Here is a 57,671-nt window from a genome sequence, read left to right on the forward strand (position 1 = left end):
TTTCGGCTCTATCAGCTGCGCCGGTGCCTTTTCCGGCACAAGGTAGAATGTTTTATATCCAAAGGAAGGAATACCTTCTGCGAAAAATGAAAGCTTAACCCGCTTGGCAAAAAACGGCTGGCGGAATTTATCATCTGGTAAGTCATAGCCAAATTCGATGACAGGTTCGTCTAGCTGGTAGTCGATGGTCATGCCTTGATCATCGATCAGCTTGTAACTTGGTGTTTCTTTATCCTTTAAGTAGCCTGGTATTTTTTCAAAATGCATTTGTGAAAAATACACTTTATCAAGGTCGACTACTTCGGTAATGACGTCATTCTTCTCCCATCCTGTTGTATTGATCACAACGAGCGGAATGCCGCCTTCCGGTGTTTGCGATGTATCAATTTTTTCAGCAAGCTCTAAGGCCTTTTCCTTAACAAATACTTCTCCCATTTGCGCTACCGTTTCAAATCGGGTAACCATTTCACGATGGACTTCATCGACACTGCAGCCGCAAATGCTGTCATGCGGATGATTCTTCATCAACGACTTCCACATAAAGCGGATATATTCGCGCGGGTAAGTACCTCCTGCTAATAAGTCCATGGCCGCCAGTGGTTCGGCGGTTTTTTCCAGCAGGGTTTGACAGAGGTTGTTCCATTGCTTCAAGTAAATCCGGCTTGATGCCGTGTTCACAAGCGTAGACCAGCCATCTGTCCGCTGATTGCGCAATTCGCCATCAATTACCTGCAATTTCTCAGGCAGTGAGCTCTTTAATGCCTCTGTATATTCGTCAAAGCTTGAATGCTTGAATGTATAATCCGGATAAAGCTTTGTGGCAGTTTCAATTGCCTCTGGAATCGTTTTTTGCAGCGGCTGGTGGTCACAGCCATTCATAAACAATAATTGATTGGTCGATGCATATTTCTCGGCATCTTGAAGCTTTTTGTCCCAGAATGCCCTTGCTTCTTCCTCATTTGCAGGGATCTCATTTCCGTTTGAATACCAGTTGGCAAAAAGAATCCCTAAGACGCTGGAGCCGTCGGGCGATTGCCAAACCATCTCGGAATACGGTGATTCAAAGTTTGGTGTGTCCGACACCGTGTTATTAAAGCCGGTGGGTTTAACACCGCGTCCGAAGGCAGCTGTATCAATGCCAGCTTGTTTTAAAATTTGCGGCGCCTGGCCGTAAATGCCGAACGTATCAGGGAAATAGCCGATTTTTGCAGCATGGCCATAAGCCTTTGTATCATTCAAGCCGATCTGCAGGTTCCGGATATTCGCTTCAGAGCTTGTTAGAAAAGCATCCTGGAGCACATACCAAGGACCAATATAGAGCTTTTTCTCTTCAATTAATTGTTTTACGACTTCACGATTTTCCGGATGAACAGCGAAATAATCCTCTAACAGCACGGTTTGCCCATCAAGGTGAAAGGATTTGAAGTTGTTCCCTTCCTTCTTGAATTGGTCAATCAGATTATTCATGAGTTTGATAAAGTAATAGCGATGTTTCTCAAAAGGTAAATACCATTCTCTATCCCAGTGAGAATGCGAGATAATATGGGCTGTCTTCTTCATAAGACTTCCCCTCCTTCAATGATGTATATAACAATGCGAAAACGCTGTCATTTTCAAATACATTTAATTTCCTCATTACTTACAATAAAAAAACCTGCCCAAACTCGCAATAGAATGGCGGCAAGTCATAAAGTTATTACAGTGGATATAAAATTAGTCCATAGATTTTTGTTGGGACGGGGGGACAGGTCCCCCGTCCCAATGCAAAAAGGGACAAGGAGCCTGTCCCCTTGTCCCTATTCTTTCTTCAATTGCTGGATTCGCTCTATGGCCTGAATTAGGCGGTCATAGTTTGTGACTTGTTTTCTTAGTGTTGGATGAAGCTTGTTGTAGGCTACTTTGCAGTCGTTGACGGTGTGTTTATCCGCAAGCGTCAAATCGTTAACATCTGGTAGATTATTGATTTGATGTATGACTTCTGTTACCTTTTCGTTTAGATATGCCACGCTAAACTTTAAGCTTTCCCGTTCATCTTCACTTTGGATAGTATAATAGATTCTTCCAGCTTCAGTGCCGAAGTCCAGCTGATCAAATGTGACTGTTCCGTCTTTTTCTGCCGTCTTCTCTACCAGAGCATCCTTTGCATCCAGAGAGTTGTATAATCGGACTGTTTGTCCCTTTTTTACTCTTTCAATTGTAACCTGATCCTGAGCCCCAGCATTATTTTCTGCTGTGACAAAATGCATCATAATATTTTCCGTTCTCGGTAAAGCAGCATTTTCGAACATCTGCCATTCATAGATACGAATAGCTCCCCAAGGGGAAGTACCACTATTATAAATCTGCAATTTAAATTCCCTTGCTGTAACAGGCTGGTCTAAGATGACATCGGTCACAGCCTTCGTGTTATCTTTAATCCGTTTAGCGCTGACCCATTCGCCGTTTTCATTTTTATAAAGCAGTTCAAAATCCACTGCGTTCATGTTGCTAGCTTCACCGCCAAATTCGGCATGTTCTACGCGCCAGCGGCGGATTGTTTTCGACTCGCCAATATCAATGGTCATATAACCGCTTTTCGCATTGGTTGCACACCATTTGCTATTGCCGATTGCTGTACCGTCCAGCGCTTTTGAGGCAGGTTCGGCAGCATTTTCAGCAGAGACAGAAGTTACTTTTGCATTAAGTGCCACATTAGGTGATGTTGGATTGTTCTCAATCTCTGTTGCATCCGTTCCCATTCCCCAGTCAAAAGTAATTTCGGCCGCTTCCCCACGTACGTAATCCTGATTTACAGGGACCACTTTCAGTGAAGTAATATTATCAGCCGATGCATTTTTCATGGTTCTCGTTATATTTGGCGTGTAGAAATAGTCATTCGGTGTCACTCCTAAAAGTGTTTTCACCCCATCAGCATTCTCTTGGTAAACCTCATAATAGAGAACATTTTTCTCAGCTTTCCAGCTTAAACGAGCTTCGGCTTCAAATGCCGTCTTCGTTATCTTCTCCAAAACCTTCACATCGGCAGGCTTCGTTAATACCGCTGCATTGGCATCATAGACGGATAGCTGGCCTAAATGAAGAGAATAGTTGTCCATTTTTTCCGCATTGCTGACTTTGAGGCTTAATGCATAGGCTGTTTTTCCAGCGTCCTTGCCAAGGTCAACAACCGCTGTCTGCCAGCCGTCGCCTGATTTTGGCAGGGAATAATATTTCATTTTATCCTGGGCATAATCTTCACTGTATGCCACACCAAGCGACACATCCGCACCGGTTGGATTTTGATAAACGACCCGGACTTTTGTTGAATCGGTCACAGGCAGTTTTGTGCTGTAAAGCATCGTATCATTGACAGAACCAGCATCAAGTGAGCCGCTGAATTTTAATGAGTTACCGCCGTTATAGGCGTTATCAAAATCATAGGATACTTGGATCCGGCTTCCTTCATGGCGGGTCCACCAGCGCCAAGTCGGCATGATATCTTGAATAGAGCGGTTATTCCACTCAAGTTCACTGGCAATTTTTCCATTTACAAAATACTGTTTTCCATGGCCGCTGTTAAAATTGGTGGTAAATGGCATTTCCTCAATGACAGATGAATCGGTCACAAAGCGGGCCATACCTTTCCAATTGGCGGAATCATCAGCAAGGGTTGGATCCCCCTGCGGCCCTGTCCATAACGTTTTCTCTTTTTCATGGAAGTCAGCAGGATCTTTCGCTAATCCCATGGTCGAGTTTGGCGTATAAAGCGCAATGGAAACCTTTGGCTGCTTGTTCTCATCCAGCAGGGCATCCGTATTAATTTTCGTATTATAGGAATTCTGCTGCAGTTCAAACCCTGCATAAGCGTCAAATGGGCTGCGGTCATGCCCCTTCATGGTTTCGACCGTCGTGTTAATTTTTGCCGTCGACCAGTTATAGTTTAAAAAGAACTCATCAACTGCGTATACTCCATCTTTCGCTGGTTTTACATACATGTCATTCTTGCTGTTGATGGAATCCTGATAGTTGATTGCACCATTATTGTCTTGCGCATCATACCAGCTAACATTTAATTTGGAATTGCGCTTAATATAGCGCATCATTTCATTCATGCGTTCGGCCGTTTCCTTGCTGACACCATAGGTTTCCTGATTAAAGAAATAACCGTCAAAACCATAATATTCCGCGACTTCAATCATCTTGTCAGCTACCGGAAAACTTCCATCGGCCTCCTGCTTGGTAAACTTCTCGATTTCGGCCACTCCATCAGCGGATCGGCCCCATGGGAATCCAAGTGTGGCATAGACAGGCACGCCATTGCGGTGAGCGGCATCCACGATATCCGGAGTCGGGATCGCAAAAATTCCTTCATTCGTTCCTGCCCAATAAATATAGGAATCTAACAATTGCCAGTTATCGAATGCATATACATTGAATTCATTACTTCCGACTGAGCTTGCCTCATCGTGGTTCCAAGTGGTAATTCCTGCATTAGTAATCCCTGCCTTAGGATTCGCCAGCGGATTCACCTGGGTTCCTTTAAAACGGTCTTTGTTTAGCGGGACGCTGGCACGGTTTAACTCTGCGTCCGGATCATTCTCGGGTGACCATTTCAGCAATGTATCCACTCTAAAAGCCGGAGCCAGCGGTTTTAGACTTAGGTGATCGGCATAATTCTCATTGACGACATCTGTTCCGTCCCCATTTACCTCGGCGTTTACTCCAGGGACCCCCATTGAACTTAGCAGCATAAAAGCAGCAGATGCAGATAACATACGACCGTAAAACTTATTTCGTCTTCTCCTCATAGTGTCCTCCCTATTCAAAATTTCACCCCCAAAATTGGAAGCCTTTTCAATTATTATAAAATTCTTACCCCTTACAAAATAGTGAACTATTAATAGGTTTACTGTTTAAATTAAAGAAGGGACAGGGGGACAGGCCCCTTGTCCCTAAAATCCATAAACCTCAAATTCATAGATTCTTGCGGCCTGATCCCCGCCTTGGGTCGGTTTATCGGTCCATAATCGTACATATCGTGCATTTGTTAAAGATATGCTGTGTTCGGAAACAGCCGCTGTATTGTCCGTTACCTTCACAGCTTCTGTCCAATTTTCACCATCCGTGCTTACTTCAATTCTAAATGCCTGGGTGTTAAAGGCTCCCGGCTCCCCGCCGGCTTGTGCATGGTGAATAACGAATTTTGAAATGGCATATTGATCGCCAAGATCGACCTGTAACCAATGAGGGGCGTCTCCTAATGCGCACCATTTACTGTTAACCTTCCCGTCAAAAGCGTATTTTGCCGCTTCAGCCGGAGCACACTGTCCGCTTGCGATGGCGGTTTTATTCAAAGCCACATTTTTAATATCTTTAGCAGCTTCGGAAATAGTAATCATGGCCTCCTTTGTGAGGACGCTATCACCCTCGCTGTTTTTCGCGATCAAGGTGACAGGATAGACACCTTCTTTTTCATACGTAACAACTGGATTATTCTCATTGCTGACAGACGGTGTTCCCCCTTCAAAATGCCACTCCACTTCTTCCGTTACCTCTGAAGAGGCATTCAAAAATTGAATTTTCTCCCCTGGTGCCGCTACCGTTTTATCTGCGCGGAAATCCGCTTCAGGCTTTGGATATGCCGGCCATTCGAACGTAACAGCTTCAGATTCGCTTCGTTTGAACTCTTTGTTCACCGCCACAATTTCTAAAGTAGTGCTGTTTTCTTTCCCGTCACGTTTCAGATTGGATAGGTAATATACATGATTCGGCGTAGCGCCAACAAACTCTTTTTCATTGTTTGGCAGCTTTCGGTAAATTTCATAGTGACTTACATCAGAATCAGACGGCTGCCAAGCAAGCGCTACATCCGCATAGATACCTTTGTTAAAATCAATGCCGCTTACCTTCCCGTGTTTTGGAGAGTCGATAGGAGTGTGCTTCTCTTGTTTGTTATAAACCTTGATTTCTCCAATATTCGCTGTAAAATCGTCCACCTTCTTGTCACTTTCAACTAACAGCGAGATGGCTGCGATCTTTTTACCACTATATTTTTTCAATTTAAACGAATCGGTCATCCATTGCTGATGACTTTGCTTTTTCACATTGAAAAAGACAAATTGGTTCGGATTGTCAGTGAAGCTTACTCCGAGTTTCATATTCGGCATCTTCAGATCTGTTTTATATGTCAGTGCAATTTCTGTATCCTTCTGAATTGGCAGATTGGTTTTATACAGCTTAAGATGTGTTGGGTTGTCCGGATCAATGGCACCCGAAAGCTTCAATGAACTTCCGCCGTAATAAGCGGTTTCCCAATCAAAATCAACATTGACACCTTGTCCGCCCTCTTTTAGCCAGCGCCAGGTTGGCAGAATATCTTGCAGACTGCGGTTATTCCATGACTTTTCACTAACTTGGTGCCCATCGACAGTGAAGAACTTACCGCTGCCTGTATTAAAATGAGTGACAAAAGGCAGTTCCTCAATGGCCGTTTTGGCAGTAAAATAGTGTGCCATTCCTTTCCATGCACCATTTTCCTTGGTAGCGGCAGGGTTCCCGGTCTTGCCAACCCAAAATTCATTTTCCTTTTGATAAAACTGTTCCATGGTTTCAGCCGTTTTAAAGGCCCAGTCCGGACGATAAATTCCTAAAGAGGTTAAAGGGGCTTTACCTTCAGGGAAAATCCCTTGCCAAGGAACTGATGTGCCGGTACCTCTTGCTTCTACATCAATGCCGGTAAACAAATCGTACGGACTTCTGCCAAGTTCCTGAGCTTTGTTGGAGGAGGAATGCTGATCGCGCCACCAAAAGTTTAAGAACATGCTGTCAGAAACACGGGTTTTACCGTCTTGCAAAAAGCTGCTGTTTTTATCCGTCAAAGCATTCTGCCAATTGATACGCCCATCATTTGTCATCGAATCGTACCACATGATGTGCATATCCTTTTGTTTATGTTTTTGAAGATATACTAGGAAATCTTGCATTTTTTTAGCTGTGTTGGCGTTTCCGCCTTCGGTTTCCTGGTTAATAAACCAGCCGTCAAACCCGTAATAGCTAGCTACTTCAAGCAGCTTGTCCGCTGCAGGGAACGAGCCATCCTCCCGCTGAGTCAGCATTTGGTTTACCCATTCTGCCTTTCCCCCATAAACAGTCGGAGGGAAGAAAACATTTCCTAAAATCGGAACACCATTTTTATGGGCAGCGTCAATTACATCTGCACTTGGCGGAACGATGATTCCTTCACCGGCAGAACCTGCCCAATACACCATGAGGTCAACATATTGCCAATAACTAAATGTGTTGGCATAGAAATCCTTCCCGCCTTGAGAAGGTACGCCGCTTGTATTCGGGTTGAGTGCGGACAAAGCCACTAACTTTGCTTCTGACTGAGCATTGTCATTTACCTTGTATAACACTTCCCGTTTGGCTAATGGAATTTGACTGCGGTTAAACACAGCGTCCGGGTCCTTCTCTGGCGTCCAGTTCAGTAGCTGCTCCGGATACCAATAAGATGATTCTGGCTGTTTAGCAAAACTTACATTTGGCCATAACAGAATGAAACACATACCGAAAAAGGCCGCCATCCACAAATGGCTCTTTTTCAAAGAAATCATATACCAACTCTCCCTTTTTCTGGGACGGAGGGACAGGTCCCTTGTCCCATTTTTTATATATTGAAGCTCTTAAAGCTTGCTTCCATCTACCCTGGGCCTTCCCAATCAAGCGAGGGAAAGCGCTGTCAAAAAATTCATTATGTGTGTAAGGACAGTCTGCCAATCTTTTCTTTTACCATATTCGCAGGCCATTTCCTTCGTCAATAAGTTATAAATATGTAATTAAGTTTTTTAACTATTTCTAAAATTAATTCATAAAATTTCGCAATAAAATATAATAGTCTCTTGCAAGGAATGTTTTTTTCATGAAGAAAAGTGGAACAAATTTCGACTAATTTCCCCGGCAATTTTTTCAAACGAACGTTTGTTTAGAACCGATAATCTCCCTCGCTGGTAAAGGGTTTCGTGCAAGAATCACCAAAGAAATATGTCAGTTAAACGAACGTTTATTTGAATTTGAAGCAAACCTGTTGGAATCAGGATTCATTCTCAAAAAACGGCATAAAACATGTCGAATCAGCAGAGCAGCTACAAGCGACAAAAATAAACCGAGTGAGCAGGCGCTATGACAATGTGCTGTCAACAGCCCTACTCCCTCGGCTATTTGTGAAGCTAATTCACTTTAGAAGAGGCCCATTTCCGTCCTCCTGTAATAAAACGCCGCAGCCCTGTTTTCACATAAGTTTAGAGAATGCTAGTTTGTTTTGTCTGGAGAGATAACCAGAACGACGCCGTTTTCGATTTGAATCGTGGTGCCGATCGTGGTATTGTCTCGCAGCCAGTCATTCGCGTGGATGCTTAGGACATAGCCGTTTGTCGGGATGGCAGAATTATTCCCGCCTCTTTTTACGACCTTGCCATCCTCTACCGTAATTTCATATCCCCAAGGGTTCGTTCTGGTGGTTGCTCCATAGGCTGGCGTATATTGAATCAATTGACCGGCTCCACGAGATTTATTTACCCCGTCTAACATGCGGTAATCGACCACTTCAAGATCCCGCCACATGCTATTGATTAAGAACGGCTTAATCACCTCTTTGCCAATTTCCTGCGGCAGCTGATACGCCTGCATCATTAAGGTTTTTAAGCGATCCTTATAGGCATTAGCCTCATCGGACTGGCCGTTTTTGTCTGCCATCAAGTAGTCAACAGCAGCCTCTCCAGCTTCACCATAGACGCTAAGGTTCTGCAGGTAAGGGTCAATAGCCGTTAAAAATGCTTTATCCGTAATGTCTTTGCGAATTGATTTAGGAATTTGCTGCAGCTCTTTAAATTCAGTGATTAACTGCTCTGCTTCTTGGCTGCCGCTCCCGCTATCATACGCTTTCCAGAATTGATCAATGACAGGCTGAAGCGTAAGTTCTAATGGCGGCACCACTAAAGCACTTTTCACTAAGAATGGTTTGATGACCCCCTGCCCCACCTTTTGCGGAATCTGTTCAGATTGATTAAACAAGGTAATCAGCTGTTCCCGATATGCCGCAGCCTGGTCGGTTTGGCCTTTTTTCTGTGCCATGACATATTGAACGGCCGTTTCCCCGGCCTTTCCATAGAGGCTTAACTTTTCTACATAAGGCTCTATCTCCTGAAGAAACTTTTTGTTGTCCATTTCCTGCTGAAGTTTTGCTGGAGCCTGTTGGAACTTTTTAAATTCTGCGATTAACTGGTCTGCTGCTTGATCGGCATCACCTGTGACATATGCCTTCCAGAACGCATCGATCAATGGTGTTAAAGTAAGCGATTCTGTCGTATTAATGGGTGAAGAATACATATTCTCGGCAACGGTTTTCAGCGTTTCTGCCGCTTCTCCACCAAAGGATTGGATACTGCGTTTCCACGAGTCAACCGGGTCATAGGCCGCCGGGTTCCATGTATAATCAGCAATCGTGTACAAAGGTATTTTAGAAGCTTCGGCTTCATTCATAGGGTTTGCCGTTAACCCAACTACCCCATGCTTGGCTAAATCCGCATCACGTCCCACAATCGGACCGAGGAACAAGCTATTCCGGTCATAGTCGTTTACCGGGTAATTGTCCCATAATAACATATCGGTTTTAAATACTTCGTGTACCTCATCCGCTTCCTCTGCCGTGACCTGTTCTGACACAACCTTTTGACCTGTCCACATCACAACCGTGTCCTTGTCGAGTAATTTAGCCAACCTGTCCCGGTAAGGGGTTGGCCCATTTCCGGTATAATCTGTTGGAACGGTGATTAATCTCTCTGCGCCTTCATGAGTTCGAATAAATTCCTTCGTAAAACGATTCAACAAATAAGCGTGAGCGGCACCTGCCGGATTCGGATCATTGCCAAATTGATCTTTATCTTGCTGGCACTTTAAGTTCATATCAATATCATCTAGAAAAATCGCATAGGAACGCACACCTAAGTCCCACACCGCTTCCATCTTCTTTTTCAGCAAGGCGAAATCTTGATCCCCGGAATAGCAGATGGATTGACCAGGTGAAAGCGAGAAGGTGAATTTCACATGATTTTCGTGTGCCTTATCAATGAGCTCCTTGATCCGCGCCAGCTCCTCCTTAGGGTATGGTTCGCGCCAATTTTCGCGGTGATAAGGGTCGTCCTTCGGTGCATAAATGTACGTATTCAGTTTATTCTCACCGTAGAATTCCAGCTGCTTTAGCCGATCTTCATGGGTCCAAGGCGGGCCATAAAATCCCTCAATGGAACCGCGGATGGCCATCTCAGGCCAGTCACGGATTTCAACTTGTGGGAACCAATCCCTGCCTTGTTGTTCTTGGATCAATTGAGTAAACGTCTTTGCTGCATAATAGGTCCCAGTCTGATCTTTTCCGGCCAGGACAATTTGGTTTTTTCCCTTGCTGCTGGAGGCGAGGACATAGCCTTCCTTTTTCAATGCTTCCGGGCCTTTTACTCCCATTTGATCTAAAACAGCAGCTGAATCCTTGTTTTCCGAAGGACCGCCGATCCAGATGGTAACAGGGGTTGTCACCTTCTCCCCAGCGTCGATGTGGACGATCTGTTTTACATCGGCAGCTTCCAATGCCTCCACCACTTCGTTGACAGCTTGTTTATCCGTTTTCTTGTCTACTACAATTCCGACATTGGGTGTCAACGGAAACCCTTTATCCGATAGTTTTAACTCCTGCGGGATTGGATTTAAGGCAAGGTTTCCGCCGCTTGCTGCCGCCGCTGATGCCTGCCCGCTTCCATCCGGAAACGCGGACAGCGTACACAGTCCGAACGTCACACAGGCCGCTAACACCTGTTTTCCATGTTTAAAAAAATCCATTTCGTTTATCCTCCTCAAATAGCTTCCAGCAAGGACGGTTCCGAAAAACCGTCCCCCTCGTTGCCTTATCCTAGTTTTGTGATTCAAAGACGCTGAATTCATACAGTGAGTAGCCCCAGTCGCTTGCTCGTTTGATGCCCTGCATCTTCACGTAGCGGGCTTCGACGGCAGGGAACTGAATTTCATCGGTTCCTCCGTTGCTGTTTAGCTCTGTATATACATCTGTCCACTGATTGCCGTCCTTTGACACTTGAATTTTATATTGCTTTCCATAGGCTGCTTCCCAGTACAATTTTACTTTATCAATGGAGTACACTTTCCCGAGATCGACGCTGATCCATTGATTATCACTGTACAAAGAGGCCCATCTAGTATTGTTGTTTCCGTCTACCGCCAAGTCCGGCGTCAGCCAGCTGACTTCACTTGAAGAAGCGGCAGCGGTTTTGCCCTCCGCTAGATTTTTCCCGTTAAGCGCCCGCTCGAGGAAGGTCGGCACCACGCCTATACTCAGCTTCTGCGGGATTTTATCCAGCGCTGTCAGCGATTGCTTGAGCTCCAATCGCTGGGCAGCCGCTTCAGCTGTATCTCCGTTCTGTTGAGCCAGCACCATGTGAACGGCCGCCTCACCTGCTTGTCCATAAAGCTCCAGCTTGTTAAGATATCCGTCGACCTCCTTTAAGAAGTTCGGATTAGCGACCTTCTCTCGCAGCTGCTTAGGGGCCTGCTTCATCCTGGCGAATTCCTGTAACAAGGCTTCGCCTGCTGCAGTAACAGCCTGAGAGTCCTTTGCTTCCGCAGCCGTCCAAAATTGCTCAATTAACGGCTTGACTCTTTCTGAAACCGGCTCCCGGTTGTTATTGAGACTCGTAGCATACGACGCTTCAACAAAGAGATTTAAAGGTTCATAGGCTGCTCCGGCAAATTCCTTCAGACTCCGCTTAAGCGAATCAGCCGGGTCATAAGCTTCCGGGTTCCACATATAATCAGCAACGGTAAACAACGGAATTTTGGAAGCCTCTGCCTCATTCATTGGATTAGCCGTTAAGCCAATTACACCGTGTTCAGGCGTTAAATCCGAATCCCGGCCGGTCAGCGGCGCCAGGAACAAGCGATTGCGATCAAAGTCATTCACCGGGTAGTTATCCCAAATCAGCAAATCGTGTTTAAAAATTCCATGAATTTTATCCGCATCCTGTGATGTAATCGTTGGCGCCACGACACCAATTCCCGTCCATTGAACGATAATGTCTGACTGAACAAGCTCCGCAAAGCGCTTCCGGTAAGGTGTGGTTCCCGCCTGATAATAGTCTGTCGGCACCGTGATTAAGCGCTCTGCACCACTGTGTTTTTTAATAAATTCTTCGTTAAATCGATTTAATAGGTACGCCTGTGCCGCTGCCGGCGGATTCGGATCTCCGCCAAACATCGCCCTGTCTTCTGGGGAATGGAGACTCGGATCAATATCATCAAGGTATAAGGCAAACGATCTGACACCGATATCCCACATCGCCTGTGCCTTATCGATCAATGCCTTTAGGTCTGACTCACTGGAATAGGTGATCGTATTGCCTGGCGATATAGCAAAGGTAAAGGTGACATGGTTTTCTTTTGCTGTCTTGACAAGTTGTGCAAGCTCCGCTATCTTACCCACGGGATACGGCTCTTTCCATTTCTCCCGGTGGTAAGGGTCATCCTTCGGAGCATAAATATAGCTGTTCATCTTATGCTTACCGTAAAATGCTAACTGACGTAAACGATCCTCATGTGACCACGGCGCACCATAGAAGCCTTCAATCGATCCCCTGATTGGCATCGTCGGCCAGTCCTTAATTTCCACCTCAGGAATCCAATCCGTTCCTTTCCGTTCCACCATGATTTGTTCAAAGGTTTGCGTCCCGTAATATGTCCCCGTCTCATCGTGACCGGAAATCACAATATGTTTCTTATTGTTGGTGCCGTGCTTGGAGGCGACAATATACCCCTCCTTTTTTGTCATTTCCAAATCCTGAAGACCTGTGTACTGCTGAATGATTTTCATCTCGTCTGGGTCGGAGAATTCTCCCAGCCAAATGATGACAGGTGCCTGGAGCATAGGGTTCTTGATATTGCTCTCAACAACCGTGGTCACACCAGCCTCCTTTAAGGCTTGCTTCAATTCAGCAACCGCCGCAGGGTCGGTCCCTGTTTCCGTCACCAAGCCTACTTTGGGATTCAGTGGAAAGCCTTTGTCTGTTTTTTCTAACGATTTCGGGATCGGGGATACCGTTATTTCGTAGGTTTCACTCGCCTTTGCCTTCCCTATTTTTGGAATATCCAGTGGAGCTAATAACCCTGATACCAAACATGCTGAAACAACGGCCTTAATCGCTTTTCTTTTTACCACCTTTTCCACCTCTCTTCTATCATTTTGAACTCTAAGGGGCGAATCTCAGTTTCCAAGATGTTCCGGTCTTTACGGTTTTAGCAGGATACTAGAAACCGCTTCCAAGGTTCGACAAAAAAAAGGCAGGGCAACACCAAGCAAGAAGGAAATCCTCCTTACAAAGCGCCGCCCTGCCTGATCGAGTCAGTAACATGCGAAATAGATATTCACCCTATACTGCGTATTATAGACAATAGGGTAATAGGTTCATAGGGGACCAAACTACCATTTTTCGAAAAACCACAATAGTGCAAAAATAACAACTTTTGACTTTTTTGATAGCGGAGACAGGGTTAAAAGTCTTAATTTTCATAATTGATTGACCACTATATCCGCCTATGATATCGTAAACATAATTTCATATGTGTCACATGTTACTAATGCGATTAGGCATGGTGGTAGATTGAGAGGATTACTGTCCTTTTGTCACCCCATGCCTTTTTTCGTTTTCAGCTAAAGAATTTCCCCATGATAGTATGTGACCAGGTATGATCATAGGCCACATTCGTTGGGCCACCAAACAGAGTGGCAGAAAGTCCCCCGTTGATTGGTATTTCATCTTATTTGAGGAGGTGTGAAAGCGCTGTTAAAATTTTGTGACCAATTGAAACTCATCTAAAAATGGAAGAATAGGAGTGTTAACAATGTGGAAAAAAATAGCCTGCTCATTTTTGTACCTAGGAATGAGCGCAAGCCTGGCGGTTGGAAGTCAATCTGAGGTTTATGCAGAATCAGTTCAATCTCACGTAAATGAAATAAGCGGCAGGCTCGTTCCAATGCCTCAGAAAGTAGAGGTTAAAAGCGGGTCCTTGCAAATTAGCAGTACTGTTAATATTTTAGGAGAAGATGTCGCTGATCAAGAGGCATTCACGGTTTTAACAGAATTTTTACAAGCAAATAATATCAAAATCAATGAAGACTTTGATAGCAAGTCAACTACGATTGCTTTAGGTGAAGAAGCGGATCTCGACCCAGAGCTAACGAAATTGGAAAATCAGCTAGGGCTGCCGAATGGTACAGACTTAAAAGCTGAGGGTTATACATTGGCTGTGAACGCTGAAGAAACGGACACGAGTAAAGGCGGTACCATCTTTGTCAAAGGAAAGGACGGGGACGGCACCTTTTACGGGGTAAAAACCTTGATACAGCTTGCTGAGAAAGTGGATGACACCCTTGAAGTAAGAAACGTAATGATAACAGATGAACCTTCAATGAGTGTCAGAGGAATTGTTGAGGGGTTTTATGGGCAGCCATGGAGCCACCAAGACCGCCTGGACCAAATAAAGTTCTATGGAGATTATAAACTAAATACTTACATTTATGCCCCTAAAGACGATCCGTATCATCGTGAAAAATGGCGTATTCCTTATCCGGAAAGTGAGATGAAACGGATGGAGGAATTAATTACCGCTGCAAAGAAGAACAAAGTTGACTTTGTCTTCGCGCTTTCTCCAGGTATTGATATTCGCTTTGATGGTCAAAGCGGTGAAGATGATTTTAAAGCCCTGTTGGCGAAAAGTGAATCGCTACATGACATGGGGGTGCGAAGCTTTGCGATTTTATTTGATGATATTGGCAATAAACAAGGGGATAAACAAGCAAATCTATTAAATCGTTTTAACAAAGAATTTATTAAAACAAAGAAAGATGTAAAGCCTCTTATCACTGTTCCAACAGAGTATGATACCCATGCTATGGGTGATATCGGTGATTTAAGCGCTTATACGAAAGCGTTCTCAGGGGCACTGGATAAAGATGTTAAAGTCATGTGGACAGGTCAGGCTGTTGTGTCTGAAGCACTTCCTTTAGAAAATGTTGAATTTATGCGCGAAGTATATGGGGATCGAATTGGGGTTTGGTGGAATTATCCCGTTTCCGATTATTTAAGATCCAAGCTCGCCCTTGGTCCTATTGTGAATATCGATACCAGCCTTGAAGGAAAGCTGGATTTCTTTACCATGAACCCAATGGAACATGCGAACCTTTCGAAAATCAGCTTGGCTACAGGAGCCGATTATTCTTGGAATACACCAAATTATGACGCGAATCGGTCATGGAATTCTGCCATCGAACTCCTATTTCATGATCTTGCCCCTGAGATGAAAACGTTCGCTAATCATTCATCCCGGATGACGGGTTCTTGGAGTATTGGGCGCGGCGATGCCGAAAACATCCGAAAGACAATGGATGAATTTTGGTTAAAGCTTTCCAAAAGACAAGATACAACACAAGAAGTCAATCTCTTAACGAAAGAGTTTGCGGATATGGTCCAGGCGGCAGACAAGTTGAAGGAACAATTGCCGCAGGAGATCTTAAGTGAAGCTTTAGGAAGTTTAAACAAACTTAAACTATTGGGGGAAAACGACCAATTAGCTTTGGATATGGCTCTCGCGAAAAGAGACAAAGAGACTGATAAATACAATGAATTAAAGAATAAGATTGAAGCCAGCTTATCATCACTTAATCGAGGAAATAGAGTCTCTGAAGAAACGGCCCTTGCGTTTATTCTAGAGGCCCTTGAATATGACCCATTACCGGTTGCTTCGTTTAAAGTTTCTAAAACGTTCGCTGCACCAGGAGAAGAAATAAAGTTTCAAAATACGAGTTCCATGACGACCGAAGAAATAGAATGGACGTTTGAAGGAGCGAAGGTCGAGAAAAGCACAGAACAGAACCCAACTGTCATTTATGAACATGAGGGACTTTATACCGTTAAACTTGTGGGCAAAAACCCTCTTGGGCAAGATGAAGTGCTGAAAGAAGATCTTATAACGGTTTCCAATCTTGCCAAAAATATGACAACCAATCTCGCGCTTGGGAAAGCCGCAACGGCTTCTAGTTCCTGTGCTCCATCAGAACGGCCTCAATATGCTGTTGATGGGAAATTGAATACAAAATGGTGTGGGAATGGTCCTGGGACCCACCAATTAACAGTTGATTTAGGCGGAGTGAATTTAGTCACGGAGATTGGGATGAAACATGCAGAAGAAGGCGGCGAGCCATCAGGCAGCAATACGTCCGCTTACCGCGTGCTAATCAGTGATGATGGTGTGAATTTTAAAGAGTTAGTTAAAGTTACTGGCAATAAAAGCGGGATTACCAAAGACCGAGTCCCTGCAACAAAAGGCCGTTATGTTCGCCTGATGGTGGACAAACCAACTCAAGGTGACGATCGGGCCGCACGAATTTATGAATTTGAAGTAATGGGACTTGAGGGGGATGTTGCCTTACCACCGAAATATGAAAAGCCAAAGGTAGATAAATCAGCATTAGAAAAGACAGCAGCAGAAGCAAATGAAAAGGCAGCGTCGGACTATACGGCTAGAAGCTGGGCGTCATTTGTTCAAGCTCTAGAAAAAGCAAAGGAAGTTCTAGCCAATGAGCTAGCGACCCAAGACCAAGTAAATGCAGCAAGTGAAGACCTAACAAATGCGATGGCAGCCCTTGTCCTAAAAGAAACATTTATTGAAACAGAGATCAACAGTTTAGATGAGGAAATCAAAACAGCTTATGAGCAAGGCAAGATTACAAACCACGGATTATTGAACAGTTTGCTTGCCAAAGCGAATCAAATCCAGAAGCATCAAGCCGACAGACAGAAAGCAGCCGATGGATTACAGGCTCTTGGAAGCCAAGTTAAGGGCCAATCCGGTAAAAAGATCTCCCAAGAATACGCGCAAGAGCTTTTAAGAAAGATTGAAGAATTAACGAATGAAATAGCGTCCCTGGAGTAGGTGCAGGGGCAGGCGGGGACGGAGGGACAGGTCCCTTGTCCCAGCCATTTAATCCAATCCTGAAAAAGGGACAAGGAGCCTGTCCCCTTGTCCCTTTTATTCATGCGAAACAATAAACTCCGCTTTCCCTTCCAATGTAAATTGGCGAATGCCATGCGGCAGGATAAAATGGGTCCCCTTCTCTACATTGAAGGATTTTCCATCGATGGTAAGAGCAGCCTGACCATCTACAACACTCACTTGTAAAAAGTCCTGATCCATTTCACAGTCAGCCTGGCCATCCAATTGCCAGTGATAAACAGTAAAATACTGCTCCTTCACCAATTTCTTTTCGACTAAACCACCATTAACCTTTTCAGTCTGCTCAACTTCGGCATCCTGATGCGGAACAGTTGTCACTTGCTTTGATCGTTCAAGATGCAATTCGCGTTTATTGCCGGCTGCATCTGTCCGGTCATAGTCATAGACACGGTAAGTAATATCAGAGCTTTGCTGCGTTTCGAGAATCACGATGCCTTTTCCAATGGCATGAATCGTACCGCTTGGAACGTAGACAAAATCTCCCGCCTTTACCTTCACACGTCTTAGAAGCTTGTCCCATTCTCCTTGGTCAATCATCTGATCCAATTCTTCTTTTGTCTTGGCATAATGGCCTAACACAAGCTCTGCCCCTTCTTCAGCGCTTAATACGTACCAGCATTCGGTTTTTCCATAAGGGACGCCTTCCACTTCACGGGCAAATTGATCATTTGGGTGAACCTGAACGGATAAATCGTCAGCTGCATCCAAGATTTTAATAAGTAATGGATACTCTCCCTGATCACCTGAGGCTTTATTAAACAGTTCCTTATGTTCATTCCAGGCATCGGCTAATGTTTTTCCAGCAAGCGGACCATTGGTGATGACGCTTGGACCATGCGGGTGCGCAGAAATCACCCATGCTTCGCCAGTCTTATCATTCGGAATCTCATAATTGAACTCTTGTTTTAGCTTTTGCCCGCCCCAAATCCTCTCTTGAAAAACAGGCTGCAAAAAAATCGGCTCATGATTATACATAGTTTACCTCCAGTTGAGAAAGCAAAGGGACGGTTCTTCAGACTCCTAACAGCAGAAGGAAGCAAGAGAACCGTCCCTTGCTTCGCAGTTTTTATTAAACGCTATCTAATAGTTTATATGCTTCTTCTTTAGATGTCACCTGTGGACACGGGGACAGGTCCCTTGTCCCAGTAAAAAAGGGACAAGGAGCCTGTCCCTCTGTCCCCTTAATGAATTCGGTCAATAACACTCTTTGATATTCCTGTTATTCTTGATAATTGTCTTATCGTTACTCCGTTTAGCCCTTTTAATTGCAGTATAAGTTGATTTCTTTGTTCTTTTTCCATTTGCTGCAGGGCACTGGTATTTGGAAATCCTAGTTTTTCTAAGTGACTTATAACTTCACTATCCGACATTTTTATTTTTTCCACATTATCCAAACAGTGGTCATCATTTGACTTTTGCATAAATTCGCTAAATAGTTGGATGGCTTTACCTCTATCGGGGGAAAACAAATTGAGGGCAAAATCGATATCTACTAAATCAGATTGATGGATATATTCATGAATACTTGTCCATTTACATTCAAAAACATTATCCGCCAAGCCTGCCTTTACGGGGTTCTGGTGTATATACCGAAGAACTGTTAAAAAGTAGCGCACTGTCTCAACACTTTCACTTTTATACCGGTCCTGGAATAAATGTCCACAACGGTCATATTTGGCATTGTACCAAAATACATAGCTTGCGCTTACCCTTTGAATAGCTCTAGAAACTGGCTCCTCCGTTTCTTTCACCAATAAATGAACGTGATTATCCATTAAACAATAACTAAAAATCTTAATTTTACTTATGTCCTTAAATCTCTTAATCGTTTCTAGCAGTCTAAACTTATCTACATCATCCTCGAAAATCACCTGCCGATTAATTCCTCGCAACATAATATGATAGATTCCATTACAGCTTTTCCTCCTCGGCCTTCGCGGCATATGAACTCACCTCATCTGTGGGGGACAGAGGGACAGGTCCCCCGTCCCACATGCCAATCCCTATCATCATAGCTATCTAAATTAGACGAAGTGGTCCAATTTCCTTGTGACAACTTTGAGAACAATTCCGGGGGAAGGGACTACGGCGGGACAAGGAGCCTGTCCCTTTGTCCCCCCGTCCCCGCCTCACCCCTTCACCGATCCGGCGAGCAGTCCTTTGACGAAGTATTTCCCCAAGAAGATGTAGACGAGTAGTGTTGGGAGGGCGGCGAGGAGGGCGCCGGCCATTTGGACGTTCCATTGGACGATTTGGCTTCCTGATAGGTTTTGCAGGGCCACCATGATGGGCTGCTGGTCAGAGGTTGTGATGGTCACAGCGAATAAGAATTCGTTCCAGATGTTTGTAAATTGCCAAATGGCGACTACCACAAATCCCGTAATCGATAACGGAAGCATGATATGCTGGAAAATGCGCAAAAAACCCGCTCCATCGATTTTAGCCGATTCAATCATTTCATCCGGGATCCCAGCATAAAAATTGCGAAACATCAGGGTTGTAATTGGCAGACCATAGACCACATGAATAAAGATTAAGCCCGGAATGGTATTGTACAGCTGAACCTCACGCAAAAACTGAATCATTGGAATTAAAATACTTTGATAGGGAATAAACATTCCAAATAGGATTAACGTAAATAACGTATTAGACCCTTTAAATTTCCACTTCGATAACACATAGCCATTCATCGCCCCAAAAAAAGCAGATAAAAGCGTCGCAGGCACGACTAGGTAAATCGAATTTAAGAAGTTCGGGGCTAATTTTTCAAAAGATGTGGCATAGCTGCTAAAGTCAAGCTGTGTCGGCAGCTTCCACATCTCGCTAAGTGTCACCTGATCGAGTGGTTTTAAGCTTGTGACCACCATAACGTAAATCGGCATTAAGTAAAACAAACTTAGCGCAATTAACAAAAGGTATAAAATCGGCACGGTTACTCTTCTGGCCGTCATCAGGATTCACCCCTTCGACTTGAAATGAGATAAGGAACAATAAAGACGGCCACCGAGAGCAGCATGATGATGGCAATCGCGGCACCACTTGCGTAATAATTGCCCCGGAATGTGGTTTCAAACATGTAAACACCTGGGACATCCGTCACAAAGTTGGCACCCGGTCCAGACATGGCATAAATTAAATCAAAGATTTTAAGCGAAATGTGCGCCATGATAATCACGACACTGACCGTAATCGGCTGTAATAATGGCAGAATAATTTTTCGATAGATTTGAAATTCAGTAGCTCCGTCCATTCGGGCCGCTTCACGAACCTCATCGGGAATCCCCCGGAGCCCCGCTAAATACATGGCAACGGAAAACCCCGTCATCTGCCAAACCGCCGCAATGACGACGGCAATAATCGCAGCGGGAACCCCAAATTCAATATGCCCCCATTTAAATCCAGCAAGTATATTCGTATCGGTATACCACTTGGATTCAAGGCCCATTTTTTGCAAAAATAAGTTAACGCCTGTGGATGGGTTTAACAGCCATTGCCACACCACCCCTGTGACGACGAAGGATAAGGCCATTGGAAAAAAGAAAATATTACGGAATACAGACTCGCCGCGCAGTTTTTGATCGAGCAAGACCGCGAGTAACTGGCCGATAATGATGACAAAGCCAATAAAAAGAATCGTAAAGACAACCGTATTTCGCAAATCGGATTGGAAACGAAAATCATTGAATAGATAGATATAGTTTTTCAGGCCTGCGAATGAAAGGTCTGGGACAAGGCTGTTCCAATTGCTAAGTGATACATATCCCGTCCAAGCAATAAATCCATATACAAAAATGGCAATTAGAATAACGGATGGGAGTAAAAAACCAATCGCAAGCAGATGGTCTTTTGTCAATTTTCTCTTTCTTTTTACCGGCAGGATTACTTCCGACTGCGTTTGGTGCACAGTTTCCACCATATGCCCCCCTTTAGGAAAAAAAGAGGAAGAGAGTCACTCCATCCTCTTTTTCACTATTTTATTTTAATTCGGCTGATGCTTGTTTTAATGAGCCAATAAATTGATCAACATCTTTTTGTGTAACAAAAATGTTAATCGCCTGGTTGACCTTTGTGACAAATCCTTCTGGTGCCGCCGAACCATGCGCTAAGCTTGGTGCGAGTTTGGCTGTTTTGAAATCTTCGATGGTGTCTTTTCCATATTGATCATATATTGATGGGTCGGCATCTACCCGGGCTGGAATCGATCCTTTCAATGGATTAAATACATCCTGACCTTCAACTGAACCAAGTAATCCTAGGAATTTTTTCACATCATCAGGATTTTTAACACCCTTTGGCAAGCCAAATGTATCCGTAATAATCATGAAATAACCATCTGTTCCAGGTGTTGTAATATAGCCAAAATCTTCATTTACTTTTAATTTCAAATCATTGACGAAATAGCCTTTTGCCCAGTCACCCATCACGTTCATGGCAGCCTCGCCATTTGACACTAACTGAGAAGCATCCTGCCAATTCCGGGAACTGTGGTCTTCATTAATATAGCCCAGCATTTTCTTGAAAATTTCCGCAGATTCTTTCACCTTGGCATCGTCAAATGCAAGCTCACCAGTCCAAAGCTTGCCGTAATCATCAGGTCCTAATACGCCAAGAAGAATATCTTCAAAAAGCATGGTCGCTGTCCATGGCTCTTTATCTCCTAAGGCAAGCGGAGTAACACCTTTCGATTTAAGCTGATCAGCCACTTTGAAAAATTCATCGAAGGTTGCAGGCGGTTCTACACCATTGTCTGTAAAGACCTTTTTGTTGTACCAAAGAACATTGCCACGGTGGATATCAACCGGTACAGAATAAATCTTTCCGTCTTTGCTCACCATATCGATTAATTCTTTTGGAAATTTATCATTCCAGCCTTGCTCATCGTATAAATCATTTAACGGTTCCATTTTTCCAGCAGCTACCCAGCCATCATTAAGCTCGGCTCCTCCATGAACCTGGAAGGTTGCGGGCGGATCATTACCCTGCATTCTGCTCGCTAGAACAGCCTTTGCATTCGTACCAGCTCCACCTGCAACAGCTGCATTTTCAATCGGAATATCTGGATACTTTTCTTGAAATAAAGCAATTAAAGCTTTTAATCCATCCTCTTCCCCAGCGCCAGTCCACCAGCTAAAAATGTCTAACTTGGTTTTTTCATTACCTTTTTTACTGTCACCGGAGCTTGATTTTGAATTACATGCCGCCATTGAGAACACGAGTATGAATAACAAGCCAATAATGGAAAGCTTTTTCTTCATCCAAATTTCTCCCCCTTTGTAATCGTTATCATAATAAATGTAACACTTATCATGATGAGCCGGCGGGAGAATCATCTTCACTATTTTGCAAATATTAGGACATTTTTAAGGCATCGCCCTTTTTCGATATTCACTTGGAGATAATCCGGCTTGCTTCTTAAACACTCTGCTAAAATAATTCGGGTCCTTGTATCCGACCAGATAGCAAATTTCCTTTAGGCTTTTTTTAGGGTTGAGAAGGGCTCTTTTCGCATGGTCAATCCGAACCTCCGTTAAGTAATCGATAAAACTGATTCCAAGCCGTTCTTTAAATATTTTGCTAAAATAGTATGGACTCAGCTCACTATATTCAGCCACTTCTTCCAGTGTCAACACATCCTGGTAATGAGCGTCAATATATTCCTTTGCTTTTACCAGCACACCTTTGGAATGGCTGTTCCGCCATGAATGAACAAATTGAACAAGCCTCGTAAGCTGAAGTTTCGCTTCCTGCCATAAGGCTTCATTCGTCTGACAGTCATGAAAGGTGCCTTTCCGTTGATAATCGATTCCAAGTTCCTTGAGCATGTGAGCGGCAAGAATAAACATCTCCTCCGCCCTTTTGACATTATCCTCAAGCTCCCTCTGATTGTTTACAAATTGCGGAAAATAATATAAGGCTTGTGTAAGATCACCTTGGCGAATACTTTCCATCAGTTGTTTTTCAATCTGAGAGGTTTCTGCCTCCAATGGCGGATTCGCTTGTTTTGGCGCAAACCCATATTGTTGTTTTTTATTGGCCAAGAGGGCGTGGACTGCAATAGCCGCCTCATGAAATGACTTGGAAAGGTCCTGGACGGATGGATAGGAATGACCAATTCCAGCATATAGAGTGGCTTTTTTCACATGATGTTGAAAGACATGAACGATGGTTCGAATGTGCAGCTGCATCCTATCTTTTTCCATCGTCTCTTTTGTAAAAAAAAGCACAGGGACCTGTCCGTTTTCCATGTTACCAACAATCACTTCGCGGTTTGCCTTTTCTTTTACCACCATTTTTAAAGTAGAATAACAGCTGTCTATCACATTCTCTGGGGCATGAAAATGAAAGATCACTGCATAGCCAGCATGGACATGAAACCCAAGCAGTTCACTCCAATCCTCAAATTGAATATTCTGGATTTGATCATATAATAAAGAAGCCACCCATTTGGTCTGCGCCAATGTCAGCGCTTTGTCAAATTGCTGCTTCAATTTCACGATTTCTTGATTTGAACTTTTTTCGGCCATTATTTCCGCACGGACCCTTTCGATCGCTGCAATCAGATCCTGTTTCGAGCTTGGCTTTAAGAGATATTCTTTTACACCTTGACGCATGACTTCTTTTGCGTATTCAAACGTATCATAAGCAGAAATCATGATGAAACGGATGTTGGGATCTATGCTTCTAATTTGTTTCACCGCTTCTACTCCGTCAATTCCCGGCATTTTAATATCCATTAATATGAGATCCGGCTTTGTTTCCTCGGCCACTTCAATGGCAATGCGCCCATTCGCAGCCTCCCCTACGATCGAGATTTGCTCCAGATGATCCTGGATGATTTTTTGCAATGCTTTTCGCTCGAGCATTTCGTCGTCAACAATCACTATTTTTAACAAGTTACATCCTCCTCTATCGGCAGTTTCAGGCGAAAAGTGGTTCCTTCGCCCAATTTTGAATGGATATCGACCACATCCTGTTTACGATAAAAAAGCTGCAGCCGTCGAATGACGTTTTTTACCCCAATCCCGGTGGAATGTCCTTTGGCATTTGCTTGGAAGCTGCCTTCCTCTTCCAACCCTTGAGTAAAGGCAAGCAATCTTTCTTTCGTTACCTCCTCCATTCCCATCCCATTGTCAATGACTTCCACGATGACGCAATTTTCTTCGCGGTAGACAAGTAAGGAAAGCTCAGCACCTGCTTCATACTCCTCAATTCCATGAACAAAAGCATTTTCCACAATCGGCTGCAAGGTTAACGAGGGAATGGGGATCGATAAACACGACTCGTCAATCCGGGTGGTAAAGTGGATCCGGTCAGAAAAGCGCGTTTGCTGAATGAAAAAATATTCCTTGACTACTTTCACCTCGTCCCTTAACGTGGAGGACTTGTTTAAATCGCCTAAATTATAGCGGAGCAGGGTGGAGATTGATTCAATCAGTCTTGATGTTTGATGGGCATCCTCTAAAAAGGCCATTTTGGAAACAATATTAAGCGTATTAAAGAGAAAGTGCGGGTTAATCTGACTTTGGAGGCTCTTCAACTCCATTTCTTTTAACAGCTGATCTAGCTCTGATTGCTCTTTTATTTCATCTACTAAGCTCCGGATATTTTCTCGCATCTGATTGAACGTTTTTGTCAGCAGTCCCAGTTCGTCATTTGTCGTAAGCTTGACTTGCTCGCCGGCAAAATTCCCACTGGCAATCTCTCTTGCCGCAAGGGATAATCTCGTAATCGGCTTGGTAATGCCTCCCGATAACAAGACAGCAAGCAAAACACTTAATAGAATCGTGGTACAAAATAAACTAAGCCCCATGAGTTTAAAGTAATGATTTTGACTGCTCATCCGCTTATAAAAATCTTGGTAGGAAGTGAGCTCATTGTTTAAGATGGATAGGGTAGATTCCTGGATAAATTGCGATATTTTCGTTGCTTCATTCAAATGGGCTGAGTACAGATTGATCTGCTCCTTTTGAAATTGGTCGACCGTTAAAACTGATTCCTCTAGGAAGCTATCAATCATTTTGTCATAGTTGAGGATCATAGGATTGGTCGTGCCATCCATTAATTCAGGTTGAATTCGCTTTTGCTGCCGAAGCAATATTTTTTTCTCAAGCTCATATTCGATCAAATAGTGCGGGTCTTTGTCATTGATGTAGGCATTTAATTTTCCCATGACACGATTGGTTTGTTTGGAAATATCATTTAATAACAGAAACTTCTCGAAACTCTTATCATATTCCGAAACGATTTTTTCGCTGCCTTTGTAAAGAAAGAAGGTAAAGGCGATGAGAAGAATGACAAAAATAGAAAAGTAGAGTAATAATTTCGTGCGTATTCGAAAAAACATTATCGTCTCACCTCATAATTGCGCTCTGGTACCAAGGGTAAATCCTTTCGATAAACGACTTTTGTTTCGGTATAGATGGAGTTGGCTATACGTTTTCCCTCTAGATGGGCAATCATCATTTTGATTGCCTGATAGCCCATTTCATATGGCTCCTGAACAACCGTCGCCTCGATTACCCCCTCTTTTAAATAGGCAATCGTTTCAGGAAGGACGTCAAAGCTAATGATATACGTACTGTTTTCACGATGAAATTGCTGAATGACCTTTGCAATCCCGATTCCATCCAGGGCACTTGTTCCAAAAAAGGCATTCACCTCCGGATGTTCCTTTAAAATCGTATATGTTTTCTCAGCTGCTTGTACTCTCGAAATATTCGATTCTTCTATCGCTATGACCTTGATTCCTTTGTAGTTTTTCACTGCGTCTTTGAACCCTTGGACGCGCAGTTGTTGATGACTTGCTTCAAATCTGCCAGTAATGATTGCCACATTCGCCTTTCCTTTCAGATCCTTTGCCAAGGCAAGCCCAGCAATAAAGCCAGAGTAATAATTATTGGTGCCAATATAGGCAATCCGATTACTTTTCGGTGCATCAGTATCGATGGTGATCACGGGAATCCCTTGTAAGTCAATTTTATTAATGAGCGGGGTAAATTGCTTTTCATTTAATGCTTGTGTCAACAACCCATCGACCCTTGAGGCAGCAGACCTTTCTATCGTTTTGATCTGCTCTTTAAGGTCTGCTTGTGCTGGTCCCACATATTCGAGAAGAACATGATGTTCCTTTGCTGCATCCTTCGCTCCCTTTTCCACCAAACGCCAGTAGTCATTATCGAGTTCCTCAGGTACGAGCACAAAATGATAGTCGTATTTTTTAGGAGGAATCGGCTTTGACTGCGCCTCAATAGATAACACTTTAAAGGTGAAGTAGATAGATAGGGTAACGCTTACACTTAACAGAAGAATACAGCTGCCATACAAGAACCTCTTCATCCTTTAGACACCTCCTTGATTGGGACAGGGGGACAGGTCCTCTGTCCCTGGAATTTGAACGGGGACACGGAGCCTGTCCCTGTGTCCCGCCTGTGTCCCGTTTTTTCTTATTTTATTACTTAATGGTATTTTTTTCACTAGCACTTTCCAATTTCATCAATACTTTCCACTCATTCTTAAATGAAGAAAAAGAGCTAAGCGTGATGCTTAGCCCTTGTCATTTCACGTGGGGGGGACAGGGAGCCTGTCCCCCTGTCCCTTATTTATAATGAATACTATAGATCTTCACTTTCTTGCCGTCCTCGGATTTGGCGATGACTTTTGCTGTGGATGGGGAGGTTACAGCTGGTACGATTGTTATACTCGTTTGATCCTTCGACTTTACATTGATTTTCGGCAGCACCTTTGCATCGCCTGCATCAATGGTGACTTCATAGTGATCGCCTTTTTGTTCGAAGTCATTAAGAACTGACTTCCCTCCGACCTTAATGTCCGTCACCTCTGGTTCGCTGCCTGCCTTTGGCCATTTTGAAAATACTTTGATCTCGGTGATAGCTAAGCTTTTGCCGGCTTGTGCCGTCATTTTCACTCGAATCGCAGATGTTTTCACCCGATCAAAGCTATAAACATTCGCCTTACCTAATGCCGGAGAGGCTGGATCACTTTTCAGGCTGGTGACTTCCTTCCAGCTATCACCGGATTTATACTCGATTTGGAAACGCTCAGGATACGAGGTTCCATGATCCGCGAACCAGTGGATCTCCATGCTATCGACATCATATTCCATTGGCTCATAGTCTCCAAAAGTAATAGAAACCCAGTCCTCTGTACGCGGTACCGGCTGCCAGTTCGTCCAGCGATTGTGCGGATTAGCCTCGTACGAGATCACGTCATCATTAATCGCCTCGATTCGATCGTTGGATCCTGGGCCATTGTTGGTAAAGGAAGCTTCAGCCTTCGGGTATTCATAGCCATTTTTAGCCCGGCTGATATTCTGCTCGCCGCCGACTTCATCGGTTACTCTAATAGTGGCTGTTGCTTTCAGCTTCACTCCATTTACCGTACCTTTGACCGTAAATTCACCGACATTCTCGAGTTCCTCCTGCGGGATTTCCTCCCACTTAACCGCTCTTTGTTCTTCTGCTCCGTCACTATAATAGACTGTAACCTTGCCAGGCAGCTCAGGCATTTGCTTTAACAGCACAGCCATTCTAATATCCTCAACAGCAACGGCACCTTTTACAATCACCTTTGCTTGGGCTTTTATGTCTGTCCCTGCCACCGTGCCTGAAACGGTAAATTCGCCTAGCTGCTGGTACTTAGACGGATTGATTCGTTCCCACTTTACCTTAACCTCCCGCGGGATTCCCCGGTTATAATGGGCCACAACCGTATCCGGAAGCTCCGGAGCTTCTCCTTTTTTAACAACAACCGTGACAGGCTCTAAGCTCTCAATGTATTTCGGAGCAGGGTTTTTCGCGATCGTAAACGTAACTGCTGGTGTTGTGACACTCACACCCTTATACGTCACCGTCGCTTTCACCTCAACCTTTCCTGCTTCCAGCGCATACAGCTTATTGCCTTCGATTTTCACAATCTGCTGGTCAAATTCATATGTCGGCTGGCTGTCGGTCACATCGATCTTTTCCTTGCTTTCAAAAAGACCGATTACCTTCAGGTCAATGACATCGTCCTCTATGAGATTCGTCTTGTCCACAGTTAGCTCTGCGGAGACGAGCTTTGGCTCCTCTGTAGATACTCGAATACTGTACTCAGAAGTTATCTTCCCATCCTCTGAGGTCACAAATAGTTTAACGGTTCCTGGATACGAGAATGCCGGTAAAATCGTGACAGTTGCATTGTCGGCAGCAGCTGCTTCAATTTTAGGAAGCTCGCTTCCATATGGCAGTACTAGTTCGTAATTCTTTTTAGCTGGGTCAAATCCTTCTAACGCTTTCCCATTAACAGTAATATTTTCGAGTTTCGCTGATGCACCCATCGCAATCTGATCGGCGTAAACCTCCGCTTCTGTTAAAGCAAGGAATTTCCCTTTCACAGATGGGGTCAGATGGAATTTCATCTTATCCGTCTCCACTGCATCAAACCTAAGTTTATTTTTCTCTACCACATATGGCGATGGCTGTGTTAGATTCTCGACATCCTTCCACGCCGTTCCATCCCAATATTGGACCGCTGCCTTTTCCGGAACCACCGTGCCGCTGTCGGTAAAAACAAATAAATCTAAGTTATCGATCACATGCTTCTTGCCAAAATCAACCGTAATCGAGTCACCAGCATCACGCGGCGCTCTTGTCCAGTTCGTCCAGCGGTTGACCGGGTTATTATTATAGCTCTTGATTCCATCGTTTAAATGCTGCAGATTGTCATCTGGATTGGTAAAAGTAGCTTCGAGCTTTGGATAAGCTGAACCCTGCTCCTGCAGCATAATATTCACCGATTTTACTTCATTTGTCACCCTGACATAGGCTTTGGCCTTGAGGTCTGTTCCCTCGACGCTGCCCTCGACGACAATCTGCCCCTCTTTTGCAAGCTTGTCTGAAGCAATCTCATCCCACGTAACAGCTGCTGCCTTGGTCGTTTCATCACTGTAAAGAAGTGTGGCTTTTTCAGGCAGAACCGGCTGTACGCCAACCTTTGTGGCTGTTGAATAAGGCTTGACTGCGACAATTCCTTTGACAATGACAAACGCCTTTGCCTTAAGCGAGGTTCCCTCGACACTGCCTTCCACTGTAAATTCACCAACAGTGCTGTATTGCTTTGGATCCACCGCATCCCAAGTCACTTTTTTCACAGCAGCACTCTCGTCGCTGTAATACACCTTGATTTCTGAAGGAAGCTTTGGTGCTTCATTGACATCAACAGTAAGACGAACATCATCCATCCCGGCTGCGGTCTTTTGATCATGATCCGCTGGCGTAACCGTAAATACGCTCGTGGAATCACTTGAAAGTCCTGCTACTGACGCATGGACCGTCATTTTTCCAGAAAGCTTGCTTGATTGAACAATCGCCAATGCTTTCCCGCTGAAAGCCTTGCGCTTGTTGTCCTTGTATCGCTCTACACTGGACGCGTTTCCGTTATCTACTCCGGCCAATTCCCCTTGGCCAGTTACATTAAATTTAATCAGATGATCGGCATTCGGAACAACGATCCCTTTACTATCGACAATTTCTGCTGTAATAAACGATAAATCAGTACCGTCCGCCTTGACCACCTTACGATCAGCCATTAATCTGACAGCAGCTGGCTCACCGGCAGTCACTACCTGATCGCGGGCGATCACTTTGCCGTTTTCATCCTTGGCGACGGCTTCTAACTTGCCCGGTTTAAATGGGACGGCCCACTCCAGATAGGTTTTTCCATCCTTTGTTTCCTTGTATGATGCTCCCCAGGAGGTTTGTTTGTTTTCATAGCCCTTCTCCCCTAACGATTCACCATTTAGGAAAAGTTCAACCTTACTTGCATTCGTATAAGCTAAGACGCGGACCTTTTCCCCTTCCTTCCAGTTCCAGTGCGGCAACAGGTGGACCATAGGTTCCTTTTTCCATTGGCTTTGGTAATAGTAGAAAATATCCTTTGGAAAACCAGCCGTATCAACAGCACCAAAATAGGAGCTTTTTGCCGGATAGGAGTTGTAATATGGCGTTGGCTCGCCAATATAATCAAAGCCGGTCCAAATAAATTGCCCTGCAATATGCTTCAGGTCGCGGTCATATTTCCATGCGTCTTCTGCTGTTCGTCCCCAGCCGACATAGTCATTGTCATAAGAGGATTGCTGTAAATCCGGATACTTGGTGCTTTGGTTATTCTGGTACGGGTGCGTGTAAACACCTCGCGAACGGGTTGCCGAGGACGTTTCTGATCCGTACAGCTTCCAGTTCGGATTCTGCTTGTGGTAGCCGTCATAGTTGTTCTCGCTGTAGTTCAGTCCGACCACATCGACAATATCAAAAATTTCCTTGATGTAGCGGTTGATCGGGGTAACATTCACCTTATCCCCCCGGGTTTTATCCTCACCAATCGTTGTCGGCCTTGTGGTGTCAATTTCCTTTACCCAACGCACTAAATTTCGTGCTGTTTCCACCCCGGTGGCATTGGTCGTATCATAAATTTCATTACCGATCGACCACATGATAATGGCTGGTTCGTTTTTGCCCCGGTCGACCATTTCCTTAATGTCGTGCTCCGCCCATGAATTGAAGAAGCGGCCATAGTCATAGGTTTTCTTTGACTGGGCCCAGCTGTCAAAGGCCTCTTCAACAATGAATAGCCCCAATTTATTGGCTGCCTCCAGCAGTTCAGGTGAGGCCGGGTTGTGGGTAACCCTGATAGCATTGACCCCCATATCCTTCATAATCTGCATTTGTCTTTCCACACCGCGTGCATTCGTTGCCGCCCCAAGCGCCCCTAAATCATGGTGCATCGAAACGCCATGCAGCTTCATATACTCTCCATTTAAGGAGAAGCCTTCGTTTTCATCAAATTTAAAATACCTGGCACCAAATTTTGTTTCGTACGTATCCACCGTTTGACCGCCAACGATGACTTCCGTAACAAGCCTATATCGATAAGGCTTGGAAATGCTCCACAGCTTTGGTTGCTTGATGACTGTATTTTGTTCGAAGGGAGTCACCGTGCCGGCTGCAGCTGCTTTTTCCTCCGATTCCACTGTCTGAACGGCGTTTCCAGCCTCATCGTAAATGGTTGACTTAATCTTTACCTGTTTCGTTTCGACAGAATCATTGCTGATTTTCGTCTTGATGTTGACATCAGCTCTGTCTTCTTTTATCGTTTTCTCTAAATTGGGTGTTGTCACAAATGTTCCATACCGTGCCACATGAATAGGATCGGTCACCGTAAGATAGACATTTCGGTAAATCCCGCTACCAGAATACCAGCGGCTGCTCGGCTGGGTGTTATTGACTTTGACAACAAGGACATTTGGCCTGCCATCTTTATAAAGTTTATCGGTAATGTCATAGGAAAAGGCATTATAACCAAACGGATAGGTCCCCAGCATTTCCCCATTTAGATAGGTGGTACTGTTCATGTAAACGCCATCAAAATCAAGCGAAATCCGTTTTCCCTTCATTGATTCCGGAATCGTAAAGGTTTTTCGATACCAGCCGATTCCGCCGTCCAAATAACCACCTTCATGTGTGGCAAGCGAATTTTTATTAAAATCTAATTCAATACTCCAATCATGCGGCAGATTCAATTGCCGCCAGGAGGAATCGTCAAAGCCGGGATTCTGTGCTCCGGCAATACTCCCATTTGTTTCTCGTTGAAACCGCCAATTCTCGTTAAAATTCATTCGTCTCTCTCCATCATAGTTCACACTGTTTCCCGCTGCCGAAGTCGTTTTCGACATGGCTTGTCCCTGTATAGGGACTTGAAAGCTTGATAGAATCAGTGCTGTAATTAAAAAAACGCAGCTAATCGCTTTCTTCACTCTACCACTCCTTTTTAGATTGTTGTATTTTTAAGCCATAATTTACACTATCACGAATATTCAAAAAACTGACTGGATTTTATCTGCATTATTTTTTGATAATCTGAACTATTTTGCTGATAGTCAAACAGTAGCACGCCCTTTTTCCTGTTTGCGGGACAGGGGGACAGGTCCTCTGTCCCTGAAATATGAATAGGGACAGGGTGCCTGTCCCCCTGTCCCCATCTTTACTTGGCAAATAAGTGGTTTCCTATTCTAAGTACTGTCTGCCTTGTGAAAATCCACTGATTGGTGGCTAGGACTGGATTATAATAATAAACTGATCCGTATGTAGGGTCCCAGCCTTTTAAAGCGTCAATGACTGCTCGATATGAATAGAAATCAGGGGTCAAATAATATTGACCATCATTGACTGCTGTAAATGCATTTGTCTGGAAAATAACGTCATATGTACTTTTAGGAAAGCCAGGTGCGGATAGACGGTTCAAAATAACAGCAGCCACCGCAACTTGACCGATATATTGCTCTCCTCTGGCTTCCCCATGGACAACTCTTGCCATCATTTCGACATTATTTAATTTTCGCTTAGTCTGAGGTCCAAAGACTCCAGTTGAAAGGACTCTAGTATCCAGTTGGAATTGTCTAACCGCCTCCGCCGTAACAGGCCCATAATATCCCGTTGGCTGAGAAGTAAAGTAACCCATTTGCCTTAAACGATCTTGTAAGTTATACACTTCTTGTCCTTCGCTTCCATTCTGTAAAACTTCTTGAGCAAAGATAGAGTTTGGTAAAAGAACCATGAAACACATAAACGCCATCAACGAAATTTTTACATTCAACCTCAAAATACCACATCCTTCAACATTTTATTTTAATAATCACTCTACCATACTAAAAAAATATAGTACTGAGGCGAAATTCTCTATTTTTAACTATTTTTCCATGAATAACAAAATTCTACAAAAATAATTTAGGTCCATAGTCTGGCATTTTTAATATAAAAATCTTCGAGTACTTTTGTTCTCGGTAAATGGTTGTTATCAATAAGTCGAAGATTAACTATTCATGCAAATTAGCACCTACAATCGGGAGCTTTTTGATAGTTTTATAAAGATTACTTAACCGAGGGCTGATTTTAACCGGGGCATAGTTGTAGGTAAAGATTCATAGAGATGTATAGACAATAAGGATTGGGGGCGTAAGTATGAAGTATAAAAAGTATGTAATAAGTGGTGTGATTGTAGCGGCTGCTCTTATTTTGGGGCTTGCATCTGTTACAACAGTTCCCTCCGGCTACAGGGGAGTTCTATTGCAGTTAGGCGCTGTTAAACCAACTATATTCGATGAGGGTATTAATTTCAAAATTCCATTTTTGCAAACAGTGCAGCCGATGGAGGTACGGGTGCAGAAAGAGGAAAGTTCACAAACTGCAGCTTCCAAGGACCTTCAAATTGTTACAACTAATGTAGCTGTCAACTATTCACTTGAACCGGGTTCTGTCAATAAATTGTATCAACAAATCGGCATGGATTATCGGTCCCGCATTGTAGAGCCTGCCATTGCAGAAGCGTTAAAGGCAATCACTGCCAAGTACACAGCAGAGGAACTAATATCGAAACGCCCCGAGGTTTCAAATGAAGTAAAAAACATGTTGACTACAAAGCTATCCAAATATTATATGAAACTAGAGGATATCAATATTAAGGAATTTGCGTTTAGCGAAGAGTTCAATAAAGCCATTGAATCGAAACAAACTGCGGAACAAAATGCTTTAAAGGCCAAAAGAGATCTAGAGAGAGTCAAAATTGAAGCACAACAGCAAATTACACAAGCCAGTGCCGAAGCCGAAGCATTAAGGTTGAAAAAACAAGAAGTCACTCCGGAATTAATCCAATTGAAACAAATTGAAGTTCAGCAAAAGGCTGTGGAAAAATGGGACGGTCACCTACCAAGTGTCACGGGCGGTGCAACGCCATTTATAGACTTTAGCACACTGGAAAAGAAAAAATAGAACATGATATAAGGCGCCTGCAATATTCGCAGACGCCTTTAGTGTTCTATTGTTCAAGAAACCCGCCCATAGTGCGCGGGTTCTCAGTTTTTTTACTTCGATGCGTTTTCTCAGGATAAAAACCAAATCTATTGTTAGATAACTTTTGCGGAAGGTAAATTTTCTCCACCTTTTTCCCCACTAACAAGAGATTTTTTTGTAAAAAAACTTACGGTAAACATAACCACAATATTTGCAGCAAGCGCAATGATTCCAATATTTAAATCTTGGATGGTACTTGGAAGAGTTGGAAATAGACCTGCCATGGTTGTTTTTGTAAAAGTAACATAGACAACGATTGCTACGCCAATGAACATCCCCATTCCGGAGCCATATTTGGTGATATTATTTTTCTTTCTTAAACTTAAATACAAGGAAGGCGCCATTTGTGTTATTAAACTAAATGATGTCAAATACAATGTAGCCAATGTACTGCTGTCACTCATCGAAAAGAAAGCACAAAGGATGGACAATACCACAACAAATCCTTTTGCAGTAACTGCTTTGCTTTTATCAGAGATATCGGATTTTAAAGGTTCAATCACGTTTGTGGTAATCATGGTGGCAGCGGACATTAACATCATGGAACCTGGTACGAGGGTAGCAAGTAATCCAGTTGCCCCAATAATTCCGACAAACCACGGATCAAACGTTTTAATCGAAAGCTCTAATAAAGCTAAATCTCCTTTTTCTAGGCCTGGAAGTTCAACCATTGCCGTAAAGCCAACAAAATAAACAAATAATACCATGAGTGCATAAATCGGAAGCAGGACGGCGTTTAAACGGAAAGCCTTTTCATTCTTTGATGCGTAGATGGTTGGCGCATTATGTGGCCACATAAAGTAGGCAAATGCGCTAATCGCAACCGTGGAAATAAACCATGGGACGCTTAATCCTTTCGCAGGAAGTGTTAGTGCGTGCGGTTTCACTTCATTCACTGCATGGAATAATCCCCCAATGCCTCCAAAGTAATGAAACGGTAAATAAATTCCCAAGAATAAGATTACAAAGAATATTAGGAAATCTTTAACGGTAGATGTCCAAGCGGAACCATGGATTCCCGATACCATAACGTAAACCAGTAAGGCAATCATTCCTACCCAGATGGCAGCAGTAGAAGGAATAGCACCATAAGAAGTTGCAGCAACGAGAATTCCCATGGACTTAAATAGAATGGTAATATACGGAATCAATGCAACTACCCCTACAATTGCAACAAAAACTCCGAGACCTTTACTATTATATTTTTTCGAGAAGAACTGAGATTGAGAGACGACGTTGTTTTCTTTTGCGTATCTCCAGATCGGAGGCAAAATCCAGTAGGATGTAATGGTTCCTAAGGCTGTAAAAGCGAGCAGATAAAAGGCCGCCGCTCCGTTATTAAAGGCTAGACCGCTGGTTCCGAGCAATGTGAAAACGGAATAGGTTTCACCCGCTAATAGTAAGAAGACAAATACTCCACCAAACCCGCGTCCTCCTACCGCCCATTGCTCCATCCCCATATCTTTACCGCGTTTAGCGAGGAGACCTAACACAATACTGACAACTAAGAATAAACAAATGATAAATAATGCCGTATTCATTGTCTCTCCTCCTTATTAATCGGATCTAGTCGATAAATAATGAACATAATAACCGAACATAGAACTGCCCAAGTAATAATCCAGAATAGGAAGAATGGTATTCCCAACACATACGGCTCCACTTTATTCACGAAAGCCGCTCCCCCCAGTATGGCGATAAAAGGCAATAAGGCTAATAAATAATATGGCTTCATCCTTTTCATCTCCTCATTCATTTTTTATATTTTTATAAACCACCCAGATGACGGCTTCCGCCATCTGAATGGTGGTTACCCGCTTATGCTTATAAAGGTAATGCTGCTTTTGCTGCAGAACCAGGAACAAACTTTCCGTATCCAGGATTTTGCGTTACATTCTCCCCGTCAAAAACCTCTTCCCCGCGTACGATGGTTGAAATCACTTTACAATTTAATTCCTGTCCATCAAATGGAGATAATTTAGAGAAAGATCTAAATGAATTTTGGTCAATGACCATTTTTTGATTTGGATCGATCACGGTGAAATCGGCATCGTATCCAATACTAATCTGCCCTTTTCCCGGAATAGAAAATACTTCTGCCGGATGGGTAGACATTAAATTGGCAAATGCATTTGGTGATAGTCTCCCATTTGAAACGGTACTGTTGAACATAAGCGGTGTCATAATTTCTACACCAGGAAGTCCCGAAGAGGCAAGGAAGATATTATCGTTTCCTTTTATTTTTTGTTCAGCACTCCACGGAGCATGGTCGGATGAGATAAGATCTATATTTCCTTCTTCAATATGTTTCCATAAGCCTTGAACTTCCTCTTTTTCTCTCAATGGCGGATTGTTTTTTGCAACCGGGCCGTATTTTTCTAAATCTTCCACATCCATTAACAAATATGGATAACAAGTTTCACAAGTTACTTTTACCCCTTGAGCTTGGAATTGCTTGATTAAATCAATGGTTCTTGGATGGCTGACATGGACAATATGCAGCTTAACGCCTGTCCAATACGCAAATTCCATTAACTTCAACACTGCACTCGTTTCCGTTAATGGCGGACGTGTTTCGTTATGGGCTTTAGGATAAACTTTTCCTTCATTAATATACTGATCAATTAAATCAACAATAATTTCATCGTTTTCCGAATGGAACGCTGCCCTTAGTCCTGTCTGTTCAATTAACTTCATGGCTTTTAGGATTTCCGTATCGGGAATGCGCGGAAAGCGATATTCGTCTGTTTCGAACGTAGACATTTTAAAAGCAACTGCCCCAGCTTCAGCCAATGGAATGATTTGGTCTGTTCCATTCCGCTTGGAAATCGTTCCCCATAAGCAAATATCGACAACAGCTTCCTTCTCTAACTGCTCTACTTTCTTTTTGAAAATCTCCACATTATTGATTGGGTTTGGCAGATCGTAGGGCATATCCAGGAATGTGGTAATCCCGCCTGCTGCTGCAGAAGTGCTTGTCGAGACAAAACCCTCATTCGGGTTGCTGAAACAGTGCACATGCACATCAATGACTCCAGGAAATACATAGGACTCGCCAAAGTCCTTGATATTGTCAGACTGCAAATGTCCTTTTCCTTCATGAATACTTACAATTTTACCTTCGTTAATTCCCACTTCACCTTGAATAACAGAGTCCTTTAAAACAATTTTCCCCCTAATAATGCGTTCTACTTTATTCATGTTCAAACCCCTCCTGTTAAATTTGATTTTGTATTTTTTCAACTGCATTTTTGAGTGCGTTTACAATTTCAACTGTCTCTTTATTTTCCAAACGTTCTTTTGGTCCCGCAATACTCAAAGAAGCAACTAACTTATCATCACAATCAAAGATCGGCATTCCAAAAGCGGTAACCCCATAATCAATTTCACTATTTGAAACGGCATAACCCTGATCCCGGATTTCTTGTAAATGACCTAACATCTCATCTAGATTTAAAATGGTTTGTTCTGTATGTTTTTTTACCATGCCGCTTCTAAAAATTTCCTCCACCACGTGGTCGCCCATATAAGCCAGTAAAGCTTTAGATGACGCACCGCCGTAAAGCGGGACAATGGTTCCCTGCTCAGATGAAACCTTGATGGGATGCCCCGACGGAACAGAAGCTAAACAAACTGCCTGCAAATTCGAAGGGACTAGTAAAATTGAGGTTTCTCCAGTCGTCCTTGTTAATTCCCTCATCGCATCTTGGGAGACGGCCGGCAGATTAATATCCATTTTGACGATTTTCGCTAATTTTAAAAAAATATAGCCTAAACTATACAATCCTGGTGAATACTCAATGATGTAGCCTTTTTCCTTCAGCACCCGCATATGCCGGTACACAGAGCTTTGTGGCTGCTGTAACTTCGCTGCTATTTCAGGAACCGAAAGCGTTCTTGATTCAAAATCAAATAGCTCTAAAATTTCTAACGTTTTTTCTGCGCTCACAATATTACCTTCTTTTATCAAATAGTGATAATGTATTATCTATATTTGATAATACACTTCATAAAACAATCTTGCAAGTGGTTTTATTCTCCATTATCAGAAAATTTAGAGTCAAAAAAGGCCCATTAACCAAAGTTAATAGACCTCCTTAAAGATTTATTTAGCAAACTCTAAAACTGCGTTTAACATCGCTTTCGTTCCTAAATAAAGATCTTCTTTTTCTGCCCATTCCTCTGGGCAATGGCTTCTTCCATCTTTACAAGGAATAAAAATCATCCCTACAGGTGCAAGCAGTGACATTTGATTTGCATCATGCCCAGCCCCGCTCGGTAGTTCAATGACATTATCCGTGATCGACCTGCATGCGTTAGTTAATAGCTGCTTAATTTCATCGTTGACGATGATTGCTTTTGAACGCGAAACATTTTCAATCTTCAACCCTACTTTTCTTCTTTCCGCAATCGCATCCGCTTCCGCTAAAAATTGGCTTGCTACCCTACCAATCACTTCTTCAGAAATGCTGCGGATTTCAACCTGATATTCACATTTTCCAGGCACAACGTTTGAAGCATTTGGAAAATTATTGAAGACCCCAACCGTTCCAACCACTGGATGTTCATATTTTCCGCCAGCAATCCGCTCTAAAGCCAGTGTCATTTCAGATGCAGCTGTAAGCGCATCATTTCTCATATCCATTGGTGTCGTCCCGGCATGATTGGGCAATCCATCTACAAAAATCTTGTAGCGCTGAATTCCAACAATCCCTGTCACAACACCTAAATTCGCATTCTTATTTAACAGCACAGGCCCTTGTTCAATATGCAGTTCCAAATATAAAGCAATCTTATCTTTTACCTTTTTACACTTTTCAATTTCATTTGGGTTTCCGCCTGCAAAGGAGATGGCTTCTGCAAGTGTCTGCCCATCTGAATTCGTATAGGACAGCATTGCCTCTGATAGATTGCCTGACCACGCACGGCTTCCAACCGTAGATAACCCGTATTCCGAAGGCTCTTCTGCTGTAAAATCAACAATTTCAATCGTATGTTTAAGCTGGATGCTTTGCTCTTTTAAAGAGCGGGCAATTTCCAGCCCCGCGAGAACCCCGGCAATTCCATCAAATCTTCCCCCGTCCGGAACTGTATCCGTATGCGAGCCAATCACAATAGACGGCAGACTTGGATCGGTCCCAATCAGCCGTCCAATCACATTCGATGCAGCATCCATTTCAACTTCCAAACCGATCTCGCGCATTTGATTCATCAGCCATTCCCGGCCTTGGTTATACTTTGCCGTAAAGGACCGTCTTGTCCACGGTTTTCCTTCGATTGTAATCGCCGCTAATGCATGAACCGTTTCCCATAATCTTTCTTTATTGATCAATTCCATTTTCTACACCCCATTAATAGTTTAATAAATCCGACATATTGCGAGCCGCATCTAACAAAATCACCGATAAATCCTTTATTCTTTCCTCGGTAAATTTTTGACTAAATCCCAGAATACTGACTGAACCTACCACCGTTCTCGATTTTGAAAAAATAGGGGCAGCTACTGCACTAACGCCAAGATCTAGTTCCCCATGGCTAATAGAAAAGCCCTTCTCTTTTATTTCCTTTAAATCTTCTAGAAGATCCTCTTTTGAAACAGTGGTTGATTCTGTGAACTTTTTCAAATCCCCTTTACCGACGATCTTTTCTACTTTCGTCTGGGGAATAAAAGCCAGCACTGCCTTTCCAGATGCTGCCGCATGCAAGGGGGAATATCTCCCCACAATTTGCGTGACATACACAGACTGCTGGCTGTCGATTTTATCAATACACTCCACGTTCTTATCCACAAGGGCAGAAAGCGTTACGGTCTCTCCACACAGTTTAGCCAATCGTTCCAACTCCGGCCTGAGCGTCCGCTGAAGGGCCTCATTTTGATCAAAGCGGTCGGCAAGAATATAGAATTCCTCCGCTCTTAAACCATAATCACCATTTTCCTGTTGAAAAATATAGCCTCTTCTTTGTAGTGTTTTTAAAATTCTGAACAATGTAGATTTATTAATTTCCACTTCTTTTGATAATTCCCCAACCGATATAGGCCGATTGATCATCGATAAATGGGAAATTACTTGCAATCCTTTATCTAGAGTTAACAAAATTTCTGAACTATCTTTAGACATGTTTAACCTTCTTTGCAACGAGATGCTGTACATTATGGCAGGTGCAGTGATGTTTATTTTCTATTTTTTCAACCAATTCATAATCAAATCCATAACAATCCATAATGATATTAGTAGGATGATGGTCTTCAATTTCTCTTTCAATTTCATCCAAAACAGTTGCAGATTTTGGATGTATAGCTGCAAAATGTTTCTTCCCTTTTACATTGCCCCATTTTACTTGCGCTGACCCTAACTGTTCTTCGATCGGGACCAAAATGACGGTGGTATCATCCTCTTTAATTCCTGCTGCAGCCTCCGTCATCACATTAAATGGATAGATGATCGGAGTTCGTTCGGATGTACATGCAAACTCACTCATACAAAGCACCGCTATTGCCTCCGATGAATTCTCATACTGTTTTATTAGATTTTTAACATATTGTTCTATGATGCTGTGACGGATGTTGGCCATGCCATTTTTCAAGACAACATATAATTTCTCTTCCCCCGGCAGTTTTTCTAACGTTTTGATTTCTTCCTGGGAAACATCATCCAGGGCGCCAACTAATTGAAAGTCTTTTACTCCACCTAAATGGAATGCCTTTAATAAGTCTTCCCGTGGAGTTTGACCAATCGTGATTAACGTTATCATCCTATCCCTCCAGGCCTTTATTATTTCTAATATAGAAACAGTTGTTTCATTTCTTTATTAAAAATATAGACTAAAGGAAATAGAATTGTCAATCGAGTGGGAGGCCAAGGCCAGTTATTAATATGTGGTGTCACCATAATTAGATAGTTTAGCGCTTCAGCTTTTACAACAAAAAGCCCCCGCCCTAAAGCGGAGGCTTTACTTATCTATACAATGATCTAATAATACTAGTTTGTGAGGTGCTGGAAAAACTCATACCCCTGTTTATCCGTAAACCCTTCATGAACAACCTTGTTTACAGCTTGAATCATTTCCTCAGGATATTCGGATTGGAAAATATTCCTCCCCATATCCACACCAGCGGCCCCGCCTTGAATCGCGTTATAGGCCAAAGTAAGGGCATCCTTTTCAGGTATTTTCTTACCGCCTGCAACAACCAGTGGGACCGGGCAGGCAGAGGAAACTTTTTCAAAATCCTCACAGTAATAGGTTTTCACAAGCTGCGCACCAAATTCAGCAAGCATTCTTGTCGCTAATAAAAAGAAACTGGAAGTCCGCTCCATTGCTTTGCCAACAGCCACGACACCTAATGTTGGAATCGAATATCTTAACCCCAAATTAATGGCTCGGTTTAACTCTTCAATCGTTTCCTTCTGTCCATCTGCACCGATGAAGGTTTGAATCGCAATCGCGCTCGCATTCATCTTTATGGCATCTTCAATGTCAACGACCATGGATTCATGGCTTAGGTCATCCTGGAGAACGCTGGAACCTGATGATGCCCTTAAGGCAATCGCCTTATTATAGGTCGGCGGGACACTGCTTCGAATCGCCCCTCTCGTCCCCATTAAACAATCCGCATGCTCTGCCAATCTCGGAATCAGTAAATCCAATCTTTCCAAACCGGAAGTAGGTCCCATGAAATAACCATGATCAAATGCCAGCATAACCGTTTTTCCAGTCTTCGGGTTAAAAATTCTCGATAAGCGATCCTTCATTCCCCAATCATAATTGTTCGCACCCTTCACATGAAAATGACCATTATTAGCGAAAGGAACATTCTCCGAAAAATCCTTTGCATTTTTGTTGCCCATAATATCTGCCATTTCTCTCTCCTTTACTTCTAGGAACCGCTACTACAATATCAAAACATTAAAAATTGTAGTCGTTCGTATTATCTTTCGTAAATACAATCCGCTCCGGTAACACAATAATCCCTGAATCATCTGCGGTATAATCGTAGCCTTGAATGGAGTTTGGCTCTACTTTAACTGTGCCCATATCAGGAACCTCGATAGAGTCACCGACCTTTAGTGCATTACCTTGAGCCAGCCAATAGGCAACGTATACAGCAAGGGCACCTTGATCTTTAACATCCCATAATCCATGATTGTTAATGGTTCCATTTTCAATAAATTGCCTCATGGAATTTGGCGAGGCAAAGCCTGTAATAATAACATCCTTTGCTTTTAATCCCTTATTTTCAGCTGCTTGTGCCATTGCCGGAAGAGCAGTGGAGTCCGGACATATAATAGCATCGATGTCAGGATAAGAACTTAAAATACTTTCACCGACCTGCAATGACTTTTGTTCATTGGCATCACCATATTGGGTTGTGACAACTTCCCACTTTGGATATTTTTCTTTTATATATTTATTGGCATAATTAACCCAAGAGTTTTGGTCTGGAACGGTTGGGCTTGAATAGAACCAGGCAATTTTCTTCGCATCATCTGGTTGATCCATTTGTTCTGCAGCCATATCAACAAGCATTTTACCCAGGATTTCTGGTGTACCTTGGTTGATATATAACGAACGATATTTAGGATCAACATCGGAATCCCATGTAACGACTTTAATGCCGGCATCCAATGCCTTTTTCAATGCCTGATTTAAGCCATCAGAAGTGACAGACGAAATGGCAATCGCATCCGCACCGCTGTTCACAGCACTGTTAATGATTTGTACTTGGTTGGCAACCGTACCTTCCGGCGCCCCGTCATACTTCACCTTAAAACCAACTTTCTTCGCCATCTCCTGTGCACCATCGTTACCAGATTCAAAGAAGGCATTCCCTGTCATTTTTGGAATAAAAACAACTTGAATATCTTTCGCGTCCTTCTTTTTCCCGCCGTCTTTAGAGCCGCCTTCTTCTTTAGATCCGCATGCAGCCACAAACATCATCACAATCGTTACAAGAATCAGCAATTTCATCGTTTTTAATTTTCCCATTGCCGCCTAACCCCCATTTTGTTTATGTGTGATGATTCTCTTTACGTTAAATCTGAAATCCGGATTGATTCCCAAAAACGCAACCGACACAATGAGGAGGACCCCCGTAGCCAATCCAATATATTGGGTCGCAACTCCAGCCATTTGCAAACCCACCTGCATAAATCCCAGTATGATGCTAGCTAATGCCGTCCCGACAACACCCCCTTTACCTCCTGTGATTAAAGTTCCTCCCAAGACAACGACAGTTAGAATGGGCATCAGATACTCAGCACCATAATCAGATCTTGCACTGCCTAAATAGGAGGTTAATACAACCCCGGCAATACCGGCACTTAACCCTGACAAAACATAGGCAGCCGTCAACACTTTCCTCGTATGAATCCCAACGTACTCAGCAGTGTTTTGATTGACTCCTGATAGATAGACATATCTGCCAAACCTTGTACGATGCAGAAGGATATAGGCCACCAAAAACATGATAAAAAAGATAATAACGGCATTTGGGAGTCCTAGAACCATTCCATTGGCAATTTGGCCAAAACTTTCAGGGAAGCCGGTAAACCCTTCATAGGTGCTGACCCCGGATAATCCCACCAGCACGATGGCAATTCCGCTATATAAAAGCATGCCGCCTAGAGTGATCACCATTGCTTGAACCCTTCCATAGGCAATAAGCACTCCATTTAGAAGACCGCATAATCCGCCCGTCAAAACAGCACAAAGGACGGAAGCCCAGATATTAAGCCCTGCCACTTGAAATAAAAGTCCTGTGACAACAGAACTCAACCCTATAATGGAGACACCCGAAATATCGATTCCTCCCGTAATAACGACCATGGTGACAAAGAAACCAATAATAGCAATCGCGATAAAGTCGTTAAAACTATTTAACAGGATGGAGATATTCCAGAATCTCGGGTTAATCATCCCAAAAACAAGGATTTCAAGCACAATTAAAACGAATAAAGTGAGGTGCCATTTCGGGATTTTTGTGAACATGTCAATCGTGAGCCTCCTTTTGCAGCACTCTTGCATTTAATCTCACTTTCCTTGCCTTTTGATTGGCTTTAAATGCAAGAAGGGCATCGATTACGACAATGATGATTAACAGCGAACCCGAAATCGTACTATTCCAAAAAGCTGGTACTTTCATATAAACAAGAGCAGAGTTGATTGATGTTAAAATAATCGCTCCCAATGCTGCCCCAACAACCGTTCCAATCCCGCCTATTAATGAGACGCCGCCAAGAACGCACGCCGCGATGACCGTCAACTCAATTCCTGCGCCGGCATTTGTTGAGACAAAGCCAATTTGGCTGACAAAGATGAGCCCAGCTAAAGCAGCGCAGATACCTGAAATAACAAACGAGTAAGCAATATATCGATTGACGGGAATCCCTAGGGAAACAGCACCGTCCCTATTGTCACCAATCGCGTTGTAATACCTCCCCTTGCTGCTCTTTGTCAGGTATACCTGAACCAGAATAACGCCGACTATCACGATGACCGTCAATACATTCATACCGAAGATGCCTATGTTAGAAAGCCCTTTTACTTTCGCAGGGATATTTTCCACCCATTTTCCGTTCGTATAAATAACCTGGAGGACTCGTGTGATCGAAAGTATGGCCAGCGTCATAATAAAGGAAGAAATTTTTAACTTAATAACACCAAATCCATTAATCACACCAATGCCTGCTCCAATTAGGATGGCCACAATCACGGCGGTCAAAATGCTGCCCCCATCCCTAAGAATCGTTCCACAAACAGCAGCCGTCAGGCCCAGCGTTCCACCGACAGAAATATCCAAATTCCCCGTTAATAGGACAAAGGTCATCCCGACCGCGAGAACAATATAAAGCAAGCTGCTTTTCAACGATTTATCGATATTTTGCAAGGATAAGTAGTCAGAATTCACCAAACCTACAACGAGAAATAGAACAATTAAAAATAGGAAGGTTCTAAATTCCCTTAGTTTGATTATGTTTGTCATCCTAGACATCCTCCTGATCACTTCCTTCATATGTTCCAAAGGCTGCCTTCATCACATTGGCCGTATTAATTTCATCCAAGGAAAGACAAACATCGCAGGTTCCCTGATAGACTGCATAGATGCGGTCACTAATTCGTTCGATTTCTTCTAGGTCGGAGGAAATTAGCAGGATAGAAATTCCTTGGTTTTTTAATTCCGTCATGATGGAATAGATGTCTCCCCTTGCCGCAGCATCAATTCCCCTTGTCGGTTCATCCATGATGATCAATTTAGGATTCATGGAAAGCGCTCTGGCAATAACAGCCTTCTGTTGATTTCCGCCTGAGAGCGATTTCATCTCATCGTCTTGGGAACTCACCTTAATCCTTAATAGATCAATATACCGATTGGCGACTTGCTCCTCCAACTTTTTCTTCGTAAAAAGACCATGCCGTTTAATAATTTGTGCCGTGATATTATGCCGTACAGAACTTATTGAAAATACCCCATGCAAAAATCGATCCTCCGGTATATAAGCTAAGCCGCTGTTCATTGTTTGATTGATGGAAAAATTGGTAATGTCTTTGCCGTCCAAATACACCTTTCCGCTCTTCACCCGGTTAATTCCATAAATCGATTCAGCAATTTCTGTTCTCCCAGCCCCAACAAGCCCGGCGAGCCCCACAACTTCTCCCTTGTAAACTTCAAAACTAATATTCTTAAATCCGTCGCCAACAAGGTTTTCTACTTTAAGGACCGCTTCCTCCCCCTGGCGTTCTGCCATTCGCTTTTCAAATCGACTCTCATAATGTGCTTCATTTCCAACAGGAAGCAATCCTTGAATCAACATGTCTTTTGTGAATTCGTCTATTTTCCCTTTCAGTGTGACTTGACCGTCCCGTAAGATGACCGCATGTGTGGAAATCTGAAAGACCTCATCCAGACGGTGTGTAATATAGAAGATACCAACTCCTGAATTCTTTAACTGCTCAATCACTTTGAATAAAGCTTCTGTTTCAGAAAATGTTAAGGTAGAGGTTGGTTCATCAAGAATTAATACCTTTGACCTTCGCAAAAGTCCTTTGATAATCTCGAGCTGCTGCTGTTCTGCAATACTTAAGGTAGCGGCAAGCCGTTTCAAATCAAGATTCCAGCCTAATTCTTTAATAAGCTTGATTGCTTCTCCTCTTACTTCGTGTTTAATTTTTCCAAAGCCAATCGTCAGGTTTTGCTCTACGGTCATATTTGGAAATAACAGCGGTTCCTGGGGCACTAAATAAATGCCCCTTTCATGGGCGGAGTTTGGATTTAAATTACCTGCCCGTTCACCACTAATCTCAATCGTTCCAGAGTCTGGCTGATAAATCCCTGTGAGGATTTTCATCAAGGTACTCTTTCCTGCCCCATTACCGCCGATAATCGAAATAACTTCCGACTCATTCAGTTCTAATGTAATCCCCTGTAAAACGGTATTTCGGTTAAATGACTTTCGGATACCCTCCAATCTCACCAAGTTCTGCGGCACTTTCACAAACACCCCCTACCTTAGCACTAGTTGATGTAACCGTTTTCCACATTAGTTCCATACATTTTATTCACGGAACATCATTTTATTCATTATCAAACTTTTCATTCTTTTCTTTAAATTCATCGAATAGGATATTGTACTAAGAGTGAATCAGCAACAGAAGCCATTAGAGCACTAATGACTTAAACAAAATTTGCAGAGTCCTTTGTTATAAGATCAAACAATAGTTTCCATATGAAATTTTTGTATAAAAAATAAACGGTAGAGAGTGAAGAACATGGCCTACGAAAATAGCCTGATCATTAACGTCGCATGGAAATACTACAATGAGGGCATGACTCAAAATGAGATAGCGGAGTCTTTGAACCTATCAAGAATGAAGGTGATTAAATACCTCGAGATTGCGAAGGCCAACCACATCATCCAATTTAAAATTAACCTGGATCATGTTGTGGACATGGATCTGCAAAATAAAATTAAGCAGCAATATGGTTTGCAGGATTTATATATTGTACCCGCTGCCGGCCAAAATTCGTTAGATAGTCTTTCCAAGGCGGCTGCCCAATACATTGAAGACAGAATTACCAGCGATACCATGATTAACGTTGGATATGGGCAGGCCGTTTCACGAACCTTGGGGCATCTAAATATCTCCACAAAGTATAAGGTTACCTTCGTCTCCCTATCTGGGGGCGTCAAATTTTATATACCAACAGCCATTGATTCTTCATCTGATTATTATTCAAATCCCAATTACAATCATTACATCATGCCGGCCCCATTAGTGGTATCGACAGAACCTCTTGCCAAACAATTGCTCAATGAAAAACCAATCAAGAAGATCCTGGAAATGATCCCGTATTCAAACATAACCATTATTGGCATTGGGGCAGTGAATGAGCGAGCCACCATTGTAAAAGAAGAGTACTTGACCACAAATGACATGGAAATCATTAAATCGATGGGAGCTGTAGGTGATGTTTTGAGCCAATTTTACGATATAAATGGCAATGTTATAGATTACAAGTTGCATAAACAGCTAGTCAGTACAGAGATCAGTCTTTTAAAATCGCTGAACCATGTGGTGGCTGTTGCTGGCGGTTTGGAAAAGAGAGAGGCCATCATCGGCGCCTTAAGAGGGGGGTATATCGATGTATTAATTACAGATGAGGTTGTTGCCAAGAGTCTAATAGATTGAAAAATGCCTTTAGTCCTTAATAATTGATGGAAAGGGAGAAAGCGGCATGGTAAAGTACTTAATGGCAATAGACGCCGGTACCGGCAGCGTCAGGGTCATTTTATTTGACACACTAGGTAATGAACTCTTTTGTACACAATCAGAATGGACCCATAAGGAGGATCCAAGATATCCAGGGTCCATGGACTTTGACATCGACACCAATATCGAAATCATCATCCTGCTTATTAAAGACCTTTTAACAGAGAGCAGCATCAACCCCGCAAACATTGCAGCCATTTCCACTACCAGCATGCGCGAAGCCATTGTCCTATATGACCAAAACGGCAAGGAACTTTGGGCCTGCGCCAACGTAGACTCTAGGTCAAATGATGAAGTGGCAAACCTTTATAAAATCAGCGACACACTCGAAACCGAACTTCATCAAATATCCGGCCAGACATTTTCTTTAGGAGCCATCCCGAGAATCCTTTGGGTGAAAAAAAATCTCCCTGAAATCTATAACCATATCAAATATGTGACGATGCTGAACGACTGGATTACCTATCGCCTGACTGGTGTCATCTCCGTTGAACCTTCCAATGGCTGTACAACCGGCCTCTTTGATTTGAAAAAACGAGGTTGGGAGCCAAGTATTTCAGAGAGGGTCGGTCTCAGAAATGACATTTTTCCAGTAGTAAATGAAAGCGGATCCATTATTGGCCATGTAACCGAGGGGTTCGCTGCCCTTACCGGACTGAGCACACAAACGCTCGTTGTAGCCGGCGGCGGCGATGCCCAATTAGGCTGTATCGGTATGGGCGTTATCGGTGAAGGGGATGCAGCTGTTTTAGGCGGAAGCTTTTGGCAATACGAATATACCACCAGCCAAGTCGAAATCAATGATGCCTGCAAAGTACGGGTGAATTGCCATGCCATCCCGGGCACCTGGCAATATGAAGCGATCGCCTTCTTCCCCGGATTAATCATGAGATGGTTCAGGGATTCGTTTTGCGAGCTTGAAGCCCATCTCCAAAAGGATACCGGGGAAAGTATTTACGCCCAAATGGAAAAAAGGGCGATCGATATACCTGCCGGCAGCCACGGGATGATCTGCACGTTTTCCGATAAAATGAATTATTTTTCATGGAAGCATGCGGCACCGAGCTTCATAGATTTTAAAATTGATAGCTCCTTTAATAAAGCAACCTTTTATCGCGCCATTATGGAGAATGCTGCATTTGTCACCAAGGGAAATATTGAGGAAGTGTCCAAAACGACAAATAGGTCGCCTGAGTCAATTGTATTTGGCGGCGGCGCATCAAAAAGTGACCTGTGGTGCCAAATTGTTGCGGACGTTCTAAATATGAAAGTAAAAGTTCCTGTTGTAAAGGAATCTACGGCTCTTGGTGCGGCCATTTGTGCCGGTGTAGGAGCAGGTGTTTATGGGAGTTTTAATGAAGCTATTAATAAGGTTGTTAAATTTGAAAAAACCTTCGTACCAAACGAGGCGAATCGAGCTGTTTACGATGAACTATATCAAAAATGGGAATCCGTTTATAAAGTACATTTAGACTTGGCGGACCAGGGATATACGGATCATATGTGGATTGCCCCGGGCTTATAAAGTGAAACTTCAATAAGTGGGGGTTTTACTGCCCGTTAATACGGGATCAAGTATGCAAAGGAGAGGAATCAACATGACTGTTCTTAACGAGAATGAAAGAGAATATCGCTTTGGTGACAGCGGGCCCAAGTATCTTCTAAGAGGTCCGAGAATGAACTTTGGAGTGGTTGTGCTGCAGCCGGGACAGGACTTTCCCGCACATTATCATAACATTATGGAGGAGAACTTCTATATATTAGAGGGCGAACTGGAGATTCACATTGACAAGGAGATTTTCTATTGTAAAAAAGGCGATTTTATTCACGTCGAACCAAAAAAGGTCCACTATTTGATCAATAAAGGAGATACCATCTTTAAAGCAGCATTTATGCTGGCACCTTATCAAGAAAAGGATAAGGTTGATGTGGATTACAGACCTTAGGGACATGGGGACAGGTTCCTTGTCCCATTTTAAGAGGGACAGAGGGACAGGAACCTTGTCCCTCTCGTAACACGTATGAGAAGGAGGGTGGTTGGCACCTGGTACAACTCCCGTCTCCCCTATAAAATCGGAGAAAGCAGACGGGAGATGGATTCTTTAAATCGAACCGTCCCAGATCGTTCTTTATACTGTTCCAAAGTCAGCTCCACACTATCTTGACTATCTTCTAAGAACAAATCATAGAGGTTTCGCGCAATCTTCTCGTCATAAATCAAGGCATTTACTTCAAAGTTAAGCCTAAAGCTCCGGAGATCAATATTGGTTGTGCCAACAGAGGCTACTTCCTGATCGACTACAATCGATTTCGCATGTAAAAACCCATTATCGTATAACAAAATCTTGGCACCATAAGGCAGCAGTTCGCCCGCATAGGCAAGGTTCGCCCAGCGGACAAAAGGATGATCCGGCTTATTCGGAATCATAATCCGTACATCCACTCCAGAAAGCAGAGCCATTTTACAAACATCCATAAAGCTTGAGTCCGGAACAAAATAAGGGGTTTGAATATACACACTCCTCTTGGCCGACATAATGAGCTTCAAGTACATATTTTTCAAATGTTCAGTCATCGAGTTGGGGCCGCTTGAAATAATCTGAATCGCGCTGCTCCCGTTATTCCGCTCTTCCGAGATTGAATACGCCTCGTAATCAATGATTTCTTGCTTTGTGGCCTGTTTCCAATCCAATACAAATCGGCCTTGAATATGTGTCACCGCATCGCCGGTAATTTTCAGATGCGTATCACGCCAATTTCCAAATTTCTTATTGAGTCCTAAATATTCATTCCCAATATTGAACCCGCCAATATAGGCCATCTCTCCATCAATGATGCAGAGCTTCCGGTGGTTCCGTGTATTAAAACGGAAGTTGATTAATTTTAGAAACGAAGGAAAAAACACCTCTACCTCGCCGCCGCTGTCTATCAGCTCTTTGAAAAAAGAACGGTCCATCCTCCTTGAGCCCACTTCATCATAGAGAACCCGAACCCGGACACCTTCCTTCGCTTTCTTTGTCAATTCATCCCGCAGCCTCTTCCCCAGAGAATCACGCTGAATGATGTAATACTCGAGATTAATCTCCTTCTTGGCATTCTGAATATCTTCGAATAACGACTCGAATTTATCTCTCCCATGCTGAAAAATGGTAACTTCATTGTCATCCGTCAGTAAGGCGTTCGATGACTTCATGTTCATCGTAATCAGATCGGCATGCTCCTTAAGCAACGGCTTTTCGTTAAAATCAGAACTTGTCAGCTGCTCGAGCTGTATATTTACAGCGTCATTTAAAAAATTTCGTTCTTCCTCTGCAAGCTGATAAAAATTTCTTTGCTTCAGCTGCCGGCCTAGAAAGATGTAGACAAAAAAGCCGACAATCGGGAGAAAAAACAAGACCATCAGCCAGGCCCAGGTAGAGCTGACGTCTCTTCTCTCTACAAAAATAACCACAATAGCGAATAATATATTTAAGATAGTAATAAGCGCAACAAGTAACGCAATCACATTCTGCATTTCCATAAGTTAAACTCCTATAATCACAATGGTTTGTTCTATATATAGATTGTGCGGTATGCGGGCTGTTCAGTCAATACGTATTCAAAACCGCAGAAATTATTTATAAGGGATATATAGTAAAAAAGAGAAGTGCTGTCAACACTTCTCATGCAGCCTTTACCGTCAGGATGATGGTTGGCTATATTTCGGTTTACTCTGGCCCCCTCTTTTTCTTGTAACAGGTACTGAAACTCCAAATTTATGATTCTATTTTTTCTTTAAATGCCTCCATTTTTCCCTTTGTTTCATTCATTAATTTCTCTATTGCTGCGATATCAGGCTTGTCTTTTTTAGCTTCACTAATGAGCGGATATAAACTTTCTTCAATCTTTTTATAGTCTTCCGGATAGTTTTCCTCTACCTTCTTTTCTATGGAATCCCAGCTTTCTTCCAGCTCTTTTCCGGTTGTTTGAATTAACTCCGAGTTTTCCGCTTTCGTTTCCAAGTTCGTTTTTAAATTGTCTAACACAGTAATCACCTTTGCACTGCCGTTTGAAATTTCTTCATCACTTTGACTCTCTTGCTGTTTATTGTCTGTTTGGGTTTCAGTTGTTCCCTTTTGATTTTCAGCAGTTTTTTCATTGTCAGCATTAGAGCTGCATCCGGCTGCCATTAATACTAGTAAAATAACGGCTAAAATAAAATTGAATTTTTTCATGGTATCCCTCCTCGCCATGTAATTCCCCTTCGAATCCTTCATTAAACCGGTTCGACCGAAATAATATAAGTGAAACTCCAAATCACTTCGATATAAGCGAACAGCCGCTAATTACTTTGTGTAATTAGGGGCAGCTTCTATTTATTCGGTCGTATTGCGGGCGGTACCAGGCACAAGGATTTAGGGGTTAGACTACAGGCACTCGAGTTTTATTCAAAAGAAAAAAGGGTATAAATTCTATAATCTTAAAACGAAAGGAAGATGAACATGTATAATCATATTCTTATAGGTTTTGATAATTCCGAAGACAGTATGAAAGCATTGGAAAGAGCCGCACAATTCTATGCACTGAACCGTGACTGTAAAATTACAGTTGCTCATGTTATTGAACAGCACATAAACAATATGACCGCTTATAATTATACTTATCCTGTCGTACCAAGTATAAATGGAGGAATGAACCCATCTCCAATCCCCCTGCCTGAGAATGAACTTCCCCCGGAAATTCTAGAAACCAGCCGGCACAGTACGATTTTGGATCATGCGAAGTCATTTTTAATGAGTCAAGGGGTACCTGCCGAATTTGAGTCATTAGACGGCAAACCTGTTAATGATGACTTATGTGAGTTTGCCTCGGAACAAGATGTGGATTTAATTATTGTGGGGAATAGCGGAAAAGGAGCGCTCCAAAAACTGCTAGAGGGTAGTGTCAGTGAAAAGGTAATGAAAAAAGCGGAGATGGATGTCCTTATTATTAAATAATAGAAACGCCCAAATTTACATGTAGAAATTTGGAATTTATCATTGGGACTGACCCTCATTTCGGTAAAACTTTACTAGGACGGGTGACTGATTCCGTTCTTATATACTAATATGGTAAAAAAATCAACATCCCTCGGAAATTATTTTTGAACATTTTGTGACAAAGTGTTATAATAAAAATAACAAAAGGAGTGGTACCCATGAATAAATGGTCAAAACAAGGAGTTATTTTCGCCGCGATCCATACTTTATTTTTCCTTAACTTAGCATTTGACTTTATTGAATTTTTCTAGACTTGCTACACACTTCTGAGTGACTGATATGTTAATATTCTTCTACTATCTTCTCTGCTAATGTTTTGTTCTCTCTTCATCTTAGATTCAGATTTCCATTTTAAAAAAGGGCATTCGTTGTCTTTAGGCACGAATGTTTTTTTCTGGACGCATATCCTACTGTTCTATACAAACATGGTGTATCAGTATGGCTGACAATAAAGATGTCTTAAGTAATGGTCCTTTCTTTTATGGTACGAAAGCAGAACTCAATGAACTTATGAAGGACATTTCCCTCCCCCTAAACTTAGCAACAGAAAAACCTACCAATATACATCAGTAGGTTTTTTTCACTTTTACTCGTTCTTTGAGGTTTCACTTTATTGCATTCTATCCGGCAGCCAAAGTGATAATCCAGGGACGATGATCACGAATATGAGGACGATAATCATTAAGACAATAAACGGGATGACTCCCCTTACGACATTGCCGAGTTTTTCTTTGGCAATCCCACTTACGACGAACAGGTTTAGTCCAACCGGCGGTGTGATCATGCCTAATTCCATATTAATCGTCATAATAATGGCAAAGTGAATCAAATTGATATCGAAATGTTTAAGCATTGGTAGCAAGATTGGCAGAGTAATAAGAATAATAGATACTGCCTCTAAGAACATTCCCATTGCAAAGAACAGGATATTGACAATGATCATAAATATCCATTTATTGACTTCACTGTCAGCAATCCATGAACCAATTTGATGGGGGATTTGGGCATTTGTTAAATATAGACCAAACAAGCTTGCAGCTCCGATAATCAAGAAAATCATGGCCGTAATATTAATCGACTCAATTATGATCGGGCGAATATCCTTCCAATGAAGCTCCCGGTAAATAAAAGCAGAAACAATAATTCCATAAAATACAGCTATAACTGCAGACTCCGTTGGTGTGACGACACCGCTATAAATACTGCCAAGAATTAAGAATGGCAGAAATGCCCCCCAAATGGCTTTTAAAGACTTTCTTCCCCGCTCACTCCATGAGGCCTTCTCGCCAAGTCCATAACCTTTTCGCTTCGCATAAAAAATGGCGGAAGCAATGAGTACCCCTCCAAGTAATAAACCAGGGATGACACCGGCCATAAATAACTTTCCAATCGATTCCTCTGCTGTAATCCCATAAATAATTAACGGAATGCTTGGTGGAATTAAAATCCCAAGTGTACCGGCGGCAGCCACTAGACCCATAGAATATTTCTTATCGTATCCGGCATTCACCATCGCCGGAATCATAATGGAACCAATTGCAGCAGCAGTTGCCGGACTTGAACCGGAAATGGCCGCAAAAATCATACAGGCCAAAATCGTAACGACGGATAAGCCCCCCGGCAAATGTCCAACCCACGATCGTAATGCCTCAATCAAATATTTTGATATTCCTCCACGGGCAAGCAGGACCCCTGCCAGAACGAACCCCGGAATCGCCATCATCGGGAACGAATCAAGTGCCGTGAAGATCCTTTGCGGCAGCATGTTCATGTTAAAATCAGTCAGCATCAATACGACCATTGTCGATGTTGCCAAGCTAATCGCAATCGGCACCCGAAGAATCATCAATAGAAAGAAAACGCTAAGTAATAGGATTATCATAGTTTTCCTCCTGCCCGCGCAATTGGTTCACGAATCGCTCAATAAATCGCAATAAAAATAAGATTCCAGATATCGGTAATATTAAATAGACGATCCACATCGGAATGCCGACATCTAATGAAACCATTCCAGAAGAATATCTGGCTTCGACAAGAATCAATCCGTAATACGTAAAAGCAAAACAAAACAAAATACATACAATTGTGGCAAATAAATCTACGATACGTTTCGCACCTTTCGAAAGCTTGTCGTACAAAATATCCACCTGAATATGATGGTTATATCTCAACGCAATCGCAAATCCGATGAAAGATCCCCAAATGATTAAATACCTGACAATCTCTTCAACCCAAGCCTTTGGTTCGTTAAAGATATACCGCATAATAACGCCATAGAAAATGAGCGAAATTCCGGCAAAAAAGAATGTACCGGCGGAAAGCTCTTCAATGAAGTTCCAAATTCTTTTTAACCCCTTCATGATGCACCCCTTCTTTCATAAAATTTTTCGTAATGAAAAGAATGAGTGTCGATCAAAAGACTTGATCGACACTCATAAGTCCTTATTTTAGATTGCGAATGCCATCAATCAGCTCAGACGTAATTGTATCTCCAAACTCATCGTAAACCGGTTGTAAAGCTTTAGCCAAAGCTGCTTTTTCATCATCAGTTAAAGAAATAACCTCCACTTTACCGGAGTTTTTAATATTTTCTAAGCTCTTTTCATTTTCTTCTCCTGCAAGCTTCCATTCAAGCTCTGTTGCCTCTTTCATTGCTTCTTCCACTTTTGTACGAATATCTTCCGGCATGCCATCCCAGAATGTCTTATTAACAAACACGGCGTAATCCAAGCGGCCATGTTCACTTAATGACATATATTTTTGTACTTCCTGATATTTCTGTGTATCAATATTATTGTACGTATTTTCTTGTCCATCTACGGTACCTTGTTGTAACGCTGCATATGTTTCACCGAAAGCAATAGTAGCACTTCCAGCACCAAGAGCTTTAAATTGAGCTTCCAACACTTTTCCCGCTTGAGCACGGAACTTAATACCCTTGAAGTCCTCTGGTTTTTTCAATGGACGTTTATTATTTGTAAAATGCTTAAAGCCATTTTCCCAGAAGGCAATCCCCATAACATCGTTAGCCGCTAATTTATCGCTGTTTAAGAGCGTTTTGGCAACGTCGCTATTGAAAAACTTGTGCACATGCTCTTGATCTTTAAATAAGTAAGGCATGTCGACATACTGCCAGCGAGGATCTAATTTAACCATTTTTGTAACAGACGGAGCAATCATATGAACATTTCCAGATACAAGGGCATCCAGTTCATCATTATCTCCATATAACTGCGAGGATGGGTAGACTTCTACCTTTGCCTTTCCCTCCGTCTTTTCTTTTACTAACTCAGCAAAACGTTCAGCCGCTTTTCCTTTTACACTATCAATCGATGTAACATGCGAAAATTTAATGACAATCGGATCATCTTTGGTTGCAGTCGTTTTCTTGCCGGAACCACCTGAACAGGCTGTGGCAACCAATAAAAATAAACTAATCATGCTAATTAACATGACCTTTTTCATTTCGTTTTCCCCCTTTGTTTTGACTAAAAAACTTATATAATAAAAGTTACTAGGGTAATAGAATCCGACTTGGCTTTCCCCTGATCCATGTAAAATTCCATTACAATAACCTTATTACTGAAATTATTATTCTTTATATTTAGGCAAAGCCTTTATATATTTTTCACCATACTTTACGGTAAAATAGTCATATATCGGCTTAAAATCCTTTTCCCACGCTTGTTTTTCCTCATCTGAAAGACGATAAATATCGATACATTGACAGTCTTCTAGTTCTGCCAGTTTTTCACCATTTGTTTTCTTTGCCTGTTCCATTTCCCATTCGCTTACTTCCTTTAATGTATCTTTAATTAAAATCTGAATACTTTGGGGAAGCTTATCCCAAAACTCTTTATTCATTAACAATAAATAGCCCAGATAACCATGATCGCTTATGGTTAAATAATTTTGATGATAATGGAGATTTTTACTTGTAATATTGGAAAGTGTGTTTTCCTGCCCATCAATATCACTTTTTTCCAAGTGTGTAAAAACCGTATTAAAATCAATTTTCTGAGGAATGGCTCCCAGGCTGATAAATTGCTTTTCTAAAATTTCGCTTGGCATGATTCTTATTTTTAGATTATGTAGATCAGCCGGTTTAAGGATGGGATGATCACGATTGCTGATCTGTTTAAAGCCGTTGTCCCACATGCCCAGCATCAGAAGCCCGTGATCGTCAAATTTAGATGAAAGCCCTTTCCCAACAGGGCTGGCAATATATTTATGCACTTCTTCATAACTGTTGAACGCAAAAGGCAGATCAATGACAGACCATTCGGGAATAAGTTCAGTCACTTTTGATGTTGCAGGGGCAATCATTTGCACATCCCCTTGCAAAAGCGCTTCCATTTCTTCGCCATCTTTATAAAGAAACCCATTTGGGAAAACCTGAACTTCAACATAGCCATTGCTTCTATCCTTGACCAGCTGAGCAAACTTTCGTGCTGCCAAACCTTTTGGCGTATCTTCACCTACTACATGGGAAAATCGAATAACAATTCGTTCATCTTCACCTAATTGCTCATAATCCTTAGGGTACTGAGTGGATTCGCAGCCAATTAGCATGAAAACCAATAATAATCCGATTAATTTTAAACTAGACTTGGTGTACAATTTCTTCCTCCAAATTAATCGACAAATAAGATATTCTCATTATATCGACTATTTTTATTTTTAAAATATTATGTATTTATTGAACTTTTTGGTCTTTATGGTATCTCTTTGGAAAAACTTCCATTTCCAAAAATGATTTTTCACAAACAAAAAGCTGTTACACTATTTGTGAACAACTCTTTGTTTGGTACCTATTTTAATGAATAATACTTCGTCGGCCTCCCCACATTCCCATATTGCAATTCTATTTGTACCTTATCTT

At 42.6% G+C, this 57,671-nt stretch carries 40 protein-coding genes (2 of these 40 only partly in view); 6 read left to right on the top strand and 34 right to left on the bottom strand.

Annotated elements, in window-relative coordinates:
* From A6749_RS09690 to A6749_RS09710, 5 genes are all read right to left on the bottom strand, one after another.
* Positions 1 to 1,560: the 5' portion of an alpha-mannosidase gene (locus tag A6749_RS09690; RefSeq protein WP_066388694.1), read on the bottom strand. It extends 1,143 nt beyond the left edge of the window; only the first 1,560 of its 2,703 coding nucleotides appear in the window; the start codon lies at positions 1,558 to 1,560; the stop codon falls past the left edge of the window.
* Between the two features lie 236 nt (positions 1,561 to 1,796).
* The gene (locus tag A6749_RS09695; protein WP_066388695.1) at positions 1,797 to 4,787 is read right to left on the bottom strand and encodes an endo-beta-N-acetylglucosaminidase; all 2,991 of its coding nucleotides are present in this window, start codon (positions 4,785 to 4,787) and stop codon (positions 1,797 to 1,799) included.
* A gap of 144 nt (positions 4,788 to 4,931) precedes the next feature.
* Positions 4,932 to 7,592, bottom strand: coding sequence for an endo-beta-N-acetylglucosaminidase (locus A6749_RS09700; RefSeq protein ID WP_236719646.1), 2,661 nt, complete (start codon positions 7,590 to 7,592; stop codon positions 4,932 to 4,934).
* A gap of 694 nt (positions 7,593 to 8,286) precedes the next feature.
* Positions 8,287 to 10,866 (bottom strand): beta-N-acetylhexosaminidase family protein, encoded by a 2,580-nt coding sequence (locus tag A6749_RS09705; RefSeq protein WP_066388696.1) that lies wholly within the window; start codon positions 10,864 to 10,866, stop codon positions 8,287 to 8,289.
* Positions 10,867 to 10,936: 70 nt separating this feature from the next.
* A complete protein-coding gene (locus A6749_RS09710; RefSeq protein WP_066388698.1) occupies positions 10,937 to 13,249 on the bottom strand; it encodes a beta-N-acetylglucosaminidase domain-containing protein in 2,313 nt (770 codons plus the stop codon).
* Positions 13,250 to 13,932: 683 nt separating this feature from the next.
* On the opposite strand from A6749_RS09710, the gene A6749_RS09715 reads away from it, so the two are divergent.
* Positions 13,933 to 17,022 carry a beta-N-acetylglucosaminidase domain-containing protein gene (locus A6749_RS09715; RefSeq protein ID WP_066388699.1) on the top strand — a complete coding sequence of 1,030 codons (3,090 nt, stop codon included), beginning with the start codon at positions 13,933 to 13,935 and terminating at the stop codon, positions 17,020 to 17,022.
* A 96-nt stretch (positions 17,023 to 17,118) separates the two neighbouring features.
* Here A6749_RS09715 and manA read toward each other — a convergent pair whose 3' ends face one another.
* The 10 genes from manA to A6749_RS09765 form a co-directional block, all read right to left on the bottom strand.
* Positions 17,119 to 18,078: a mannose-6-phosphate isomerase, class I gene (gene manA, locus A6749_RS09720; protein WP_066388700.1), complete on the bottom strand. Its 960-nt coding sequence runs from the start codon at positions 18,076 to 18,078 to the stop codon at positions 17,119 to 17,121.
* Between the two features lie 206 nt (positions 18,079 to 18,284).
* On the bottom strand, positions 18,285 to 19,046 hold the full coding sequence (locus A6749_RS09725) for a transposase (protein WP_066388705.1): 762 nt from the start codon (positions 19,044 to 19,046) through the stop codon (positions 18,285 to 18,287).
* A 186-nt stretch (positions 19,047 to 19,232) separates the two neighbouring features.
* Positions 19,233 to 20,054: a carbohydrate ABC transporter permease gene (locus A6749_RS09730; protein WP_066388706.1), complete on the bottom strand. Its 822-nt coding sequence runs from the start codon at positions 20,052 to 20,054 to the stop codon at positions 19,233 to 19,235.
* Entirely contained in the window at positions 20,054 to 21,019 is a 966-nt protein-coding gene (locus tag A6749_RS09735) for a carbohydrate ABC transporter permease (protein WP_066388711.1), read from the bottom strand. The genes A6749_RS09730 and A6749_RS09735 overlap by 1 nt, the downstream gene beginning before the upstream one ends.
* Positions 21,020 to 21,077: 58 nt before the next feature.
* Positions 21,078 to 22,358, bottom strand: coding sequence for an ABC transporter substrate-binding protein (locus tag A6749_RS09740; RefSeq protein WP_066388712.1), 1,281 nt, complete (start codon positions 22,356 to 22,358; stop codon positions 21,078 to 21,080).
* Positions 22,359 to 22,463: 105 nt separating this feature from the next.
* Complete coding sequence (locus tag A6749_RS09745) at positions 22,464 to 23,996, bottom strand: response regulator transcription factor (RefSeq protein ID WP_084797754.1); 1,533 nt, start codon at positions 23,994 to 23,996, stop codon at positions 22,464 to 22,466.
* Positions 23,990 to 25,447: a sensor histidine kinase gene (locus A6749_RS09750; protein WP_066388713.1), complete on the bottom strand. Its 1,458-nt coding sequence runs from the start codon at positions 25,445 to 25,447 to the stop codon at positions 23,990 to 23,992. Before A6749_RS09750 ends, A6749_RS09745 begins: the two co-directional genes overlap by 7 nt.
* Complete coding sequence (locus A6749_RS09755) at positions 25,447 to 26,439, bottom strand: sugar-binding protein (RefSeq protein WP_066388721.1); 993 nt, start codon at positions 26,437 to 26,439, stop codon at positions 25,447 to 25,449. The genes A6749_RS09750 and A6749_RS09755 overlap by 1 nt, the downstream gene beginning before the upstream one ends.
* Positions 26,440 to 26,698: 259 nt before the next feature.
* Positions 26,699 to 31,912, bottom strand: coding sequence for an Ig-like domain-containing protein (locus A6749_RS09760; RefSeq protein WP_066388722.1), 5,214 nt, complete (start codon positions 31,910 to 31,912; stop codon positions 26,699 to 26,701).
* A gap of 227 nt (positions 31,913 to 32,139) precedes the next feature.
* Entirely contained in the window at positions 32,140 to 32,757 is a 618-nt protein-coding gene (locus tag A6749_RS09765) for a cell wall hydrolase (RefSeq protein ID WP_236719647.1), read from the bottom strand.
* Between the two features lie 359 nt (positions 32,758 to 33,116).
* Here A6749_RS09765 and A6749_RS09770 point away from each other — a divergent pair, with 359 nt between their 5' ends.
* Positions 33,117 to 33,923: a prohibitin family protein gene (locus A6749_RS09770; protein WP_066388723.1), complete on the top strand. Its 807-nt coding sequence runs from the start codon at positions 33,117 to 33,119 to the stop codon at positions 33,921 to 33,923.
* Positions 33,924 to 34,057: 134 nt separating this feature from the next.
* On the opposite strand, the gene A6749_RS09775 is transcribed toward A6749_RS09770, so the two are convergent.
* From A6749_RS09775 to A6749_RS09830, 12 genes are all read right to left on the bottom strand, one after another.
* A complete protein-coding gene (locus A6749_RS09775; protein WP_066388728.1) occupies positions 34,058 to 35,545 on the bottom strand; it encodes a sodium:solute symporter family protein in 1,488 nt (495 codons plus the stop codon).
* The gene (locus tag A6749_RS09780) at positions 35,542 to 35,739 is read right to left on the bottom strand and encodes a DUF3311 domain-containing protein (RefSeq protein ID WP_066388733.1); all 198 of its coding nucleotides are present in this window, start codon (positions 35,737 to 35,739) and stop codon (positions 35,542 to 35,544) included. Before A6749_RS09780 ends, A6749_RS09775 begins: the two co-directional genes overlap by 4 nt.
* 89 nt (positions 35,740 to 35,828) lie before the next feature.
* Positions 35,829 to 37,205 carry a dihydroorotase gene (locus A6749_RS09785; protein ID WP_066388734.1) on the bottom strand — a complete coding sequence of 459 codons (1,377 nt, stop codon included), beginning with the start codon at positions 37,203 to 37,205 and terminating at the stop codon, positions 35,829 to 35,831.
* Between the two features lie 16 nt (positions 37,206 to 37,221).
* On the bottom strand, positions 37,222 to 37,953 hold the full coding sequence (locus tag A6749_RS09790) for an IclR family transcriptional regulator (protein ID WP_066388735.1): 732 nt from the start codon (positions 37,951 to 37,953) through the stop codon (positions 37,222 to 37,224).
* Positions 37,954 to 38,109: 156 nt separating this feature from the next.
* Positions 38,110 to 39,342, bottom strand: a complete 1,233-nt coding sequence (locus A6749_RS09795) for a Zn-dependent hydrolase (protein WP_066388736.1) — start codon at positions 39,340 to 39,342, stop codon at positions 38,110 to 38,112.
* A 13-nt stretch (positions 39,343 to 39,355) separates the two neighbouring features.
* Complete coding sequence (locus A6749_RS09800; RefSeq protein ID WP_066388738.1) at positions 39,356 to 40,123, bottom strand: IclR family transcriptional regulator; 768 nt, start codon at positions 40,121 to 40,123, stop codon at positions 39,356 to 39,358.
* Positions 40,116 to 40,757 carry an AroM family protein gene (locus A6749_RS09805; RefSeq protein ID WP_066388742.1) on the bottom strand — a complete coding sequence of 214 codons (642 nt, stop codon included), beginning with the start codon at positions 40,755 to 40,757 and terminating at the stop codon, positions 40,116 to 40,118. The genes A6749_RS09800 and A6749_RS09805 overlap by 8 nt, the downstream gene beginning before the upstream one ends.
* Positions 40,758 to 40,984: 227 nt before the next feature.
* The gene (gene lsrF / locus A6749_RS09810) at positions 40,985 to 41,863 is read right to left on the bottom strand and encodes a 3-hydroxy-5-phosphonooxypentane-2,4-dione thiolase (RefSeq protein WP_066388746.1); all 879 of its coding nucleotides are present in this window, start codon (positions 41,861 to 41,863) and stop codon (positions 40,985 to 40,987) included.
* 46 nt (positions 41,864 to 41,909) lie between these two features.
* The gene (gene lsrB, locus A6749_RS09815; RefSeq protein WP_066388749.1) at positions 41,910 to 42,989 is read right to left on the bottom strand and encodes an autoinducer 2 ABC transporter substrate-binding protein LsrB; all 1,080 of its coding nucleotides are present in this window, start codon (positions 42,987 to 42,989) and stop codon (positions 41,910 to 41,912) included.
* A 6-nt stretch (positions 42,990 to 42,995) separates the two neighbouring features.
* The gene (locus A6749_RS09820) at positions 42,996 to 43,991 is read right to left on the bottom strand and encodes an ABC transporter permease (RefSeq protein ID WP_066388750.1); all 996 of its coding nucleotides are present in this window, start codon (positions 43,989 to 43,991) and stop codon (positions 42,996 to 42,998) included.
* Position 43,992: 1 nt separating this feature from the next.
* Positions 43,993 to 44,985 (bottom strand): ABC transporter permease, encoded by a 993-nt coding sequence (locus A6749_RS09825; RefSeq protein ID WP_066388752.1) that lies wholly within the window; start codon positions 44,983 to 44,985, stop codon positions 43,993 to 43,995.
* A gap of 1 nt (position 44,986) precedes the next feature.
* Positions 44,987 to 46,495 carry a sugar ABC transporter ATP-binding protein gene (locus tag A6749_RS09830; RefSeq protein WP_201787872.1) on the bottom strand — a complete coding sequence of 503 codons (1,509 nt, stop codon included), beginning with the start codon at positions 46,493 to 46,495 and terminating at the stop codon, positions 44,987 to 44,989.
* A 331-nt stretch (positions 46,496 to 46,826) separates the two neighbouring features.
* Between A6749_RS09830 and A6749_RS09835 the strand changes: the two genes are divergently transcribed.
* The 3 genes from A6749_RS09835 (at position 46,827) to A6749_RS09845 (ending at position 49,717) form a co-directional block, all read left to right on the top strand.
* Positions 46,827 to 47,690, top strand: coding sequence for a sugar-binding transcriptional regulator (locus A6749_RS09835; RefSeq protein WP_161487133.1), 864 nt, complete (start codon positions 46,827 to 46,829; stop codon positions 47,688 to 47,690).
* Between the two features lie 46 nt (positions 47,691 to 47,736).
* Complete coding sequence (lsrK, locus tag A6749_RS09840; protein ID WP_066388762.1) at positions 47,737 to 49,296, top strand: autoinducer-2 kinase; 1,560 nt, start codon at positions 47,737 to 47,739, stop codon at positions 49,294 to 49,296.
* A 73-nt stretch (positions 49,297 to 49,369) separates the two neighbouring features.
* Complete coding sequence (locus tag A6749_RS09845; RefSeq protein ID WP_066388764.1) at positions 49,370 to 49,717, top strand: cupin domain-containing protein; 348 nt, start codon at positions 49,370 to 49,372, stop codon at positions 49,715 to 49,717.
* 119 nt (positions 49,718 to 49,836) lie between these two features.
* Here A6749_RS09845 and cls read toward each other — a convergent pair whose 3' ends face one another.
* On the bottom strand, positions 49,837 to 51,291 hold the full coding sequence (gene cls, locus A6749_RS09850) for a cardiolipin synthase (RefSeq protein WP_066388774.1): 1,455 nt from the start codon (positions 51,289 to 51,291) through the stop codon (positions 49,837 to 49,839).
* Between the two features lie 235 nt (positions 51,292 to 51,526).
* On the bottom strand, positions 51,527 to 51,985 hold the full coding sequence (locus tag A6749_RS09855; RefSeq protein WP_066388783.1) for a hypothetical protein: 459 nt from the start codon (positions 51,983 to 51,985) through the stop codon (positions 51,527 to 51,529).
* Positions 51,986 to 52,252: 267 nt separating this feature from the next.
* Here A6749_RS09855 and A6749_RS09860 point away from each other — a divergent pair, with 267 nt between their 5' ends.
* Positions 52,253 to 52,747 (top strand): universal stress protein, encoded by a 495-nt coding sequence (locus A6749_RS09860; protein ID WP_066388787.1) that lies wholly within the window; start codon positions 52,253 to 52,255, stop codon positions 52,745 to 52,747.
* A gap of 652 nt (positions 52,748 to 53,399) precedes the next feature.
* On the opposite strand, the gene A6749_RS09865 is transcribed toward A6749_RS09860, so the two are convergent.
* The 5 genes from A6749_RS09865 to A6749_RS09885 form a co-directional block, all read right to left on the bottom strand.
* Positions 53,400 to 54,671, bottom strand: a complete 1,272-nt coding sequence (locus A6749_RS09865) for a TRAP transporter large permease (RefSeq protein WP_066388790.1) — start codon at positions 54,669 to 54,671, stop codon at positions 53,400 to 53,402.
* Positions 54,652 to 55,149, bottom strand: a complete 498-nt coding sequence (locus A6749_RS09870) for a TRAP transporter small permease (RefSeq protein ID WP_066388792.1) — start codon at positions 55,147 to 55,149, stop codon at positions 54,652 to 54,654. The genes A6749_RS09865 and A6749_RS09870 overlap by 20 nt, the downstream gene beginning before the upstream one ends.
* A gap of 82 nt (positions 55,150 to 55,231) precedes the next feature.
* Entirely contained in the window at positions 55,232 to 56,254 is a 1,023-nt protein-coding gene (locus A6749_RS09875; RefSeq protein WP_066388794.1) for a TRAP transporter substrate-binding protein, read from the bottom strand.
* Between the two features lie 126 nt (positions 56,255 to 56,380).
* Complete coding sequence (locus tag A6749_RS09880; RefSeq protein ID WP_236719648.1) at positions 56,381 to 57,409, bottom strand: DctP family TRAP transporter solute-binding subunit; 1,029 nt, start codon at positions 57,407 to 57,409, stop codon at positions 56,381 to 56,383.
* Between the two features lie 191 nt (positions 57,410 to 57,600).
* On the bottom strand, positions 57,601 to 57,671 hold the 3' end of the coding sequence (locus A6749_RS09885) for a response regulator (protein WP_066388798.1). It continues 598 nt past the right edge of the window; the window shows 71 of its 669 coding nt (coding positions 599–669); its start codon lies beyond the right edge, outside the window; it ends in the stop codon at positions 57,601 to 57,603.

It is taken from the genome of Neobacillus mesonae (assembly GCF_001636315.1).
In the GTDB taxonomy this organism is placed as follows: domain Bacteria; phylum Bacillota; class Bacilli; order Bacillales; family Cytobacillaceae; genus Neobacillus; species Neobacillus mesonae.

Excerpts from the sequence above, each read along its gene's own strand:
- A6749_RS09695 (WP_066388695.1), bottom strand. The coding sequence starts at position 4,787 with ATGAGGAGAAGACGAAATAAGTTTTACGGTCGTATGTTATCTGCATCT.
- A6749_RS09800 (WP_066388738.1), bottom strand. The coding sequence starts at position 40,123 with ATGTCTAAAGATAGTTCAGAAATTTTGTTAACTCTAGATAAAGGATTG.
- A6749_RS09755 (WP_066388721.1), bottom strand. The coding sequence starts at position 26,439 with ATGAAGAGGTTCTTGTATGGCAGCTGTATTCTTCTGTTAAGTGTAAGC.
- A6749_RS09845 (WP_066388764.1), top strand. The coding sequence starts at position 49,370 with ATGACTGTTCTTAACGAGAATGAAAGAGAATATCGCTTTGGTGACAGC.
- A6749_RS09725 (WP_066388705.1), bottom strand. The coding sequence starts at position 19,046 with ATGCCGCGAAGGCCGAGGAGGAAAAGCTGTAATGGAATCTATCATATT.
- A6749_RS09820 (WP_066388750.1), bottom strand. The coding sequence starts at position 43,991 with ATGTTCACAAAAATCCCGAAATGGCACCTCACTTTATTCGTTTTAATT.
- lsrB (WP_066388749.1), bottom strand. The coding sequence starts at position 42,989 with ATGGGAAAATTAAAAACGATGAAATTGCTGATTCTTGTAACGATTGTG.
- A6749_RS09865 (WP_066388790.1), bottom strand. The coding sequence starts at position 54,671 with ATGATAATCCTATTACTTAGCGTTTTCTTTCTATTGATGATTCTTCGG.
- lsrK (WP_066388762.1), top strand. The coding sequence starts at position 47,737 with ATGGTAAAGTACTTAATGGCAATAGACGCCGGTACCGGCAGCGTCAGG.
- A6749_RS09825 (WP_066388752.1), bottom strand. The coding sequence starts at position 44,985 with ATGACAAACATAATCAAACTAAGGGAATTTAGAACCTTCCTATTTTTA.
- A6749_RS09735 (WP_066388711.1), bottom strand. The coding sequence starts at position 21,019 with ATGGTGGAAACTGTGCACCAAACGCAGTCGGAAGTAATCCTGCCGGTA.
- A6749_RS09875 (WP_066388794.1), bottom strand. The coding sequence starts at position 56,254 with ATGAAAAAGGTCATGTTAATTAGCATGATTAGTTTATTTTTATTGGTT.
- A6749_RS09770 (WP_066388723.1), top strand. The coding sequence starts at position 33,117 with ATGAAGTATAAAAAGTATGTAATAAGTGGTGTGATTGTAGCGGCTGCT.
- lsrF (WP_066388746.1), bottom strand. The coding sequence starts at position 41,863 with ATGGCAGATATTATGGGCAACAAAAATGCAAAGGATTTTTCGGAGAAT.
- A6749_RS09785 (WP_066388734.1), bottom strand. The coding sequence starts at position 37,205 with ATGAATAAAGTAGAACGCATTATTAGGGGGAAAATTGTTTTAAAGGAC.
- A6749_RS09835 (WP_161487133.1), top strand. The coding sequence starts at position 46,827 with ATGACTCAAAATGAGATAGCGGAGTCTTTGAACCTATCAAGAATGAAG.
- A6749_RS09740 (WP_066388712.1), bottom strand. The coding sequence starts at position 22,358 with ATGAAGAAAAAGCTTTCCATTATTGGCTTGTTATTCATACTCGTGTTC.
- A6749_RS09750 (WP_066388713.1), bottom strand. The coding sequence starts at position 25,447 with ATGTTTTTTCGAATACGCACGAAATTATTACTCTACTTTTCTATTTTT.
- A6749_RS09705 (WP_066388696.1), bottom strand. The coding sequence starts at position 10,866 with ATGGATTTTTTTAAACATGGAAAACAGGTGTTAGCGGCCTGTGTGACG.
- cls (WP_066388774.1), bottom strand. The coding sequence starts at position 51,291 with ATGGAAATGCAGAATGTGATTGCGTTACTTGTTGCGCTTATTACTATC.
- A6749_RS09870 (WP_066388792.1), bottom strand. The coding sequence starts at position 55,149 with ATGAAGGGGTTAAAAAGAATTTGGAACTTCATTGAAGAGCTTTCCGCC.
- A6749_RS09775 (WP_066388728.1), bottom strand. The coding sequence starts at position 35,545 with ATGAATACGGCATTATTTATCATTTGTTTATTCTTAGTTGTCAGTATT.
- A6749_RS09730 (WP_066388706.1), bottom strand. The coding sequence starts at position 20,054 with ATGACGGCCAGAAGAGTAACCGTGCCGATTTTATACCTTTTGTTAATT.
- A6749_RS09855 (WP_066388783.1), bottom strand. The coding sequence starts at position 51,985 with ATGAAAAAATTCAATTTTATTTTAGCCGTTATTTTACTAGTATTAATG.
- A6749_RS09700 (WP_236719646.1), bottom strand. The coding sequence starts at position 7,592 with ATGATTTCTTTGAAAAAGAGCCATTTGTGGATGGCGGCCTTTTTCGGT.
- A6749_RS09805 (WP_066388742.1), bottom strand. The coding sequence starts at position 40,757 with ATGATAACGTTAATCACGATTGGTCAAACTCCACGGGAAGACTTATTA.
- manA (WP_066388700.1), bottom strand. The coding sequence starts at position 18,078 with ATGTATAATCATGAGCCGATTTTTTTGCAGCCTGTTTTTCAAGAGAGG.
- A6749_RS09780 (WP_066388733.1), bottom strand. The coding sequence starts at position 35,739 with ATGAAGCCATATTATTTATTAGCCTTATTGCCTTTTATCGCCATACTG.
- A6749_RS09715 (WP_066388699.1), top strand. The coding sequence starts at position 13,933 with ATGTGGAAAAAAATAGCCTGCTCATTTTTGTACCTAGGAATGAGCGCA.
- A6749_RS09795 (WP_066388736.1), bottom strand. The coding sequence starts at position 39,342 with ATGGAATTGATCAATAAAGAAAGATTATGGGAAACGGTTCATGCATTA.
- A6749_RS09860 (WP_066388787.1), top strand. The coding sequence starts at position 52,253 with ATGTATAATCATATTCTTATAGGTTTTGATAATTCCGAAGACAGTATG.